General features: G+C 71.2%; 48 protein-coding genes and 2 pseudogenes (2 of these 50 cut by a window edge). 27 read left to right on the top strand and 23 right to left on the bottom strand.

Features of this window, described 5'->3' with window-relative positions:
* Window positions 1-1700: the 3' portion of a methylmalonyl-CoA mutase gene (scpA, locus tag ABC766_RS31675; protein ID WP_342145582.1), read on the top strand. Its footprint begins 466 nt before the window's first position; only the last 1700 of its 2166 coding nucleotides appear in the window; its start codon lies off the left edge, out of view; its stop codon occupies window positions 1698-1700.
* A gap of 204 nt (window positions 1701-1904) precedes the next feature.
* Here the strand turns inward: scpA and ABC766_RS31670 are convergent, their stop codons facing one another.
* Window positions 1905-3047 carry an alpha/beta hydrolase gene (locus ABC766_RS31670; protein ID WP_345820387.1) on the bottom strand — a complete coding sequence of 381 codons (1143 nt, stop codon included), beginning with the start codon at window positions 3045-3047 and terminating at the stop codon, window positions 1905-1907.
* Between the two features lie 219 nt (window positions 3048-3266).
* Between ABC766_RS31670 and ABC766_RS31665 the strand changes: the two genes are divergently transcribed.
* Window positions 3267-4901, top strand: a complete 1635-nt coding sequence (locus tag ABC766_RS31665) for an alpha-D-glucose phosphate-specific phosphoglucomutase (protein WP_075380093.1) — start codon at window positions 3267-3269, stop codon at window positions 4899-4901.
* 129 nt (window positions 4902-5030) lie between these two features.
* Here the strand turns inward: ABC766_RS31665 and ABC766_RS31660 are convergent, their stop codons facing one another.
* Entirely contained in the window at window positions 5031-5510 is a 480-nt protein-coding gene (locus ABC766_RS31660; RefSeq protein WP_043354689.1) for a GNAT family N-acetyltransferase, read from the bottom strand.
* A gap of 192 nt (window positions 5511-5702) precedes the next feature.
* Here ABC766_RS31660 and rpsD point away from each other — a divergent pair, with 192 nt between their 5' ends.
* Entirely contained in the window at window positions 5703-6320 is a 618-nt protein-coding gene (gene rpsD / locus ABC766_RS31655) for a 30S ribosomal protein S4 (RefSeq protein WP_010686187.1), read from the top strand.
* Between the two features lie 111 nt (window positions 6321-6431).
* Here rpsD and ABC766_RS31650 read toward each other — a convergent pair whose 3' ends face one another.
* A complete protein-coding gene (locus ABC766_RS31650; protein ID WP_043379541.1) occupies window positions 6432-6755 on the bottom strand; it encodes a hypothetical protein in 324 nt (107 codons plus the stop codon).
* Window positions 6756-6857: 102 nt separating this feature from the next.
* Between ABC766_RS31650 and ABC766_RS31645 the strand changes: the two genes are divergently transcribed.
* The 5 genes from ABC766_RS31645 (at window position 6858) to ABC766_RS31625 (ending at window position 10562) form a co-directional block, all read left to right on the top strand.
* Window positions 6858-7199, top strand: coding sequence for a DUF2293 domain-containing protein (locus ABC766_RS31645; protein WP_345820381.1), 342 nt, complete (start codon window positions 6858-6860; stop codon window positions 7197-7199).
* Window positions 7200-7296: 97 nt separating this feature from the next.
* Window positions 7297-7506 (top strand): TOBE domain-containing protein, encoded by a 210-nt coding sequence (locus ABC766_RS31640; RefSeq protein ID WP_043350594.1) that lies wholly within the window; start codon window positions 7297-7299, stop codon window positions 7504-7506.
* A 151-nt stretch (window positions 7507-7657) separates the two neighbouring features.
* Complete coding sequence (gene tsaD / locus ABC766_RS31635; RefSeq protein WP_043350596.1) at window positions 7658-8713, top strand: tRNA (adenosine(37)-N6)-threonylcarbamoyltransferase complex transferase subunit TsaD; 1056 nt, start codon at window positions 7658-7660, stop codon at window positions 8711-8713.
* Window positions 8710-9567, top strand: a complete 858-nt coding sequence (locus ABC766_RS31630; protein WP_345820380.1) for a GNAT family N-acetyltransferase — start codon at window positions 8710-8712, stop codon at window positions 9565-9567. The genes tsaD and ABC766_RS31630 overlap by 4 nt, the downstream gene beginning before the upstream one ends.
* Window positions 9564-10562, top strand: a complete 999-nt coding sequence (locus ABC766_RS31625) for an NAD(P)H-dependent glycerol-3-phosphate dehydrogenase (protein WP_043350600.1) — start codon at window positions 9564-9566, stop codon at window positions 10560-10562. Before ABC766_RS31630 ends, ABC766_RS31625 begins: the two co-directional genes overlap by 4 nt.
* A 342-nt stretch (window positions 10563-10904) precedes the next feature.
* Here ABC766_RS31625 and ABC766_RS31620 read toward each other — a convergent pair whose 3' ends face one another.
* The gene (locus ABC766_RS31620; RefSeq protein WP_345820378.1) at window positions 10905-13271 is read right to left on the bottom strand and encodes a bifunctional diguanylate cyclase/phosphodiesterase; all 2367 of its coding nucleotides are present in this window, start codon (window positions 13269-13271) and stop codon (window positions 10905-10907) included.
* Between the two features lie 255 nt (window positions 13272-13526).
* Here ABC766_RS31620 and ABC766_RS31615 point away from each other — a divergent pair, with 255 nt between their 5' ends.
* Window positions 13527-13943 (top strand): EVE domain-containing protein, encoded by a 417-nt coding sequence (locus tag ABC766_RS31615; RefSeq protein ID WP_182592203.1) that lies wholly within the window; start codon window positions 13527-13529, stop codon window positions 13941-13943.
* 24 nt (window positions 13944-13967) lie between these two features.
* Here ABC766_RS31615 and ABC766_RS31610 read toward each other — a convergent pair whose 3' ends face one another.
* The gene (locus ABC766_RS31610) at window positions 13968-15503 is read right to left on the bottom strand and encodes a sensor histidine kinase (protein ID WP_043346075.1); all 1536 of its coding nucleotides are present in this window, start codon (window positions 15501-15503) and stop codon (window positions 13968-13970) included.
* Between the two features lie 284 nt (window positions 15504-15787).
* Between ABC766_RS31610 and ABC766_RS31605 the strand changes: the two genes are divergently transcribed.
* The 5 genes from ABC766_RS31605 to ABC766_RS31585 all read left to right on the top strand — a co-directional run bounded on the left by ABC766_RS31605 (window position 15788) and on the right by ABC766_RS31585 (window position 20416).
* On the top strand, window positions 15788-16243 hold the full coding sequence (locus ABC766_RS31605; protein ID WP_345822861.1) for a (2Fe-2S)-binding protein: 456 nt from the start codon (window positions 15788-15790) through the stop codon (window positions 16241-16243).
* 50 nt (window positions 16244-16293) lie between these two features.
* Window positions 16294-18489 carry a xanthine dehydrogenase family protein molybdopterin-binding subunit gene (locus tag ABC766_RS31600; RefSeq protein WP_342144503.1) on the top strand — a complete coding sequence of 732 codons (2196 nt, stop codon included), beginning with the start codon at window positions 16294-16296 and terminating at the stop codon, window positions 18487-18489.
* A gap of 137 nt (window positions 18490-18626) precedes the next feature.
* The gene (locus ABC766_RS31595; protein ID WP_043379530.1) at window positions 18627-19244 is read left to right on the top strand and encodes a uracil-DNA glycosylase family protein; all 618 of its coding nucleotides are present in this window, start codon (window positions 18627-18629) and stop codon (window positions 19242-19244) included.
* Between the two features lie 70 nt (window positions 19245-19314).
* Complete coding sequence (gene pyrF / locus ABC766_RS31590) at window positions 19315-20007, top strand: orotidine-5'-phosphate decarboxylase (protein WP_345820377.1); 693 nt, start codon at window positions 19315-19317, stop codon at window positions 20005-20007.
* Window positions 20008-20071: 64 nt separating this feature from the next.
* A complete protein-coding gene (locus tag ABC766_RS31585; protein WP_043346068.1) occupies window positions 20072-20416 on the top strand; it encodes a DUF1330 domain-containing protein in 345 nt (114 codons plus the stop codon).
* Between the two features lie 297 nt (window positions 20417-20713).
* Here the strand turns inward: ABC766_RS31585 and ABC766_RS31580 are convergent, their stop codons facing one another.
* Window positions 20714-21343, bottom strand: coding sequence for a TetR/AcrR family transcriptional regulator (locus ABC766_RS31580; RefSeq protein ID WP_043379529.1), 630 nt, complete (start codon window positions 21341-21343; stop codon window positions 20714-20716).
* Window positions 21344-21495: 152 nt separating this feature from the next.
* Between ABC766_RS31580 and ABC766_RS31575 the strand changes: the two genes are divergently transcribed.
* Window positions 21496-22266 (top strand): SDR family NAD(P)-dependent oxidoreductase, encoded by a 771-nt coding sequence (locus ABC766_RS31575; protein WP_043756918.1) that lies wholly within the window; start codon window positions 21496-21498, stop codon window positions 22264-22266.
* A gap of 102 nt (window positions 22267-22368) precedes the next feature.
* Here the strand turns inward: ABC766_RS31575 and ABC766_RS31570 are convergent, their stop codons facing one another.
* The 8 genes from ABC766_RS31570 to ABC766_RS31535 form a co-directional block, all read right to left on the bottom strand.
* Window positions 22369-22566 carry a hypothetical protein gene (locus ABC766_RS31570; protein WP_012318739.1) on the bottom strand — a complete coding sequence of 66 codons (198 nt, stop codon included), beginning with the start codon at window positions 22564-22566 and terminating at the stop codon, window positions 22369-22371.
* Between the two features lie 203 nt (window positions 22567-22769).
* Window positions 22770-23315, bottom strand: coding sequence for a cysteine hydrolase family protein (locus tag ABC766_RS31565; protein ID WP_426315346.1), 546 nt, complete (start codon window positions 23313-23315; stop codon window positions 22770-22772).
* Window positions 23316-23500: 185 nt separating this feature from the next.
* Window positions 23501-24010, bottom strand: a complete 510-nt coding sequence (locus ABC766_RS31560) for a ferritin-like domain-containing protein (protein WP_345820373.1) — start codon at window positions 24008-24010, stop codon at window positions 23501-23503.
* Between the two features lie 310 nt (window positions 24011-24320).
* Window positions 24321-24920: a PAS domain-containing protein gene (locus ABC766_RS31555; protein ID WP_179698684.1), complete on the bottom strand. Its 600-nt coding sequence runs from the start codon at window positions 24918-24920 to the stop codon at window positions 24321-24323.
* A 199-nt stretch (window positions 24921-25119) separates the two neighbouring features.
* The gene (locus ABC766_RS31550) at window positions 25120-25971 is read right to left on the bottom strand and encodes an ABC transporter permease subunit (protein ID WP_345820372.1); all 852 of its coding nucleotides are present in this window, start codon (window positions 25969-25971) and stop codon (window positions 25120-25122) included.
* Window positions 25968-26759 (bottom strand): ABC transporter ATP-binding protein, encoded by a 792-nt coding sequence (locus ABC766_RS31545; RefSeq protein ID WP_345820371.1) that lies wholly within the window; start codon window positions 26757-26759, stop codon window positions 25968-25970. The genes ABC766_RS31550 and ABC766_RS31545 overlap by 4 nt, the downstream gene beginning before the upstream one ends.
* Window positions 26756-27793 carry a taurine ABC transporter substrate-binding protein gene (gene tauA / locus ABC766_RS31540; RefSeq protein WP_342145442.1) on the bottom strand — a complete coding sequence of 346 codons (1038 nt, stop codon included), beginning with the start codon at window positions 27791-27793 and terminating at the stop codon, window positions 26756-26758. Before tauA ends, ABC766_RS31545 begins: the two co-directional genes overlap by 4 nt.
* Window positions 27794-27999: 206 nt before the next feature.
* Entirely contained in the window at window positions 28000-28620 is a 621-nt protein-coding gene (locus ABC766_RS31535) for a TetR/AcrR family transcriptional regulator (protein WP_342145443.1), read from the bottom strand.
* Between the two features lie 87 nt (window positions 28621-28707).
* Between ABC766_RS31535 and ABC766_RS31530 the strand changes: the two genes are divergently transcribed.
* Window positions 28708-29271, top strand: coding sequence for a sugar O-acetyltransferase (locus ABC766_RS31530; RefSeq protein ID WP_210281281.1), 564 nt, complete (start codon window positions 28708-28710; stop codon window positions 29269-29271).
* 214 nt (window positions 29272-29485) lie between these two features.
* On the opposite strand, the gene ABC766_RS31525 is transcribed toward ABC766_RS31530, so the two are convergent.
* Entirely contained in the window at window positions 29486-31204 is a 1719-nt protein-coding gene (locus ABC766_RS31525; RefSeq protein ID WP_345820369.1) for a hypothetical protein, read from the bottom strand.
* 686 nt (window positions 31205-31890) lie between these two features.
* Between ABC766_RS31525 and ABC766_RS31520 the strand changes: the two genes are divergently transcribed.
* The gene (locus ABC766_RS31520; protein ID WP_043356118.1) at window positions 31891-32157 is read left to right on the top strand and encodes a hypothetical protein; all 267 of its coding nucleotides are present in this window, start codon (window positions 31891-31893) and stop codon (window positions 32155-32157) included.
* 356 nt (window positions 32158-32513) lie between these two features.
* On the top strand, window positions 32514-32837 hold the full coding sequence (locus ABC766_RS31515) for a hypothetical protein (protein ID WP_043356119.1): 324 nt from the start codon (window positions 32514-32516) through the stop codon (window positions 32835-32837).
* A 33-nt stretch (window positions 32838-32870) separates the two neighbouring features.
* Here the strand turns inward: ABC766_RS31515 and ABC766_RS31510 are convergent.
* Window positions 32871-35572: pseudogene (locus ABC766_RS31510) on the bottom strand (MGH1-like glycoside hydrolase domain-containing protein).
* A gap of 341 nt (window positions 35573-35913) precedes the next feature.
* Here ABC766_RS31510 and ABC766_RS31505 point away from each other — a divergent pair.
* The 6 genes from ABC766_RS31505 to ABC766_RS31480 all read left to right on the top strand — a co-directional run bounded on the left by ABC766_RS31505 (window position 35914) and on the right by ABC766_RS31480 (window position 42764).
* On the top strand, window positions 35914-37047 hold the full coding sequence (locus tag ABC766_RS31505; protein ID WP_111474004.1) for a branched-chain amino acid ABC transporter substrate-binding protein: 1134 nt from the start codon (window positions 35914-35916) through the stop codon (window positions 37045-37047).
* Window positions 37048-37169: 122 nt separating this feature from the next.
* Window positions 37170-38060 (top strand): LysR family transcriptional regulator, encoded by an 891-nt coding sequence (locus ABC766_RS31500; protein WP_345820367.1) that lies wholly within the window; start codon window positions 37170-37172, stop codon window positions 38058-38060.
* A 134-nt stretch (window positions 38061-38194) separates the two neighbouring features.
* Window positions 38195-38959, top strand: a complete 765-nt coding sequence (locus ABC766_RS31495) for an HpcH/HpaI aldolase family protein (RefSeq protein ID WP_043357688.1) — start codon at window positions 38195-38197, stop codon at window positions 38957-38959.
* Between the two features lie 24 nt (window positions 38960-38983).
* Entirely contained in the window at window positions 38984-39871 is an 888-nt protein-coding gene (locus tag ABC766_RS31490) for a 2-hydroxy-3-oxopropionate reductase (protein WP_345820365.1), read from the top strand.
* Between the two features lie 44 nt (window positions 39872-39915).
* Window positions 39916-41484, top strand: a complete 1569-nt coding sequence (garD, locus tag ABC766_RS31485) for a galactarate dehydratase (protein WP_053608278.1) — start codon at window positions 39916-39918, stop codon at window positions 41482-41484.
* Window positions 41485-41555: 71 nt separating this feature from the next.
* Entirely contained in the window at window positions 41556-42764 is a 1209-nt protein-coding gene (locus ABC766_RS31480; RefSeq protein WP_345820364.1) for a PepSY-associated TM helix domain-containing protein, read from the top strand.
* A gap of 181 nt (window positions 42765-42945) precedes the next feature.
* On the opposite strand, the gene ABC766_RS31475 is transcribed toward ABC766_RS31480, so the two are convergent.
* From ABC766_RS31475 to ABC766_RS31450, 6 genes and pseudogenes are all read right to left on the bottom strand, one after another.
* The gene (locus ABC766_RS31475; RefSeq protein WP_345820363.1) at window positions 42946-45123 is read right to left on the bottom strand and encodes a TonB-dependent siderophore receptor; all 2178 of its coding nucleotides are present in this window, start codon (window positions 45121-45123) and stop codon (window positions 42946-42948) included.
* A 418-nt stretch (window positions 45124-45541) separates the two neighbouring features.
* A complete protein-coding gene (locus tag ABC766_RS31470; RefSeq protein WP_345820362.1) occupies window positions 45542-46180 on the bottom strand; it encodes a TetR/AcrR family transcriptional regulator in 639 nt (212 codons plus the stop codon).
* Entirely contained in the window at window positions 46177-46476 is a 300-nt protein-coding gene (locus tag ABC766_RS31465) for a hypothetical protein (RefSeq protein ID WP_345820360.1), read from the bottom strand. The genes ABC766_RS31470 and ABC766_RS31465 overlap by 4 nt, the downstream gene beginning before the upstream one ends.
* Before the next feature lie 405 nt (window positions 46477-46881).
* Entirely contained in the window at window positions 46882-48714 is a 1833-nt protein-coding gene (locus ABC766_RS31460) for an NADPH-dependent assimilatory sulfite reductase hemoprotein subunit (protein WP_043379496.1), read from the bottom strand.
* 262 nt (window positions 48715-48976) lie between these two features.
* Window positions 48977-50747, bottom strand: a pseudogene (locus ABC766_RS31455) (diflavin oxidoreductase).
* A gap of 111 nt (window positions 50748-50858) precedes the next feature.
* The gene (locus ABC766_RS31450) at window positions 50859-51374 is read right to left on the bottom strand and encodes an Lrp/AsnC family transcriptional regulator (RefSeq protein WP_043351854.1); all 516 of its coding nucleotides are present in this window, start codon (window positions 51372-51374) and stop codon (window positions 50859-50861) included.
* Window positions 51375-51643: 269 nt separating this feature from the next.
* On the opposite strand from ABC766_RS31450, the gene ABC766_RS31445 reads away from it, so the two are divergent.
* From ABC766_RS31445 to cysN, 3 genes are read left to right on the top strand one after another with little or no spacing between them, the layout of a single operon-like run.
* Window positions 51644-52468 carry a phosphoadenylyl-sulfate reductase gene (locus ABC766_RS31445; RefSeq protein WP_345820358.1) on the top strand — a complete coding sequence of 275 codons (825 nt, stop codon included), beginning with the start codon at window positions 51644-51646 and terminating at the stop codon, window positions 52466-52468.
* Window positions 52465-53427 carry a sulfate adenylyltransferase subunit CysD gene (cysD, locus tag ABC766_RS31440; protein WP_342140916.1) on the top strand — a complete coding sequence of 321 codons (963 nt, stop codon included), beginning with the start codon at window positions 52465-52467 and terminating at the stop codon, window positions 53425-53427. Before ABC766_RS31445 ends, cysD begins: the two co-directional genes overlap by 4 nt.
* Complete coding sequence (cysN, locus tag ABC766_RS31435) at window positions 53427-54833, top strand: sulfate adenylyltransferase subunit CysN (RefSeq protein ID WP_345820356.1); 1407 nt, start codon at window positions 53427-53429, stop codon at window positions 54831-54833. The genes cysD and cysN overlap by 1 nt, the downstream gene beginning before the upstream one ends.
* Window positions 54834-55072: 239 nt before the next feature.
* Here the strand turns inward: cysN and ABC766_RS31430 are convergent, their stop codons facing one another.
* Window positions 55073-55444, bottom strand: the final stretch of a protein-coding gene (locus ABC766_RS31430; protein ID WP_345820355.1) for a fumarylacetoacetate hydrolase family protein. 669 nt of this gene lie beyond the right edge of the window; the window shows 372 of its 1041 coding nt (coding positions 670-1041); its start codon lies beyond the right edge, outside the window; its stop codon occupies window positions 55073-55075.

Genomic DNA, 55444 nt, shown 5'->3' with positions numbered 1-55444 from the left:
TGACGATGAACGGCGCGGTGCTGCCGATCCTCGCGCTCTACATCGTCGCCGCGGAGGAGCAGGGCGTGCCGCCGCAGAAGCTCGCCGGCACGATCCAGAACGACATCCTCAAGGAGTTCATGGTCCGCAACACCTACATCTATCCCCCCAAGGGATCGATGCGGATCATCTCGGACATCTTCGCCTACACGTCGAAGAACATGCCGAAGTTCAACTCGATCTCGATCTCCGGCTATCACATGCAGGAGGCCGGGGCGACGAACGACCTGGAGCTCGCCTACACGCTCGCCGACGGCGTCGAGTACATCAAGGCGGGCCTCGCCGCCGGGTTGACCATCGACCAGTTCGCCCCGCGCCTGTCGTTCTTCTGGGCGATCTCGACCAACTTCTTCATGGAGGTCGCCAAGATGCGGGCCGCGCGCCTGATCTGGGCGAAGCTCGTGAAGGGGTTCGATCCGAAGTCGGAGAAGTCCCTGGCCCTGCGCACCCATTCGCAGACGAGCGGCTGGTCGCTCACCGCCCAGGACGTGTTCAACAACGTCACCCGCACCAACATCGAGGCGATGGCGGCGACGCAGGGCGGCACGCAGTCGCTCCACACCAACGCGCTGGACGAGGCGCTGGCGCTGCCCACGGACTTCTCGGCCCGGATCGCCCGCAACACGCAGCTGTTCCTGCAGCAGGAGAGCGGCACCACCCGGATCGTCGATCCCTGGGGCGGCTCCTACTATGTGGAGAAGCTCACGGCCGACATGGTGGCCCGGGCCTGGGAGCACATCCGCGAGGTCGACGGCCTCGGCGGCATGGCCAAGGCGATCGAGGCCGGCATCCCGAAGCTCCGCATTGAGGAGGCCGCCGCCCGCGCCCAGGCGCGGATCGATTCCGGCCGCCAGACCATCGTCGGCGTGAACAAGTTCCGGGCCGACGACGACATGGCCATCGACCTGCTGCGGGTCGACAACGGCAATGTCCGCCGGCTCCAGATCGACAAGCTCAAGCGCCTGCGCGCCGAGCGCGACGAGGCGGCGGTGACGGCCCGGCTGGAGGCCCTCACGAAGGCCGCCGAGGGCACCGAGAATCTGCTGGAGCTCGCCGTCGAGGCCGCCCGCGCCAAGGCGACGGTGGGGGAGATTTCCGAGGCCCTGGAGAAGGCCTGGGGCCGGCACCGCGCCGAGATCCGCTCGATCTCCGGCGTCTACAAGCGCGAGGTGGGGGGCATGTCGCCTGTGGTCGAGGAAGTCCGGGCGCTGGTCGAGGCGTTCGAGGAGAATGACGGCCGCCGGCCGCGCATCCTGGTCGCCAAGATGGGCCAGGACGGGCACGACCGGGGCCAGAAGGTGATCGCCTCGGCCTTCGCCGATCTCGGCTTCGACGTGGATATCGGGCCGCTTTTCGCCACCCCGGCCGAGGCCGCCCGGCAGGCGGTGGAGAACGACGTCCACATCGTCGGCGTCTCGTCCCTGGCCGCCGGCCACCTGACCCTGGTGCCGGAACTGAAGGCGGCGCTCACCGAGCAGGGCCGGGACGACGTGATGATCGCCATCGGCGGCGTCATCCCGCCGGGCGACTACGAGGCGCTGACGGCCGCCGGCGCGGCGGCGATCTTCCCGCCCGGCACGGTCATCGCCGAGGCGGCCGTCAAGCTGATCCGCGCGCTGAACGAGCGGCTGGGCTACGCGGCGCGGCAGGCGGCGGAGTAGAAGGCTTCCCGAGGCGGCCGGACCGGCCGCCTCGCCCCATGCCTAGGCGCCCCATCGTCCTGAGGTGCCGGAGCGAAGCGGAGGCCTCGAAGCAGGCCTCCATTCCGGCCGCGCGATCCCTGGAGCCCCCTGCGGCGCCCGCTGACGCGCGCACCTCAGGATGGGGCGGTGGTATGGGATCGGCCGGCCCCCGGGGCTCGCCGCTCAGTTCAGCGCCTGCGGGTCCGCCTCCGTGAGGAAGGCCCCGACCGCGTGGAGGAACTGCATGCGGTTCTTCTCCATCATCACCGTATGGGTGCCCTCCCCCAGCTCGACGAAGCGCTTGTAGGGGGCGTGAGTGAGCTTGGTGAAGTATTCCTGCGCCTGATAGCTCGGCAGGTCGGCGTCCCACTCGGCGTGGATGATCAGCACGGGCACGCGGATCTCGCCCGGATCGTAGAGCGGCTTCCCCGCCGCCCAGTAGGCGTCCTTGTCGGCGACCGTGCCGTTCGGCGCGCGCAGGACCGGCGGCGATCGCTTCGCCCCGACCGGGTCGGTGGCGAAGGTCGCGTCGGCCCATTGGTCGAACCAGCCCGCCGGGATCAGGTCGGCCTTCTTGTCCTCGGGGACGCCGGTCAGCCAGCGCGCCCGGGCGCTGTCCCGGCTGACGGTGCGATAGGCCCCCACCGGGCCGCCGCCGCCGATCAGGCCGGGCGTGCGCGCCAGCCATTGCGGCGCGTAGAGGACGAGGCGGTTGACCGCGTCGTTGTGGGTGCTGGTGTAGAGCCCCATGGTGGAGGTCCCCCAGGACCAGCCCATCAGGTCGATCTTCTCGACGTTGCGCCGCTTCCGGATGAAGTCGACGACCTGCCCCACCACCTTGGCGGCGTCCGGCGTCCGCATGAGCGGCGGATTGTCGGCGGGCGGCGCGTCCATGGCGGCCGGGCGTCCGGACAGGCCGTAGCCCGGCAGGTCCACGCAGTAGACGTCGAAGCCGAGGCCCGCGAGGTAGTCCATGGCCGACATCCCGCCGAGCGGCAGGTCGAAGGCAGTGGAGGACGGGTAGGTGGAGCCGTGCACGTAGAGCAGGATCCGGTCGCCCGGAAACCGCTCGGTTCCCGCGGGCCGCTTGTTGCGCACGTAGATCTCGACCCCCGGCTCGCTCCAGGGCAGGCGGAACTCGTCCGTCGTCAGCTGGGCCACCGGAGCCGCGACGGCAGGCGCCGCGACGGCAGGCGCCGCAACGGCTTGGGCCGCCGAGGCCGCGACCGCCGCCCCGGCGGCGAGCGCCCCGACCAGCTCGCGCCGGGCCAAGCCCCGGCCGGGCCGGGCCGCGTCCGGGTCCGTCCGCATTGGTCTGTCCGCCATGATGTCTCCTCCGGTCCGCCTTGTCTGGCGGCTCGGGCGATTCAACCGGCGGGCGTCGGCGGGCGCAACGCTCCGGACCGGCCGGCGGCGGACAGGCGGCGGGTTCCGTCGCCCGATCCGGCGAAACCGCGTGAAAAAAGCCCGCCCCTGTCGCCGGGGCTGGTGACGCCAAGCTCCCGGACGGGCATTGAGGCGGGAGATTCCGGGAGACGCCCGCTTATGACGACTCCGACCACCGTCGCGACCACGCCCTTCCCCGACCAGAAGCCGGGCACCTCCGGCCTGCGCAAGAAGGTGCCGGTGTTCCGGCAGCCGAACTACGTCGAGAACTTCGTCCAGGCGATCTTCGACACCCTGCCCGACAAGGCGGGCGCGACCCTCGTGCTGGGCGGCGACGGCCGGTTCCTCAACCGCGAGGTGGTGCAGAAGACGCTGCGCCTCGCCGCCGGCAACGGCTTCGGCCGGGTCCTGGTCGGGCAAGGCGGCCTGCTCTCGACGCCGGCCGCCTCCTGCGTCATCCGGAAGGCCAAGGCGCTCGGCGGCATCGTCCTGTCGGCGAGCCACAACCCGGGCGGGCCGGACGGCGATTTCGGCATCAAGTTCAACGCCGCCAATGGCGGCCCGGCGCCCGAGACGCTGACGAACGCGATCTTCGAGCGGGCGAAGGCGATCACGGAATACCGCCTCGTGGAGGCCCCGGACCTCGACCTCGACACTCTGGGCGACACCCGCCTCGGCGCCATGACGGTGACGGTCATCGACCCGGTGGCCGACTACGCCGCGCTGATGCGCACGCTCATCGACTTCGACGCGGTGGCGCGTCTGTTCGCCTCCGGCTTCCGCATGCGCTTCGACGCCATGAGCGCGGTGACCGGCCCCTACGCGACGGCGATCCTGGAAGGGATGCTCGGCGCCCCCGCGGGCACGGTGGTCAACGCGGTCCCGAAAGAGGATTTCGGCGGTCACCACCCGGATCCGAACCCGGTCCATTGCCACGACCTGTTCGACCTGATGCAGGGGCCGGACGCGCCGGATTTCGGCGCCGCCTCGGACGGCGACGGCGACCGCAACATGATCGTGGCCCCGGGCCTGTTCGTGACGCCGAGCGACAGCCTCGCCCTGCTCGCCGCCCACGCCCACCGGGCGCCGGGCTACGCGGGCGGGCTGGCCGGTGTCGCGCGCTCCATGCCCACGAGCCGCGCCGCCGACCGGGTCGCGGCCGCGCTGGGCATCAAGGCCTACGAGACGCCCACCGGCTGGAAGTTTTTTGGCAATCTCCTCGACGCGGGCCTCATCACCCTGTGCGGCGAGGAGAGCGCCGGCACCGGCTCGAACCACGTGCGCGAGAAGGATGGGCTCTGGGCGGTGCTGCTCTGGCTCAACATCCTCGCCGCCACGGGCGAGCGGGCCGACGCGCTGGTGCGGGCGCACTGGCGCACCTACGGGCGCGACTACTACGCCCGCCACGACTACGAGGAGGTGGATTCGGACGCCGCCAACGGTCTGATGGACGCGCTCCGCGAGAAACTCGCCGGTCTGCCGGGCACGCGGATCGGCGATCTCACGGTCTCGACGGCCGACGAGTTCGCCTACCGCGATCCGGTGGACGGCTCGCTCACCGAGCGCCAGGGCATCCGGATCGGCTTCGCCGAGGACGCGCGGGCGGTGTTCCGGCTCTCCGGCACCGGCACCGCCGGGGCGACGCTGCGGGTCTACCTGGAGCGCTACGAGAACGCACCGGACCGGCTCGACTTGGCCGTTGCCGAGGTGCTGGCCCCGGTCGCGGCCGCGGCCCGCGCGATCGCCGAGATCGAGCCGCGCACCGGACGGCCTGAGCCGAGCGTGGTGACCTGAAGGGAGCCGGGAGACGCCTCGTCTTTGCGAGCGCCGCGAAGCAATCCAGAGGCGCCACGCTCTACGGCGGCGCGCCACCCTGGGTCGCTTCGCTGCACTCGCGATCACGGTATGGCCGGCGCCGATGCCTCAAACCAAGTCCTTCACCATGTGCACGGTGACGTCGTCGTCGCGGGTCCGGCCCGGTCCGTCGTAGAGCTCTTCCCGCTCCACCCGGTAGCCGAGCGCCCCGTAGAGGCGCAGGTTCGCCGTGTACTTCTTGTTGGTGTAGAGGCGCAGCCGCGCGAGCCCGGCCTCGGCCGCGACGGCGTCGGCCCGTCCCATCAGCCGGCTGCCGAAGCCCCGGCCCTGGAAGGCCGGGTGAACCGCGACGTTGACGACCAAGAGGTGATCGGCCTCGGCCCGCGTCTCGATCAGGCCGGCGAGATCCGGACCGGTCCGCAGCAGGTCGAAGCGGTGGTCCCGCAAAGCCTGCGCGTAGTCCGCCTGCATGGGAATCGGCAGGCGCCCGATCACCGGGATCCATTTGGTGTAGGCCGCCTCCACCAGCGCCCGGATCGCCTCCGCGTCCGCGGCCGCGCCGCGCCGGACCACGACTGACTCGTCCATCTGACCTCTCACGGTTGACCGCGGCGCGTCCGTCCCCTAAAGACCCGCCGTCGATGGGGCTCCGCACGGGGCCCCGTCGCGTTTTCACGCGCACCCGTGGGCGGGATCCTCCCGCCCTGTCGTCCCGGACCGCGAAGGGCCGGGAAAAGGAGGGCGCGTTCCTCATTCTCGTCACGAGAGGACGCGGAAGATATGTCGAAGCGGATTCAGGCCAAGCACAAGCTCGACCGCCGCATGGGCCAGAACATCTGGGGCCGCCCGAAGAGCCCCGTCAACCGCCGCGAATACGGCCCCGGCCAGCACGGCCAGCGCCGCAAGGGCAAGATGAGCGACTTCGGCACGCAGCTGCGCGCCAAGCAGAAGCTCAAGGGCTATTACGGCAACATCACCGAGAAGCAGTTCCGCCGCTACTACGCCGAGGCGATCCGCCTGCGCGGCGATTCCGGCGAGAACCTCGTCGGCCTGCTCGAGCGCCGCCTCGACGCCGTGGTCTACCGGGCGAAGTTCGTCGCGACCCCGTTCGCCGCGCGCCAGTTCGTCAACCACGGGCACGTCAAGGTGAACGGCGTCCGCGTCAACATCCCGAGCTACCAAGTGAAGGCCGGCGACCTCATCGAGGTCAAGGAGTCCTCCCGCCAGCTCGAGATCGTCATCGTGGCGACCCAGCTCTCCGAGCGTGACGTGCCGGACTACATCGAGGCCGACCACGCCAAGATGACCGCCCGCGTCACCCGCATCCCCAGCCTGTCCGAGGTGCCCTACCCGGTGCAGATGGAGCCGAACCTCGTCATCGAGTTCTACTCCCGCTGATCCCGTCGCCCCGGCGACCGAGGAGGGGCTGCCCGTTCGGGCGGCCCCTTCGCGTTTCCGGACCCTCGTCCCGGACGCGGGCCTCCGGCGTCCGAGACGACCGCCCGGGCCTCAGCAGCCCTGGCAGATCGAGCCCATCGTGTGGCGCATCTTGCTGTCCCAGGCCTTCGAGCGGGCCTCGGCGGCCTTCTGAGCCTTGATCATCTCGGCCTGGTTCACGGGCTGCGGCAATCCGGTGGCTGCGGTGCCGCCCGGGGGTTTGGTCTGGCCGGTGGCCGTGGTCCGGCGGCCGCTGACCTGGGAACCCGCCGTGGCCGGGGACGCGGCAGAGCCCGGATTGGTGCCCGGATTCATGCCCGGAGCCGGGCCCTGGGCCAGCGCCGGCGCCGCCCCGAGGAAGAGGCCGAGAAGCAGCGCGGGACGAAGAATTGCCATGGACCTGATCTCCCCGGCGGAGGATCCCGTGCAGGCCCCGCCTCATCTGAGGCCGATCCTACCCGATCGCTCCGTTAAAATCATGCCGTCGGCAGGCCTGCGATGAGCGTTGGATCGCCGCCGCTGAATCGCCGGGACGCCGTCGCCGCGGCGCTGGCCCGGCTTGCCCCGCGCCTCCCGGATTTCGAGGCGGAGGCCGCCCTCGACCGGGCGCTGGCCAGCCCGGGCCTGCGCCGGGCCGCCCCGGAGACCGCGGCACGCCTCGCCCTCATCACGTACGCGCGCCACGTCTTCACCGATTACGACGACCTCCTGGCCGACGGATACGACCGGGACAGCGCCCGGCACTTCGTCCTCGACGAACTCAACGCCGCGCTGGCCGCCTGGGGGGCCGCGCCGATCCCCGAGGACGAGGCCGGCGAGCCTGAGGCCGATCCGCGCTGAGGCGGTCGCGCGGGACCCCGCCATGCTGTAGGAGACCTGCCCGAGGCCGCCCGACGCGACCTGTTCCGGTGCGGCTTATGGAGCGAGGCAGCAGACCATGAAGATCAGCGCGCGCAACGTTCTCAAGGGCACGGTCCTCTCCGTGGACAAGGGGGCGACCACCTCCCACGTGAAGATCGAGATCAGCCCCGGCCAAGTGGTCACCGCTTCGATCACCAACGAGGCCGTCGAATCCCTCAAGCTCGTCGCCGGCGGTCCCGCCTACGCGGTGATCAAGGCCTCCGACGTCATGGTCGCCGTCGACTGAGGGCGTCCTCGCGCCGTCCCCTCATCCCGAGGCCTGCCCTGCGCTCCGGCACCGCAGGAGGCGGATGGGACGGACGGCTGAGACCATGCTCCGCTTTCGCGCCGTGACCGCCGGCGGATAGGATGCGGTCCGGATCGGAGGAGTTCAACCCGTGCAGAAGACCGTGCTCGGCATCGAGACCACCTGCGATGAGACCGCCGCCGCCGTGGTGTCGGTCGACGAGGATGGTGTCGGCCAGATCCGCGCCAACGAGGTACTGAGCCAGATCGCCGAGCACGCGGCCTATGGCGGCGTCGTGCCGGAGATCGCCGCCCGCGCCCACGTGGAGGTGCTCGACCGGCTGATCGCCCGTGCCCTCGACCGGGCCGGGACCGGCTTCCGGGACCTCGACGGCATCGCGGTGGCCGCCGGCCCCGGGCTGATCGGCGGCGTGCTGGTCGGCCTCGTCACCGCCAAGACCCTGGCGCTCGTGACCCGCAAGCCCCTGCTCGCCGTCAACCATCTGGAAGCCCACGCGCTCACGGCGCGGCTCACCGACGGCGTCGCCTTCCCGTACCTGCTGCTCCTGGTCTCGGGCGGCCACACCCAGCTCGTCGCCGTGCGCGGCGTCGGCGACTACGTGCGGCTCGGCTCGACCGTCGACGACGCCATCGGCGAGGCTTTCGACAAGGTCGCCAAGCTCCTCGGCCTCGGCTATCCCGGTGGTCCCGCGGTCGAGCGCATGGCCGAGGCCGGCGATCCCGAGCGCTTCGCCCTGCCCCGGCCGATGCTCGGCCGCCGCGAGGCCGACTTCTCCCTCTCGGGCCTCAAGACCGCCGTGCGGATCGAGGCCGAGCGGATCGCCCCGCTGGCCGAGCGCGACGTCGCCGATCTCTGCGCGAGCTTCCAGGCCGCCGTGGTCGACGTGGTGGTGGACCGCGCCCGGGTCGCCCTGCGCGCCTTCTCGGACGTGGCCGGACGGCCCACCGCCCTGGTGGCGGCGGGGGGCGTGGCGGCCAACGGCGCCATCCGGCGGGCGCTGGCCGCCCTGGCCGGCGAGGCGGGCCTGAGCTTCGTGGCGCCGCCCCTGCCGCTCTGCGGCGACAACGGCGCGATGATCGCCTGGGCCGGGCTGGAGCGCCTGCGCCTCGGGCTGGTGGACGACCTCACGGCCCCGGCGCGGCCCCGCTGGCCGCTGGCGGCCCGGGCGGCGGTGCCGGCCGGATGAACCAGGCGGACCGGCGCACGCATTGGCGGGATTTGGTGGAGCGCCGCCTGCCCGAAGCCGTCCGTCCGGACTGGCCGGTGCGGCTCGACCATTGCTTCGCCCGTATCCTCCTGGACAATGCCTGCGGCGGCCCCTGGCGCGACCATACCCGCCCGCCCGCCTATGCCACCATGCCGCTCGATCAGCTCGAGATCGCGATCGCGCTGGGCGAGGCGGTGCTCGCCGGCCGTGCGGACCTCGCGCTCCTGAACCGCCGCTCCCTGGCCTGGCGCGGCAAGATCGCCGCCGCCCCGGTGCCGGAGGCCCTCCGGGACGGCGACCTGACCCTCCGTCGCTGGCGGCCGGAGGATACGGCGCTCTTCGCGGCGCTCAACGCCGATCCGGCGGTGATGGCTCATTTCCCGCGGCCCCGGACTGAGGCGGAGAGCGCCGCCGAGGCCGGCCTCTGCGACCGCCGCTTCGTGGCGGACGGGTTCGGCCCCTGGGCCCTGGAGCATGCGGGCCGGTTCATCGGCTTCGCCGGCCCGATGCGGATCCTGCGACCCCTGCCCTTCCCGGGGGGCGACCGGCCCGGAACGACGGTCGAACTGGCCTGGCGCCTCGCACGCGAGGCCTGGGGCCACGGCTTCGCCACCCGGGCCGCGCGGCTCGCCCTCGCCGATCTCGCCGGGCGCTGCAGGATCCGGAGCGTCGTGGCCTTCACGGCGGTCGGCAACGACCGCTCCCGGGCCGTGATGGAGCGCCTCGGCCTGAGGCCGGCCGGGACATTCCCGCATCCGGCGGTGCCGGAGGGGCCGCTGCGCGTGCACGTGCTCTACCGGCTGGACTGCGCGGACAGGGAGGAAGCGGCATGAGCGCGGAGACCCCGATCAACGTCGTCGGCGGCGGGGCCTGGGGCACGGCGCTGGCCAACGCCGCCGCCGGGGCCGGCCATCCCGTCACCCTCTGGCTGCGCGATGCGCAGGCCGCGGCCGCCCTCCAGGCCCAGCGGGAGAATCCGCGCTACCTGCCGGGCGTGCCGCTGCATCCCGCGATCCGCGCGACGGCCGATGCCGACGCCCTCGCGGGCGCCCGGGCGACGCTCGTGGTCGTGCCCGCCCAGACCATGCGCGGCGTGCTGGAAACCCTGCGCGGTCCCCTGGCCAGCGCCGGGCCGGTGATCCTCTGCGCCAAGGGAATCGAGCGCGGCAGCGACAGTTTCATGAGCGCGGTGGCCGAGCAGGTCCTGCCCCCCGGTGTGCCCGTGGCGGTCCTGTCCGGCCCGAGCTTCGCAGCCGACGTCGCCCGCGGCCTGCCCACCGCCGTGACCCTGGCGGCGGCCGATGCCGGCCTCGCCGCCGGCTTGAGCGCCCTGCTGTCCGGGCCGAGCTTCCGCCTCTACCACACCGACGACGTGCGGGGCGTCGAGATCGGCGGCGCCGGCAAGAACGTGCTGGCCATCGCCTGCGGGATCGTGGTGGGGCGCGGCCTCGGGGAGAGCGCCCGGGCGGCGCTGATCGCCCGGGCCTTCGCCGAACTGATGCGTTTCGCCCGCGCCTTCGGCGGGCGGCCCGAGACGCTGATGGGGCTCTCGGGGCTCGGTGACCTCGTGCTCACCGCCTCATCGCCGCAATCGCGCAACTTCGCCTTCGGCCAGCGGCTCGGCGCCGGCGCCAGCCCGGCCGAGGCCGCGGGCGGCAAGCTCGCCGAGGGGGCCTTCACCGCCGCGGCCCTCGCGGGCCTCGCCGCCGCGAAGGGTCTCGAGATGCCGGTGGCGGAAGCCGTCGCCGCCATCGTGGCCGGCTCGGCCAGCGTCGACGACGTGATCGCCGGCCTGCTGGCCCGGCCGCTGCGCGGGGAGACCGACTGAGGGCGCCCTCCCCGGGGCGTCCTCCCCGGGGCGGAGGCCGCCGACGCGCCCGGCGCCCGGACCCGGGACCGCGCATCCGGGTCTCTGGCGGGCGCTGGGGGCAGGCCCTGCGTGATCCGTCACGGCTCCGCCCCGATCCGCCGCCCAGGGGCTCGGCCCTCTGGTCGCGTTCTTCTCGACGACGGGGCCGGGGGCGCTGCGCGGAGCGCCTCCCCGGATCGCGGATCGGACCCGCGACAGCGTCGGCAGCCCGACCGCGGGGCCGCCATCGACCACCTCCGCCGGGATGAGCCGGCGCCGGGGCCGCCCCTCTTCGAGATGAGGCGACCGGCCCGATGCGCCTCAGGCCACGGCGGCCGCCCGGTCCGGCGCCGCGCCGTGGGTGTGGGTGGAAAAGCGCGCGATCGGCTCGGGTCGGCCCAGCAGATAACCCTGGGCGAGGGTGCAGTTCTCCTGCGCCAGGAAGGACAGCTCCTCGGCGGTCTCCACGCCCTCCGCCACCACGGCGAGCCCCAGACCCCGACCCAGCCCCAGCACGGAGCGCACGATCGCGGCCCCCTGCGGGTTGCTGTGGACCGCCTTGATGAACGAGCCGTCGATCTTGATCCGGTCGAACGGGAAGGCGCGCAGGTTCGACAGCGAGGAATAGCCGGTGCCGAAATCGTCCATGGCGATCTGCACGCCGAGCGCCTTGAGCTGGCGCAGGGTGAGGAGCGCCCGGGCCGGATCCCGGATCAGCGCGGTCTCGGTGATCTCGATCTCGAGGCGTTCCGCCTTCAGGCCGGCTTCGAACAGGGTCCCGTGGACGAACTGGACGAAATGCGGGTTGTGGAGCTGCACCGCCGAGACGTTGACGGCGATCGCCAGAGGGTTCGGCCAGCCGGCCGCCGCCCGGCAGGCCTCCCGCAGCACCCAGGCCCCGATCTCCAGGATCGCCCCGGTCTCCTCGGCGATCGGCACGAACACGGCCGGGGGGATGCTGCCCCGGGTGGGGTGGCGCCAGCGCAGCAGCGCCTCGAAGCCCGTCACCGCGCCGGTGCCGATCTCGCTCTGCGGCTGATAAACGAGCTCCAGCTCCCCCCGGGTCACCGCGTGGCGCAGGTCGTGCTCCAGCTGCCGCCGGTCGCGGATCTGCGCACCCATGCTGGCGTCGTAGCGCCGAAAGGTGCCGCGCCCCTCGTTCTTGGCCCGGTACAGGGCTGCGTCGGCGTGGCTCAGGAGCGCACGCTGGTCCGCGGCGTCGTCGGGATAGACCGCGATGCCGATGCTGGTGGCGATCACCGGGCCGGAGGCGGCCGGCACCGCGGCCAGGGTGGACAGGATCCGCTCGGCCAGCCGCTCGGCGGACCCCTCCGCCTGCGGCGTCAGGATGGCGAACTCGTCGCCGCCCAGCCGGGCCATCAGCTGTTTCGCGTCGAGGAGGCCGCCGGCCCGGAGGGCGAGATCGCGCAGCATCGCGTCGCCGGCCGCGTGTCCGAACAGGTCGTTGACCTCCTTGAAGCGGTCGAGGTCCAGGCACAACACGGCGAGGCGGCCGCCCTGGGCGTCCGCGGCGCGGATCTCCCGCTCCAGCCGCGCGTGGAAGCTCGTGCGGTTGGCCAGCCCCGTGAGCGCGTCGTGGTGGGCGAGGTAATGGATCTCGCTCTCGGCCCGGCGCCGGGCGCGCAGGTCGCGCACCGCCACGGCGTGGTGCGGCAGGCGCCCGTACTCGGCGACGGGACGCATGATCACCTCCACGGGGATCGTGCCGCCGCTCGCCGGGACGAGGTCGGCCTCGAGGGGCTGGTCGACCGTTCCGGCCCCGGCGGCGACGCCCGGCAGGTACAGGGCCAGGTTCGTGCCCACGAGGTTGGAGGCCCCGGTGCCGGCGAGGCGGGCGAAGGCCTCGTTGGCGCTGACGATCTCGCCGCCGCGGCAGACGACGAGACCCTCCACCGCCGCGTTGGCGAGGCTGCGCAGCCGCTCGCGCTCGAACTCGGCACGCTTGCGGTCCCGCAGGTCGAGCACCAGGGCAGCCCCGGCGAGCAGCAGGATCAGGAAGCTCGCCGCCGCCACCGCGGCGGCGAGCCAGGCGGTGCGGATGGCGCTCGCGTGGATCTCCACGGTGGGGTCCGGCAGGATGGTCACGGCCGCCATGCCGGTGAAATGATGGCCGCAGATCGCCAGGATCAGCAGCGCGCCGCCGCCGAACCGGCCCCGGACCGTGGTGGCCGACAGCCCGACCACCAGGGCGGCGGCGCCGAACGCCGCTGCGAGCCCGACCGAGATCACGACCGGGACGGGATTCCACACGAGGTGTCCCGGCACCTGAAAGGCGGCCATGCCGGTATAGTGCATCACCGCGATGCCGCACCCCACCACGGCGCCGCCGAGCGCCGCCTGGATCCTCCGGCCGGTCGTGGCCAGGGCGAAGCCGAGCCCGGTGATCGCCACGGCATCGACGTAGGAGAGGAGGGTCAGCCCGACGCCGTACCCCGACGGCAGCCCGGGCTCGAAGGCGAGCATCGCCAGGAAATGCGTCGCCCAGATCCCCGACCCGCCGGCGGCGGCGGCCACGGTGAGCCAGATGTAGCGGTTGCGGCCTCCGGCCCGGCCGGCATGGATGAGGAGTTCCAGCGCCGTCGCACTCGCCAGCGTGCAGACGAGTGCCGCCAGGGCCACCAGCCAGAAGTTGTGCTCTCCGGCGAAGCAGCCGACCAGTGACAGCATGTATGCAACCGGAGATTATTAAGAGATGCTCTTATGCCACGTTTGGCATCCAGAATTTAATATTCAGCCAACAGCATCCCTCGATAAGCGAGATTTTACTGATCTTTAACGACGTCTCATGCGCCGGCCCTCGGTGCGCCGAGAGCGCCGAGAGCGCCGAGCGCGCCGGACGCGGCGCTGGCCTGTTCCCGGAGGCCGAAGCTGGGCTATGGCGGGGCATGCCGCCCGGCCGGGCGGTCCGCGGGACCTTCAGCGATGGCGTACTGGCTGTTCAAATCCGAGCCCGCGACCTGGTCGTGGGACCAGCAGGTCGCGGCCGGTGAGGCCGGCACGTACTGGAACGGCGTGCGCAACCACCTCGCCAAGAAGCAGCTGATGGCCATGCAGGTCGGCGAGCAGGGCTTCTTCTACCACTCGAACGAGGGCAAGGCGGTGGTCGGCATCGTGGCGGTGATCCGCCCCTACTATCCCGATCACACGGACGAGACCGGCCGCTTCGGCATGGTCGACGTCAAGGCCGTGCGGGCGCTGCCCCGCCCTGTGACGCTCGAGGCGATCAAGGCCGATCCGGCCCTGGCCGACATGGTGCTGGTCAACAATTCCCGCCTGTCGGTGCAGCCGGTGTCCGAAGCCGAATGGGCCCGGATCCGTGTGCTCGGCGGCCTCGACTGAGCGGGGCGGCCCGACCGGCGCGGGTCACGCCGCGCGGTTGAGGGGACTGCGCGCGGGGGCCACCACCTCCGGCTCGACCTCGACGGCCGGCAGCGTGTCCATGACCCGGGAGGCCGGCAGCGTCACCACCACCTCGGTGCCCTCGCGCGGCTTGGAGGACAGCTGGAACTGCCCGCCATGCAGTTCCACCAGGCCCTTCACGATCGGCAGGCCCAGCCCGGAGCCCTGCTCGGCGGTCTTGATCGCCAGGGAGCCGCGCCCGAACGAGGACAGGACCGTGCCGAGTTCGTCTTCCGGGATGCCCGGGCCGCTGTCCTTCACCGAGACGTATTGGCCGCCCGACGCGGTCCAGCCGACCTTCAGCCAGATCTCGCCGCCCGGCGGCGTGAACTTCACGGCGTTCGACAGGAGGTTCAGCACGATCTGGCGGAGCGCCCGCTCGTCCGCCCAGAGCCGCGGCAGCGAGCCGTCCACGAGATCGTGGAACGTTTGGTTCTTGGCCTTGGCCCGCAGGCCCATCATGTGGCGGCACTCCTCTACCACGTGGGCGAGCTGCACCGGCTCCTCGTTGAGTTCGTAGCGCCCCGCCTCGATCCGCGACAGGTCGAGGATCTCGTTGATCAGGTTCAGGAGATGCATCCCGCTGTCGTGGATGTCGTGCGAGTATTCCCGATAGGACGGCGCCGTGTGGGTGCCGAACACTTCGTTCTTCATCACTTCCGAGAAGCCCAGGATGGCGTTGAGCGGCGTCCGCAGCTCGTGGCTCATGGTGGCGAGGAAGCGCGACTTGGCGAGGTTGGCCTCTTCGGCCCGGCGGCGGGCCTCGTCGGAATTGGCCTTGGCCTGTTCCAGCTCGCCGAACACCGCGTCCTTCTCGGCCCGGGAGCGCAGGGCGCCCACCGTCGAGGTGTAGAGGCGGCGGGAGAGGCCGAGGAAGAAGACCTGCGCGCCGCCGGCCATCACCACCAGCATCAGCAGGTCCATCCCGCGGGAGAAGGCGGCGAGGGACACGGTGGCGAGCGCCAGCGGCACCAGGGCGGCGATGGCGGCCAGCGGCACCGTCGCGGCCAGCATGGTGGTGACGGCGGAGGCGATGACGAGGCCGAACAGCGCGAAGGTCCAGCCGCCGGTGGTGCCGAGCCCGATCATCGCGGACCACGACAGGCTCTGCAGCACCTCGCCGATCAGGAAGCGCCGGCGCCAGCGGGCGAGCGGGATCGTCGCCGGGTCGGCGCGGAGGAAGCGCCGGCTCAAGGTGGTGTTGAGCGTGATCATCAGAAACACGCCGAGCGCCCAGGCCGCCGCCACCGGCGGCGCGATCCAGAAGGTCGCCGCCGTGGCGAGCGCCGCCGCGAATCCCACCAGCGGGATGCCCGCGCCGGCCCGGTACTGGGCGTAGTGACGCAGCAGCTCGTAGTCGAAGGCCCGCTCCAGGCCGGTCTGCGAGGTCAGCTTCTCGCGGGCCGAGCGGATTTCCCGGGCGACCCCGAGGCGGCGCGCCGCCTCCTCCGTCGAGGGGCCGCGACCGCGCTGGACCATCTCGACGGTGAGATCGGGCATGCGCGTCTTGAAACTCGGCTCGATTCCGCGGACGGGCGGCGGTGGCTGGGAAGCACGCCGTGAAGATGAGGCGGATGTGTTAAGAAGCGGCTGCCGGCATCCCTTCAATCTTAAGCATCGCGGGCTGTATCGAGGCTGGCCCGCCGCCGGATTGAAGTGCGGTGCCGCACATCGTGTCCGGGCATGCGCTCGCTATTGGGAGGTGCGTGACCGCTTACCCGTGCGAGGCCGCACGCCGTGATCCGGGCTGCCCGGATGCCCGCGTCGAGAAAGGGTCGCCGACCATGCCGAATCTCACCGTCAACGGTGTCACGCACGCGGTCGACGCCGACCCCGACATGCCCCTGCTCTGGGTGCTGCGCGACCGGCTCGACACCACCGGCACCAAGTACGGCTGCGGCATCGCGCAGTGTGGCGCCTGCACGGTCCATCTCGACGGGCAGCCGGTCCGGTCCTGCCAGACGCGGCTTGGCGATGTCGGCACCGCGCAGGTGACGACCATCGAGGGCGTGTCGGGCCGGGTGGCCGAGGCCGTCCAGGCGGCGTGGCGCAAGCTCGACGTGGTCCAGTGCGGCTACTGCCAGTCCGGCCAGATCATGTCGGCGATCGGCCTGCTCTCGGGCAACGCCAAGCCCAGCGACGCCGACATCGACGGCGCCATGGACGGCAACATCTGCCGCTGCGGCACCTACCAGCGCATCCGCGCGGCGATTCACGAAGCCGCGCGCAGCCTCGCCTGATCGGCCTGACGCCTCACCTTCCCCGCGGTCCCGACCGGAGCCTCGCCGCCATGCTGAACGCCCGTCGACCGAATCCCCTGCCCGCCCGTCCCAGCCGCCGCGGCCTGCTCGCCGGCGCCGGCGCCCTCGTGGTCGCGTTCCGGCTCGACCCGAAATCCGCCCGCGCGGCATCCGGCCCGAACCTCGCCGACGTCAAGGCGCAGCCCAACGCCTTCGTGCGGATCGGCGCCGACGACACCGTCACGGTGGTGATCAAGCACCTCGACATGGGCCAGGGAAACACGACCGGCCTCGCCACCATCCTGGCCGACGAGCTCGGCGCCGACTGGTCCAAGGTCCGCACCGAATTCGCCCCCGCGGATGCGACGCTCTACAACAACAGCCTGATGGGCCCGATCCAGGGCACCGGCGGCTCCACCGCGGTGGCCAATTCCTGGTTCCAGCTGCGCAAGGCGGGTGCGGCCGCCCGCGAGATGTTGATGGCGGAAGCCGCCTTCCGCTGGAAGGTTCCGGTCTCGGAGATCACGGTCGCCGACAACATCGTGCGCCACGCGCCCTCCGGCCGGCAGGCCCGGTTCGGGGAGCTCGCCGCCTCGGCCGCCTCCCTGCCGGTCCCCTCCGAGCCGCGGCTCAAGGATCCGAGCGAGTGGCGGCTGATCGGCCAGACGATCCCGCGCCTCGATTCCGTGGCCAAGACCAACGGCACGGCGATCTACTCGCTGGACATCCGCCGCCCCAACCAGGTCACCGCGGTCGTGGCCCGGGCACCGCGTTTCGGCGCCACCGTGAAGAGCTTCGATGCCGCCGCCGCCCGCAAGGTCGCCGGCGTCCTCGACGTGGTGCAGGTGCCCACCGGCGTGGCGGTGATCGCCCGCGACACGTGGTCGGCCATGAAGGGCCGCGAGGCGCTTACCGTCGCCTGGGACGACAGCACCGCCGAGACGCGCTCGTCCGACGCGATCCTCGCGGAGTACCGTGAGCGGGCCAAGGGCCCGGGCCTCACGGCCTCCGAGCGCGGCGACCCGCAGGCGGCGCTGAGAGGGGCCGCCCAGGTGGTCGAGGCCGAGTTCACCTTCCCCTACCTCGCCCATGCGGCGATGGAGCCGCTCAATGCCACGATCGAGCGGGCGGCCGACGGCGGCTACGACGTCTACGCGGGCTTCCAGTTCCAGACCGTCGAGCAGGCGACGATGGCGGCGATCCTCGGGGTGACGCCCGACAGGGTGCGCCTCCACAGCAACTGGGCCGGCGGCTCCTTCGGCCGCCGGGCGACCCCCACCGCCGACTACCTCGCCGAAGCCGCGACGGTTCTGAAGGCGTCGGGCGAGAAGGCCCCCGTGCACCTCGTCTGGACCCGCGAGGACGACATGGCCGGCGGCTATTACCGCCCGACCGTGCTGCACAAGGTCCGGGCCGGCATCGACGCCAAGGGCGCGGTGGTCGGCTGGGACCACGTCATGGTCGGCAAGTCGATCATGATCGGCTCGCCCTTCGAGGCGATGATCGTCAAGAACGGGATCGATTCCACCACCGTGGAGGGCGCCTCCGACACGCCCTACGCGCTGCCGGCCTACCGGTTCGGCGTCCATAACGGCCGCGAGGGCGTGCCGGTCCTGTGGTGGCGCTCGGTCGGCCACACCCACACCGCCCACGTGATGGAGGTGATGATCGACGAGCTGGCCCATGCCGCCAACGTCGATCCGGTGGCCTACCGGCTGTCGCTCCTCGCCCAGGCGCCGCGGCTCTCCGGCGTGCTGAAGCTCGCCGCCGAGAAGGCCGGCTGGAGCGCCAAGCCGCAGGATCCGGGCCGCGGCCTCGGGGTTGCGGTCCACGAATCCTTCGGCTCGTACGTCGCCATGGTCGCCGACGTCACCGCTCAGGAGAACGCGGTCCGGGTGAACCGGATCGTGGCGGCGGTGGATGTCGGCGTTCCGGTCAACCCGGACGTGATCCGCGCGCAGGTCGAGGGTGCGGTGGGCTTCGCCCTGTCGTCGGTGCTGCGCAACCGCATCACCCTCAAGGACGGGCAGGTGCAGGAGCACAATTTCGACGCCTACGCGCCAACCCGGATGAGCGAGATGCCGACGGTCGAGGTTCACATCGTGCCGAGCCAGGTGGCGCCGACCGGGATCGGCGAGCCGGGCGTGCCTGTGCTCGGGCCGTCGATCGCGAACGCGGTCTTCGCCGCCACCGGCCGGCGCCTGCGCTCCCTGCCTCTCGACGTCTCGGGCGTGAAGGGCGCGTGAGGAATCGCACGTTCCACCGACCTGGATCGGCGTAGGGAGGAGAGGCCTTCCCCCCAAGGCAAGAGACCCGACTGAAGACGGCGCGGCGCGACACCGCGCCGTTTCTTTTTTCTGCGCCGATGCGCCATCTCCGGGGCATGCCCGCCTTCGACGACACCGCCGCGCGCCTGCGCGCCTGCCGCCTCTGCCGGGACAGCCCGCTCTACGGTCCGCCCCTGCCCCAGGAGCCCCGGCCGATCGTGCAGGGCTCGGCCACGGCCCGCCTGTGCATCGCCAGCCAGGCGCCCGGCACGCGCGCCCACCGCACGGGCCAGCCGTTCACCGACCCGTCGGGCGTGCGGCTGCGGTCCTGGCTCGGCCTCGACGAAGCGCAGTTCTACGACGCGGCCCGGGTCGCCATCGTGCCGATGGGATCGTGCTTCCCCGGCCTCGACGCCAAGGGCGGCGACCGGCCGCCGCGCCGGGAATGCGCCGAGCGCTGGCGGGCGGAGCTGTTCTCCGGCCTGCCCGACCTCGAACTGATCCTGGTGATCGGCCAGTACGCGCAAGGCTGGCATCTCGGACGGATGGAGGGCGGGCTCACCGGCACGGTGCGCCGCTGGCGGGAGATCCTCGCCGAGCCCCGGCGCCCCCGGGTGCTCCCCTTGCCCCACCCGTCCTGGCGCAACAACGGCTGGCTGAAGCGCGAGCCCTGGTTCGAGGCGGAGCTGCTGCCGGTGCTGCGCGCCGAGGTGGCGCGGGTGTTGGCGGGGTGAGGCGGCGATGCCGGCATTGACCTCGCGGGCGTTCCGCGGAATCGCTGCCACGACCCCGAAGGACGCCCCGATGACCGAGATTGCCGATCCCCGCGACCGCCTGATCGTGGCCCTCGACCTGCCGAGCGTGCAGGCGGCCGAGGGGCTGATCGACCGGATCGGCGACGCCGCGACCTTCTACAAGATCGGCTACCAGCTGGGTTACGCGGGCGGCCTCGCCCTGGCCGAGCGGCTGGCGGCCCGCGGCCTCAAGGTCTTCCTCGACCTGAAGCTCCACGACATCGGCAACACCGTCGAGGAGGGCGTGCGCTCGGCCTCGGGCTCCGGCGCCACCTTCCTCACCGTCCACGCCTACCCGCAGACCATGCGGGCGGCGGTCCGCGGCCGGGGCGCGGGGCTCAAGATCCTCGCCGTGACGGTGCTCACCTCCTACGACGATGACGATGCCGCGGAGGCCGGCTACGGCCTGCCGGTGGCGGAGCTCGTCGCCAAGCGCGCCGCCCAGGCCGCCGAGATCGGCATCGACGGCCTCGTCTGCTCTGCTGCCGAGGCGGGCTCGGTCCGGCGCATCGTCGGCCCGGACCGGCTGATCGTCACTCCGGGCATCCGCCCTGCGGGCACCGAGGCCGGCGACCAGAAGCGGGTGATGACCCCCGGCGATGCCCGAAAGGTCGGGATCGACCATGTGGTGGTCGGGCGCCCGATCACCGGCGCCGCCGACCCCCGCGCGGTGGCGCAGGCGATCGTGGCGGAACTCGCCTGAACCGGACCGGGATTGCCTTCGCGCCGATCGGATCCACTTCGCTCCGCAAGGCAGGAGACGCAGCATGACGAAGGGCTACTGGATCGCGCGGGTCGATGTCCGCGACGCGGAGGCCTACAAGGCGTACGTGGCGGCCAACGGTGCCGCCTTCGCCAAGTTCGGCGGTCGCTTCCTCGTGCGCGGCGGCGCCCACGAGGCGGTGATGGGGCCGGCCCGATCCCGCAACGTGGTGATCGAGTTCCCGAGCTATGCCGATGCCCTCGCCTGCTGGAACTCCGACCTCTACCAGGCGGCCAAGGCCAAGCAGCGCGGCGGCGTCGAGGCCGAGATCCTGGTGATCGAGGGCTATGACGGCCCGCAGCCGAGCGCCTCCGAGCCGGCGCCGGAGGCCGGTCCGGCTTCCGAGTAGATCGCAGCGAAGGGGCCACGCGGAGTCTCGCGCGGCAGAGCCGGGCACCGGACGGGGCTCTGGATTTCGGGGCCTGCGCGCAGTCGGGGAATGACGGAGGTGTCGTCCCCGGCCGCCATCGCATCCGGCGGCGCGGTGTCCGCGCTGGCGATCGCCACTGTCCCGGCGCGCCGCTTCGCCCCTCTGGGAGGGCGGAATGCCGACGTTGGACCGACCGTCAGAGCGGGACCATGGAGGCGGGTCCTCCGGGGCGGCCGCGATGCCTCCGGCGACGATCCCGGATCTCGTCCGGTCGCGCTACGACAGCGGCCTCCGCGGCGCGAGGCTCCGCAGCAGGAAGGCCGTCATCGCGGCCACGGGCGGCACCGGCTGAAGACTGGAGCTGCCCACCAGCAGCGGATGGGTGTAGCGGGCGATGGCGGCGTGGATGCAGGCGGCCGCCTCGACGGGATCGGCGGCCTCGAATTCGCCCCGGGCCACCCCCTCGCGGATGATCCGCTCGAACCCGGCGGTGATCCGGGCCACGTGATGACGGCAGACGTCCCAGCTCTCCACCATCGCCGCCTCGATCATCTCGTGCAGGCGGGGAAACGTCTCGCAGCGGCGGGTGCAGTCGCGATGCAGGGTCTCGATCGCCGCCACGAGGCGCGCGGTGGCGTCGAGGCCCGGCCGGTCGGCGATCTCCGAGATCACCGCCTCGCTCTCGCCGATCAGCCGCTCCAGCACCGCCTCGTTGATCGCCTTCTTCGACTCGAAGAACCGGTAGACGTTGGCCGGACTCATCTTGAGCGTCCGGGCGATGTCGGCCACGGTCGTCTTCTGATAGCCGATCTCGCGGAAATACGTGCCCGCCGTCGCCAGGATGCGGCTCCGCGTGTCGGGCGCGCACTCCTCTGCGATCGCGTGGGGCGTTTCGTCCAGGGACATGCGTCCTCACTAGGCCATGCGGCCGTGGGGCGTCAAAGACGCGAAGCCGGAACGGGTTCCCCTGCGGCCGGTGCGCGCGCCCGGAACCCGCCCCGGCGACACCCATTGCCCCCGCATCCGGCCGCCATGGCGGTGCCAGCGAGAGAGTCCCGATGAGCTTCACCGACACCCGTGCCCTGGTCACCGGGGCCGATTCCGGCATCGGGCAGGCGACGGCGGAACTGCTCGCCCGGGCAGGCGCCGACGTCGCGATCACCTATCACAGCGACGCGGACGGCATCCGCGAGACCGCCGCGCGGGTCGAGGCCGCGGGCCGCCGGGCCCTGGTGCTCCAGCTCGATGTCGGCGATCCGGCGGCCGTCACGGCGGCCTTCGACCGTATCGGCAGCGAGCTCGGCACCCTCGACATCCTCGTGGCCAATGCCGGACAGGCCATGAGCGGGATACCGGTCGCCGAGATGGACGATGCCGTCCTGGAGCGGATCCTGCGGGTGAACCTCATGGGACCGCTCTTCTGTGCCCGCCCCTTCATCAAGATGCGCCGGGCGCAGGGCGGCAACGGCAAGATCGTGTTCGTCTCCTCCGTGGCCCAGCACCTGCCCACCCCAGAGAGCGCGCCCTACGGGATGTCGAAGGCGGGGCTCGGCTCCCTCTGCCGCTCCCTGTCGCGGGAACTCGCCGAGGACCGGATCAACGTCAACAATGTCGCCCCGGGCCTGATCGAGACGCCGATGACCGCGGACCGGTTCGAGCGGTCGGAGGTTCTGGACCAGTCCCTGGAGCGGATCCCGTGGCATCGGGCCGGCCAGCCGGAGGAGATCGCTCAGGCGATCCTGTATTTGGCCTCGGATGCCGCGGCCTACGTCACCGGCCACACTCTGGTGGTCGATGGCGGCTTGACGATGCAGTGGGGTGGCGCCTGAACGACGAAGCGCGGCGCCGGGCTCAAGGTCCGGCGCCGCGTCGAGACATTTTTGACCGGCGCCGGGGCTGCCGGTGATGCCACCAATCCCTCAGGCAGGCCCTCAGGACCCGAATTGCGAGCCCAGCCGCTCGAGGTACTCGGCCAGGTCGACGCCCCCGACACGCTTGCCGTAGTCGAAGCGCATGCCCTGGCGGATGTCGACGCTGGCATCCCGGGTGGTCAGGGTGAAGGGGCGGACGCAGACCCAGGCCCCGTCGCGGCGGTGCTCGAAGTAGCCGAGGATCTCGTGCTTGGCCATAACCTTTCCTCCGGGACCGTGTTCAGGATCATAACGGTCGCGCAGGCCGCTGGTTCGCGCGGCGCGACTGTTTTTCGCGTGCGGCGGCGCACGGATCGAGTGTTCGAGAGCCGGGATGGTCGCGGACGGCTCGCGCAGATCTCGCCTGAGCTTGGCTATTACGGTGCGAATGTTCGGCCCTGTCCGGAGGGCGGCGGGCCGGGTCAGTGCCAGCGATCGAGGATCTCGGCGGTCGTCATGGTCTCGACCTGGTGGCCGTAACGCATCCGGTACATCAGCAGGAGGGCGTCGTGCGCCGCGTCGCAGGAGCTGCACAGGGCGTCGGTGGCCAGCACGATCCGGTAGCCGAGATCGACGCCGCCGAGCACGGCGGCCAGCACGCAGACATCCGTCTCGGCGCCGGTGACGATCAGCGTATCGACAGCGCGCGCCCGCAGGCGCGCGTCGAGGCCGGTCTCGAGCCAAGGCGAATAGACGGTCTTGTCGACGACCTCCGCGGGCGGGACCATCCGGGCGAGATCCGGGACGAGGTCGATCATGCCGGCGTCGAGGCGCTCCCGGGTCATGGCGGCCCAACGCTGCGAGTAGGTCGCCCAGGTGCCGCGGCCCTCGCCCGGCCGGGCGGCCGGGATGAAGCGGGTGAAGATGGTCCGCTCCGGATGCGCCGCCGCGAGGCGGCACACCTGCGGCAGGACGCGGTTCATCCACGGGGTCTGCCAGTCGGTGGGCTCGGCGAACATGCGCTGCATGTCGATGCAGAGATGGACGCAGCCCCTCCCCAGGGCCCCTCCGGAGGCTTTCCCCTCCGGCCGGGGAGCATTCGTCGATCGTCCGCTTCCAGTGTCCATGTGCGCGCAATCAGGCCGGGTCGGCGTGGTGTGAGAGTCGGACGCGGCCGTCCCCCCCCCCCGCTTCGGGCGGGGACGGCGCGACGTCAGCGATCGGCCTTGGCGCCGGACACCGTCAGGGAGAGGTAGCGCTCCGTGATCGGACGGATCAGCCTGCGCACCGTATCCGCCATGGCCTGCTCCTCCTTGAGCGACTGCTCGAAGGCGCTCCGGTGGCCCTGCTGTCCGGCGGCGTCGCTGATCGTGAGCAGCGACTCGTAGGCGGCGATCTCGAAATTCTCGAAGGCGTGGTTGGCGTAGGTGTTCTTCAGGATCTCGTCCTGGGCCGGGGTGTGACCGAGCGCCATCATGTTCCCGACGAAGCCCAGGAAGCCCTCCTTGAGGGCCGAGGGGCTGTCGCCCAGGCTCTGGAGCGCCTCCTCCAGGCGCTGGCGCTGCCCGTGCGTCTCCTCGATGTGGCGGCGCAGGGCCTGTTCCATCTCGGGGTAGCGCTCCAGGCGCTCGACCTGCCGCTCCATGATCTGCAGCGCCTGCATCTCCACCGCATGGGTATTCTTCAGGGCCGTGACGTAGATCTCGCGGACGTCCATGGTCATGGCGTTTGCCTCGTAGCAGTTGCGAGCCTGATGGCTCGTTCAACCAGCAAACACAGGCGCCGCGCGGCCAAGTTCCGGTCGGAAGGTCGCAGGAGGAGGCGCCGATCGAGCCTGTCTTGCGCCGTTTCGGGATCCGGACCGGCGCGGTTCCGGATCGACCGCCTCCGGTGCGCCCCTCCGGGTCCGGGCTTGCCCTCGACGCCCCGGACTGACGGCGCGGGTCAACCGGCCGGCGACGTCGATGGGGAGACGCGGCTCCGGCGCCACGGTCGTCGCCCTGGCCGCCGCCTCGACGGGAACGGGGCCCCAATCAGTGCAGGGCGTCGCCGCGCTCTGTGCGCTGGCGGTCCGCGAGGCGCCGGCCGATCTCGATCAGCAGCGTCTCGGTCAGCGCCACCAGGGCGGTGTCGCCGAGCTGCGAGACCGTGTCGTGCAGCGAGAGACACAGGTCGGCGGTCCGGCTGAGGGCGTCGTCGATCGTGGCCCCGTCGCGCTTCGCGAAGGCTGTGCCGGCGGACTTGCTGTCCGAGATCTCGACGATCACCCCCCGGCCGGTGGACGGTCGGCCGTCCTGATCGAGGTAGAAATGCCCGCGGGTGAACAGCCACCGCAGCCGGCCTTCCGGGGAGCAGACGCGGTACTCGGCCGTGTAGGAGCCGCCCGTGCGGACGCAGTCCAGGATGACCTGCGAGATATGCGGCTGGTCGTCCGGATGGACGGCCTCCAGGAGCTCGGCGAGGCTGACGCCGGCCCGCGACCGGGCCGGGCTGATGTTGAACAGCAGGGCGCTCACCGGATCGGCCCGCGCCTCGTCCCGGAGAATGTCCCACATCCAGAAGCCGACGCCGCCGGAGGCTTCGAGAGCCGCGACCAGCGCCGCCTCGGACACATCCTCGTCCGTTTGGGCCATCCGTGGCATCCCCGAGCGCATCGCCAAAACGGCCGCTGCCGCGCGCGCCCTCCGATCGTACACACTCCGTATCCCGTTGGGATCTGCAAGCGACACAATTAAGTGCGCATGTTGAGGGCGCAATATTGACCTGCGGCGTTCCCTCCCCGCCGCCGCATCGGCGTCTCGTCCGGGAGCATGGGCGCGGGTCGGTCGCCCCTCAAGCCCTGCCCTTCCAGGGGACCAGCACGCGCTCCAGGCACCGCATCCCGAACTCGAACAGGCCCGCGAACAGGCCGATCACCAGGATGCCCATCAGCACCACGTCGGTGCGCAGGAAGTTGGACGCGTTGAGGACGAGCTGGCCGAGGCCGGCCTGGGCCGCCACCATCTCGGCGGCCACCAGGGTGGTCCAGCCGACGCCCATGCCGATCCGCAGGCCGATCAGGATCTCCGGCAGGGCTGCCGGGAAGACCACGTGGCGCAGGACCTGCCAGGGGCTCGCCCCCAGGGCGCGCGCCGCGTTGATCTGGTCGACCGAGGCGGAGCGCACCCCCGCGCGCGCGGCGAGCGCCACCGGGGCGAGGCAGGCGAGGAAGATCAGCAGCACCTTCGACAGCTCGCCGATCCCGAACCAGATGATCATCAGCGGCAGGTAGGCGAGCGGCGGCAGCGGCCGGTAGAACTCGATCGGCGGGTCGAGGATGCCCCGGGCGATCCGGCTCGTGCCCATGGCGAGCCCGACGGGGATCCCGACCAGGGTGGCGAGCCCGAAGGCGCCGAGGACGCGCAGGAGGCTGTCGCGGATGTGGATCCCGAGCGGGGCGCCGTCGATCGCCCCGCGCCAGGCCTGCCCGAAGGCCGACAGGACCGCCTCCGGCGGCGGCAGGAACAGCGGCTTCACCCAGCCGGCGCCCGTGGCGACCACCCAGAGGCCGAGGGCCGCGAGCACGGTTGCGACGCTGACCGCCGGCACCGGGATCCCGCCGCGGCGACGGGGTCCGGGGCGCGCCGGCGGATCCGCCGCGGAGCCCGAGGCCGCGTCCCGCGCCGTGCGGGACGGCCCGCTCATCGGACGGCCTCGGGCCGGGCGCCGGCACCGTGGCGGATGCGCTCGAGGACGCGCTCCCGCACGGCGATGAAGGCGGGATCCGACTTCACGGCCCGCGTATCGCGGCCGCCGACCGCCGCCCGGGAGAAGGGCAGGTCCAGCGTCTCGACGATGCGGCCGGGCCTCGGGCTCATGATCACCAGCCGGGTCGCGAGGAACACCGCCTCCTCGACGTCGTGGGTGATGAAGAAGACCATCTTGCCGGTCCGGTGCCAGATCCGGAGGATCAGCTCCTGGATCTGCTCGCGGGTGAGGGCGTCCAGCGCGCCCAGCGGCTCGTCCATCAGCAGGACACGCGGGTCTCCGGCCAGCGCCCGGGCGAGGCCGACCCGCTGCTGCATGCCGCCCGAGAGCTCGTAGACCTTCCGGTCGGCGCAGTCGGGCAGGCCCACGAGGTCGAGCATCGCGCGGGCGATCCGCCGCCGCTCCGCCCGGGGCACGCCCCGCATCTTGGGGCCGAAGGCCACGTTCTCGGCCACGTCCAGCCAGGGCATCAGCGCGTGGCGCTGGAACACCACGCCCCGCTCGGCCCCCGGGCCCCGGATCGGGGCCCCGTCGAGGAGGATCTGACCCTCGGTGGGCGGGAGGAAGCCCGCGATCGCCGAGAGCAGGGTGGTCTTGCCGCAGCCCGAGGCGCCGAGCGCCACCACGAACTCCCCGGGGCCGATGGTCAGGTCGATCCGCGACAGGGCGGCGACCGCGCCGGCACCCTGTCCGTAGCGGACGCTCAGGTTGCGGATCTCGATCATCGTCCCTCCGGTCCGGGGACTGGCCCTTTCCGGGCCGCGTCCACGACATCCGTCGTGACGAACCGGCCGTAATCCGGCGCCAGCGCCTGGACGCGCCCCTGCGCCTTCAGGAACGCGGCGGTCTCGGTCAGGGCCTTGGCGGCGGCACCGCCGAGCCAGGCCGGGGAGGCCTGCGCCTCCAGGGTCGGGAACCGGTAGGCCGCGAGACTCGCCGGCACCTGCGCCGGCGCCGAGCCGGTGATCCGGGCCACCGCCGCCACCTCGGGCGCGTCGGCATTCCAGGGCTTGGCGGCATAAGCCGCGTCCTGGGCGGCGATCAGCTTGACGAGCGTCACCAGGAAATCCCGATTCGCGGCCGCCCAGGCGCGGTCGACCACGAGGCCGTCGAAGGTCGCCTTGCCCCGGCGGGCGAGGTCGCCGGCAGAGACCACCACCGTGCCGGACGGCTTCACCCGGGCGAGCACCGGATCCCAGATGAAGGTCGCGTCGATGTCGCCCCGCTCCCAGGCGGCGGCGATCTCGGGCGGGCGCATGTTGAGGATCCTGACATCCGCTTGGCCGAGCCCGGCCTCCGCCAGGGCGGCGATCAGCTGGTAATGCGCCGTCGACACGAACGGCACGGCGATCGTCTTGCCGCGCAGGTCGGCCACGCGCGTCACGCCGCTGCCGGCGCGGGCCACGAGCTGCTCGGCGTCGGCGATCTCGTCGAGGATCCAGAACAGCTGGATATCGAGACCCTGCGACGCGGCGGCCGCGATCGGGCTCGATCCCGCCTCGCCGATCTGGACGCTGCCCGAGGCCATGGCGCGGATCACGTCGCCGCCGCCGCCGAACTTGCGCCAGTGGACGGTGTAGCCGGTCGCCTTTTCGAGGGCGCCCGAGGCCATCAGCGCCCGGAACGGCACCACCATGTCCTGGTGGGCGAAGGTGACCTCCTTGTCGGCGGCCCGGGCGAGGCCGGGTGCCAGAAGGCCCAGAACCAGCGCCGCCAGGGTCGCCAGCGCGACGGGGCGGTGCGTACCGACGGATGTCATGACGTGAAGTCCCCCTCCAGCCGGCCGACTCACAAGCGCGTCGGCCGGACGATGGCAGGGTCGGCCACGCTTGGCTTCGGAGGCAAGGGGGTTCGGGCCGGAACGGCCGGAACCGCGGTGTCTCGTGCGGCCACGGTCGAAGGCGGTCTGATCGCGCGGGCCGGCTGCCCTGCGGGGTCACGCCGACCGGCCCCCGGCCGGAGCACCTAGCGAACCAGCCGCTCGACGATCGCCCGCACCTGCGCCCGGTCGGCGGGGTGCGGGTCGACCGAGCGATGGATCGTCAGGCCTTCGATCATCGCGTCGAGGGCCCTGGCGGTCTCCGGCGCGAAGTGCCGCTCCAGGGCGGCGCGGCTCTTGGCCATCCAGTCCTGCATGACCCGGCGCAGCGGCGGGTTCCGGGCTGCGAAGGCATAGAGTTCGTAGCTCAGCAGCATCGTGCGCGGGCTCGCCCAGACGTCGCGCACGATCAGGTCGACCACGGCCTCGCAGGCCTCGTCGAAGGTCGTGGCCGCTGCGAGCCGGTCGGCGAACCGCGCCGAGACCGTGTCGGCGAGCCGGGTGAACGCTTCCGTCAGCAGCGCGTCCAGGCTGTCGAAATGGTAGGTCATGGAGCCGAGCGGCACGTCGGCCGCCGCCGCGACCCGGCGGTGGGTCGTGCCGGCGACGCCGTGTTCGGCGACGACGTCGAGGGTCGCCTGGACGATGCGTGCCCGGCGATCCGGGTCGAAACGGCGCTGGGCGGTGGGCAGGGCAATCTCCGCGGATCCGGGATCACGGCCGCCCCACTGTAGCGCGGCGGCCTGGATAGGTACATATGTACGCATGGCGAGATCGCGCGGTGCCGGTGCTGACGGCCTGCGCGGCATCGCCGTGCCGGAACAGGCCGACGCGGCCGGAGGGGAGCCCTCGCCATGGACACCGAGATCATGAAGACCCAGAAGCAGCGGATGCTGGCCGGCGCGCTGTACTGCGCCGACGATCCGGAGCTGGCCGCCGACAACCGGCGCATCTCGGACTGGATGGACCGCTACAACGCCACGCAGACGCGCAGCCAGCCCGAACGGCAGGCGCTCCTGGAGGAGGCCTTCGCCCGCGTCGGCCCGGGCTGCAACATTCGTCCGCCCTTCCACTGCGACTACGGCTACAACATCAGCCTGGGCCGCGGCGTGTTCCTGAATTTCGGCTGTTGCATCCTAGACGTGGTGTCGGTCACCATCGGCGACATGACCCAGATCGGCACGGCCGTGCAGATCCTGACGCCCGATCACCCGCGCGACCCGGCGCAGCGTCGGCAGATGCTGGAATTCGGCCGTCCCGTGGTGATCGGCGCCAACGTCTGGATCGGCAGCGGCGCCATCATCCTCCCCGGGGTGACGATCGGCGACGATGCGATCATCGGGGCGGGCAGCGTGGTGACGCGCGACGTGCCGCCCGGCGCTACCGCCTTGGGCAACCCGGCCCGGCTGCGACCGTGAGGGGGCCGGGCGCGCCGAACCGGACTCCAGGGCGATCGCCGAGTCGCCGTCCCGGCGCCGGGACGGCCGGTTCTCCAGTCTCGGCCCGGCCCGCGACGGGCCTCGTCGCGGGCCGGGCGCCGGCATCATGGCTCCGGTCGATGGTCCGGCGCTGTCCGGTTCTTCGCGTCCCGGTTCGGTCGGTTTCGGCCGGATGGCGTCCGCGGATGCGGGCTCAGTCCTTGCGGATCACGGCCACCGGAGCGGCCGCGTCGCCGAACCCAAAATCGGCCAGCTTGTAGGAGAGCTGCACGAACCCGCCGTAGCGCTCGGTCTGGAACTTCATCGGGCTGGGCAGGGAGAACGCGAAGGCCGTCGTGCTGGCCTTGTCGGTCTGCATCCGCCAGTAGCGACCGCCGACGCCGACGCTGACGGCCGGTGTCAGGTCGTAGGAGGCGATGCCCTCCAGGAAATAACCGCCGCCCCGGCCGGATTCCGCCCCCGGGTTGATGTTCGGCCGGTTCCAGTGCCGGTCGACGCCGCTCAGCGACACGACCGGCAGGTAGGCGCCCTCCAGGCTCAGCCGGACCCGGTCGAACCGCGCCTCGCCGATGATGCCGACGCGCAGGGCGTTCCACTGCATGATCTCGCCGAGGGTCTTGATGCTGGCCGGCTGCGGATGGCTCGCGCAGATGTTGCCGCGCGCCACCTGCCGGCAGCCGTAACCGTTATACAGCTCGGAGAAGTACTGGTAGCCGAGGAATCCCCCGAGCTTGAACCCGTCCCGGCGCAACACGTCGTAGCCGAAGTCGATCACGCCGTAGCCGATATCGCCGTCCTTGATCGGCGAATGCGTCTTCGAATAGGGGACTTCGACGGGCGGGAAATCCTTGTCGGCGAGGCGCCCGCCCGTGACGCCGCCCGCGCCGAGGAAACCCTTGGCGAACAGGCCCGTGGGGTTGTGATCGAGCCGGACGAAGGTCTCGCCGGCATGGGCATCGGTCTTCGCGTAGGTCAGGCGCGAATTGAGCTGGCCGGGCGCGTAGGGGTCGCCGAGCCTCTCGCGCGGGCTGCCGGAGCTGAAGAAGTAGCGCAGGCCGGCCTCGAGGCCCCAGGTGGCCGGGCCGGTCGATGACGGCGGCGGCCAGTCGGACAGGCCGGCGGCTCCGAACCGGTAGTTCAGACCGACCCGGGTCAGAAGGCCGTCCGTCGCGCTGCGGGTGCCGGCATGGTAGCCGGTCAGCACGGGATAGCTCGGGGCCGGGAGGACTGCACGGCTGCCGAGGTTATAATACAGACCCTCGACCTTGGCCGAGAGATGCGCGCTGAAGGCGTGCTCGATGCCGCCGCCGGCCACGTAGCCCAGGCGCGTCTCGCCGTGCCGGCCATCGAAGAGGGGAAAGCCTGCCAGCGTCAGGTTGTTGTCTGTCCGGACGTTCCCGAAGGCGAGGCCGCCGGTGGCGTAGACGAGGGTCCGGTCGAAGGCGAAGCCGACCTTGCCGCGGATCGTGGTCAGGTCGTCCAGCCGCTGCCCGGAATGGGCGACGCTGCGGCGGAAATAGCCGCCGGCTTCGGTTGGGAAGGTGCCCCTCCAGCGATCGTAACCCCAGAGCCGGGTGAACTGGTGATCGACGGCGCCGCCGGCGACGAGCCCGGAACCCAGTTGCCAATCGTAGCCGATCTCACCGCCCCCGATGAACCCGCTGTCGGAGCCCTGCTTCGCCGGGAGGACGGGACAATAGCGTGCGCCGGGCTGCCCGCCCGGACCCGTGCAGAGGAACTGCGTGGCGCGATCCAGCGCGCCGTACCCGCCGAACAGCCCGGCATAGGCTCCGGTCCAGCTGAAGACAGGCAGGATGGGCGGCTCCGGGCGGGAAGCCCGTGGGAGATCCGCCGCCGGCGCGGTCTGCGACAGGAGAACGAGAAGAAGTCCTGATCCAAATGTTCGTTGCATGTATAGCCCCCAGCCACGCATGATCGAAGGCCGAAGCGCCGACTTTATCCAATCCGTAAGATCCGATTTTTATTATAGAGCTGACGCAGGCCGGCCTTGTGCTTCCAAGCATGCTGTGGAGATATGCTTATGTCAAAATAAACCGATTCATAAGGCAAGAGATCAAAAAATATGGATCTGTTTGCTGTGAAAATTCTTTTAAGAATGTACAAATTAATACACTTATTAAGGCAATATATAACATAATCATAATGTAATACTTGTACATTATTCGAATGCGTGTGATCTTGTTTGCCTCTGCGCGAGTCCAGGGGGGCGGTACTTTCGATTCCGGTGATGCCTCGTTGCATCACCGGCGGCCTGTCCGGGCGCCGGTGCCCTTGTTCCGTGTCGCCGCGCCGATCGCCGCTGACGCCCGGCGGGGATCGCGCCGTTCCGACACGAAGCCCGTCAAGCGCGTTGCGCGCAGTCCGCCATTCCGGAGAGCGCGACAGGTTCGCCCGTTCCCGCATCCGCTGGACGAGGCCGAGCCCCGTCTCGGGCTGGACGCACGCGGCGGATTCGATTCCGGGAACCATCCCGGCGGTCGGTGCCTTCCTGGGCGGGATTTCGGGCGGACCTGTGCCGGCCGCGACCCTTTGGGACATGCCCGCCCCCTCCCCCGGCGGCGAGAGAGGATATTTTCTTTGCGTTCAGCGATCATCACCGCCGCCCTGCTGGCGGCCCTCGGCGGCGTCGTCGCGATCCCGGCCTCCGCCGCGCCGATCGGCCCCGGCACCGGCGTTTCGGCGCCCGCCGATATCGTTTCGACCGTCCAGATGGATCGGATGGAGCGGCGCATGATGCGGCGTGACATGGAGCGCCGGATGATGCGGCACCGGATGGAGCGGCACATGATGCGCCGCGAGATGCGTCACCGCATGATGCGTCGCGAGATGATGCACCGCATGTAACGGCGATCCGCGTCGGGTCCGGCGGAAGGCCGGGCTCGACGCGCAGGCTTCGGGAGCTTGCCGCGGCAGGCTCCCGACAGAGGGGGGCGTGGACCGGCGCCCGACCCCGGACGTCCCCCGTGCGGGACGCCGAGCATGTCCGCGGCGGACCGGTCCGCGGAGCCCCTGCCCCCGCCGACGTCGATAGTCCGGGATCCGGAGCCGGCCCGCGATGCCGCGCCCGGCAGGATCCGGATTCTCGCCCGATCCGCAGGCCCGGCGGTCCTCCCGGACAGCGCCGCGCGCCGCTACGTCCGGGACGATCGAACCATCCGTGGCGCTGTGCGTTTCAAGGCACCGAAAGGGAGATTGGTACAATGAAGGCGTTTCTGGCAGCGGCCGCGGTGAGCCTCGGAATCTTGGGCGTCGTCGGCCCGGTCTCGGCACAGCCGCGCCCCGATTACGACGATTACGGCGGTCGCGGTTACCGTGATCGCGGCGACTACGATTACCGCGACCGCGACCGCGGCTACCGCGATCGGGACGATTATCGGGGACGCGCCAATTACGGCTTCGACGAGCGGGAATACCTGCGCTGCAATCCGGATGTCCGCCGCGCCGTGGCCAACGGCCAGATGGAATCGGGCGCCGCCCATTACCGGGTGTTCGGGCGTCGCGAGGGCCGCCGTCTGAGCTGCTGACCGGATCGCCGGACCCCGCTCGACCGGGCGCGCCTATCGGGCGCGGGCCCGGTCGTGCAGCAGGTTGATGATCAGCGCCGTCCAGCCGGTCTGATGCGCGGCGCCGAGCCCCCTGCCGGTGTCGCCATCGAAGAATTCGTGAAACAGCAGCGGCTCCTCGGCGCCGGGCGCCGCGGCGATCGGCTCGCGGGGCCCGAGGGCGGGCCGCCGGCCGGTCTCGTCCCTGGCGAACAGGGCGATCAGCCGGTCCTCGAGGGCGTCCGCGATGGCGCTGAGCGTCAGCATCGCGCCCGAGCCCGTCGGATACTCCACCCGGAAGTCGTCGCCGTAATAGGTATGGAAGCGCCGTAGCGCCTCGACGATCAGGAAGTTCATCGGCATCCAGACAGGCCCGCGCCAGTTCGAATTGCCGCCGAACATGTTCGAGGTGGAATCGGCCGGGTCGTACCGGACCGTGAAGGAGGCGCCCAGCTCGTTGAGCACGTAGGGCGCGTCGCGGTGGACCTTCGACAGCGAGCGTATGCCGTAGGGCGAGAGGAACTCGGCCTCGTCGAGCATGCGGCGCAGCAGGGCCTTCATCCGGTGCCCGCGCAGCAGCGACAGCAGCTTGCGGTCCTTCACGCCGCCCTCGGTCCAGCGGGAGACCAGCCGGGCGAGATGGGGCCGGTTCTCCAGAACCCAGTTCAGGCGCCGGGCGAAGTCCGGCAGCCGGTGGAGCACGGAGGGCTCGATCACCTCCACGGCGAAGAGCGGGACCAGCCCGACCATGGAGCGGACCCGCAGCGGCAGCATCCCGCCGCCGAAGATGTCGACCTCGTCGTAGTAGAATTCGTCGGCCTCGTCCCACAGGCCGAAGCCGTCGCCGCCGCCTTCGCCGCCCATGTCGGTCATGGCCTCGGCGATGAGCAGGAAGTGCTCGAAAAACTTGGAGGCGGTGCTCTCGTAGACGTCGTTGTGGAGGGCAAGCTCCAGGGCGATGCGCATCATGTTGAGCGCGTACATCGCCATCCAGGCGGTGCCGTCGGCCTGGTGCACCACCCCGAAGCCCGGGGGCGGGCGCGAGCGGTCGAACACGCCGACATTGTCGAGCCCCAGGAAGCCCCCCTGGAACACGTTGCGGCCCTGCGCGTCCTTGCGGTTCACCCACCAGGAGAAGTTGATCAGGAGCTTGTGGAACACGCCTTCCAGGAAGGCGAGGTCGCCGCGCCCGCCCCGCCGGTCCCGGTCGATCTCGAACACCCGGTAGGTGGCCCAGGCATGGACCGGCGGGTTGGCGTCGCCGAACTCCCACTCGTAGGCCGGGAGCTGGCCGTTCGGGTGCATGTACCATTCGCGGGTGAGCAGCAGGAGCTGCTTCTTGGCGAAGTCCGGGTCCAGCAGGGCGAGCGGCAGGCAGTGGAAGGCGAGGTCCCAGGCGGCGAACCAGGGATATTCCCAGGTGTCGGGCATCGACAGCACGTCGGCCGCCGCGAAGTGGCGCCACTGGCCGTTGCGGCCGCTCGCGCGCCCCCGCGGCGGCGGCGGCTGGAGCGGGTCGCCCTCCAGCCAGCGCCGCACGTCGTAGCTGTAGAGCTGCTTCGACCAGATCAGGCCGGCGGCGGCCTGGCGGAAGATGGCGCGGGAATCCGGGCTCGCGATGCCGTCCTGCAATTCCTCATAGAACGCGTCCGCCTCGGCCACCCGGCGGCGGACCAGCGACCCGTCATCGACCACCCGGGGGCGCGTGCCCGCCGACAGCCGCAGGCGGATCCGGGCGGTTTCCCCGGGCGCCAGCCGCAGCGCGTAGTGCAGGCCGAGCTTGGTGCCCGCGTCCCGGCGCACCGAAGCGGGATCGCCGCCGACGATCGCCGCGTGGAGCCCGTCCTTGAACGGCCCGGCGGCGTCCGGCTGCCCGCCGTGCCGCCGCAGGTTGGTGTCGTTCTCGCAGAACAGGAGGTCCGGCATCCCGTCGAAGGCGAGCCGGTACGGCCCGAGCCGGTCATGCGTGCAGATCACGCCCCCGTCGGGGGCGCAGGCGATCCGCGGGCGCGCCTGCCCGGCCTGCCAGGACCACGTGTTGCGGAACCAGAGCTGCGGGACGAGGTGGAGGTCGGCGGCCTCGGGCCCCCGGTTCAGCGCGGTGATCACCGCGTGAATGTCGTCGGCGTCGGCCTTGGCGTATTCCACCGTGACGTCGAAGAACCGGTTCCCGTCGAAGAGGCCCGTCTCCTCGATCTCGTATTCGGGCTGCTCCCGCCCGCGCCGCATGTTCTCGCCGACGAGGTCCTCGTACGGGAAGGCCGCCTGCGGATAGCGGTAGAGCATCTTCAGGTAGGCGTGGCTCGGGACCGCGTCGAGGTAGTGGTAGACCTCCTTCACGTCCTCGCCGTGGTTGCCCTCCTGGTTGGTCAGGCCGAACAGCCGCTCCTTGAGGATGCGGTCGCGCCCGTTCCAGAGGGCCAGGGCCAGGCAGAGGCTGCCGCGCTCGTCGCAGATCCCCGCCAGCCCGTCCTCGCCCCAGCGATAGGCGCGCGAGCGGGCGTCTTCGTGCGTCAGGGCGGCCCAGGCGTTGCCGCAGGGGCTGTAATCCTCCCGCACGGTCCCCATTGCCGCTCGCTGAGATAAGGCCCCCAGAGCGACCACGCCCGGTCGCCCCGGCCCTGCTCGGCGATCCGGCGGCGCTCGGCCCAGCCCACCGACGCGTCCCGGGAGTCGTCACGATCCTCGGCACGATCCTCGTCCACGCGCGGCCCCATCAGCCGCGTCCCGGACGCGGTCTCGGACGGCGGGGGACGGGGGCGCGGCGGGGACGGGAGGCGGCCATCGGTCACGACGGTTTGCTGCGGATGCGCCGGCCCGATGCATCATTGACGCCATCCCGACCCGGCCGCCCGCACGGCTCCGTGAGGACCCGTCCGCCGGCCCCGCGGCGCGCCCGGCCCGGGACCATCCGGGCCCGCCCCGGAAAACTTGACCCTGCGCAAGGTGAGCGACAGGATCGGTCTGGATGATCTGCGACTCGACGCGCGGCGATGCACGTTGATCTGTCCGAACTCAGCGTTCGTCGGCGATCTGATCGGCCGCATCCGGGGGAACGATGACGCAATTACTGAGGGCCGGCCTGGCCGGGCTGCTGTTCATGACCGCGGCGCAGGGGCAGGAAGGCGGCGCGCCGGTGAAGATCGGCGTCGCCGCGCCCATGACCGGGCCGAACGCGGCCTTCGGCGCCCAGATCCGGAACGGCGTGAGCCAGGCGGTCGAAGACCTCAACAAGGCGGGCACGCTGAAGGGGAGGACGCTGACGGTCACGGTCGGCGACGACGCCTCCGACCCGAAGCAGGGCGTCTCGGTGGCCAACAAGTTCGCCAGCGACGGCGTGAAGATGGTCGTCGGCGACTACAATTCCGGCGTCACGATCCCGGCCTCCGACGTCTACCTCGACGCCGGCATCATCCAGATCACCCCGGCCTCCACGAGCGTGAAGTTCACCGAGCGCGGGATGTGGAACACGTTCCGCACCTGCAGCCGCGACGACCAGCAGGGCGCGGTGGCGGGCAGCTATCTGGCCGCGCACTTCCCGGGCCAGAAGATCGCCTTCGTCCACGACAAGACGCCCTACGGCAAGGGGCTGGCCGACGAGACGCTGAAGGCGTTCCGGGCCAAGGGCGGCAAGGAGGTGCTGTACGAGGGCATCAACCCGGGTGAGAAGGACTACTCTGCGCTCGTCTCCAAGATGAAGTCGGCCAATGTCGACGTCGTCTATTTCGGCGGCGTGCACACCGAGGCCGGGCTGATCATCCGGCAGATGCGCGATCAGGGCCTCGCCGCCCGCATGATGAGCGGCGACGCCATCCCCGACAAGGAATTCGTCCAGATCGCCGGCCCGGGCGCGGCCGGGACCCTGATGACCTTCGCGCCGGACGCCCGCAAGAACCCGAACGCCAAGGGCGTGGTGGCGGCCTTCAACGCCCGGGGCATCGATCCCGAGGCCTACACGCTCTACGCCTACGCGGCCGTGCAGGTCCTGGCCAAGGCCATGGCCGAGACGGGCTCCAGCGACGGGAAGGCGCTCGCCGACTGGCTGCACCAGGGCAAGCCGGTGGACACGGTGGTCGGGCCGATCGCCTACGACAGGAAGGGCGACCTCACCCGGCCCGACTATGTCATCTACGCGTGGACCAAGGGGCCGGACGGCCGGATCGACTATGCCGGACACGAGGTGACCCCGTAGGCCGGTCGGGGCCGGAGGCCGCCGCCTCAGCTAATTGGATGAGGGCGGCCCTCTCAACGCAGCCGCCGCGACGGCCTTATGCTCCCGCCCGACTGCGCCGCGGTCCGGAAGAGGGAGCCTTCATGTTCGATTTCAGCCAGCTCCGGTGCTTCGCCGCCGTGGCGGAGGAGCTGCATTTCGGGCGCGCGGCCGCCCGGCTGAACATGACGCAGCCGCCGCTGTCGCGGCAGATCCAGGTTCTGGAGCGCGTCCTCGACGTGCAGCTCCTGGAGCGCACCAGCCGCACCGTCCGGCTGACCGCCGCCGGCCGCAGCTTCCTGCCCGAGGCGCAGCGCATCCTGCGGCTGGCCGAGACCGCGACCCACGTCACCCGGCAGGTGGCGGCGGGGCGCGCGGGCGTCCTCAAGTTCGGCTTCACGGCGGCCTCGGCCTACGACTTCCTGCCGCGCCTCGTCACCGCGTTGCGGCGGGCGCTGCCGGACGTGACGCTCGCGTTGCGCGAGATGGTCAGCAAGGATCAGATCGAGGAACTCCTCGCCGGCCGGATCGACGCCGCGCTGGTGCGGCCGCCGGTGACGCATCCGGACCTGATCGCCGTCCGGGCGCTGGCCGAGCCCCTCGTGGTGGCCCTGCCGGCCGGGAACCCCCTGGCCCTGCGCGACGGGCTCACCCCCGCCGATCTCGGGCGCGAGCCGCTCATCGGCTACGCGCCCAACGAGGCGCGCTACTTCCACGACCTCGTCCTCGGCCTGCTCGCCGAGGCCGAGATCCAGCCCCCGATGGTCCAGCAGCTGACGCAGATCCACTCGATCCTGGCCCTCGTCCGGGCGGCGCTCGGCATCGCCCTGGTGCCGGCCGCCGCCGAGCGCCTGCGCTTCGAGGGCGTGGTGTTCCGGCCGCTCGTCCTGCCCGCCCCGCGCCCGGTGGAACTCCTCCTCGCGTGGCGGCGCGATGCGGACGCTCCGCTCATCGCCCGGCTGGTCTCGATCCTGGCCGAGATGCCCCCACCCTGACGGGGCCTCCGATTGATGCATGTTCGGCATCGATCGATCCAGTGTTTGGCTTTGACCTCGCACCGGAAGGCTGCGCGTGATGGGGCGGACGGCGCGCAGACGCCGCAACGCGTGCGCGCCCAGGGAGGATCGTGATGGACAGCCTCACCAACCGCTTCAAGGCGGCCCTCGCCGAGGGGCGCCAGCAGATCGGCCTGTGGTGCAGCCTCGCGAGCCCGATCTCCACCGAGGTGGTCGCCGGGGCCGGGTTCGACTGGCTGCTCCTCGACATGGAGCACTCGGCCAACGACCTCCGGGACATCTACGCCCAGCTCCAGGCCATGATGGAGGGCGACACGCACCCGATGGTGCGGGTGCCGAGCGACGACCCGATCACGATCAAGCGCATCCTCGATGCCGGCGCGCAGTCGCTGATGATCCCCAACATCGACGATGCCGAGCAGGCCGCCCGGGTGGTCGCGGCGACGCGCTACGCGCCCCGCGGTATCCGCGGCTTCTCGCAGGCGCCCCGCGCCGCCCGGTTCGGCCGGATCAAGGACTACCACACCCGCTGCGAGGCCGAGATCTTCGTGGCGGTGCAGGTCGAGTCCCGCCGCGCCCTCGACAATCTGGACGCGATCGCCGCCGTCGAGGGTGTGGACGGCGTGTTCATCGGGCCCGGCGACCTCTCCACCAGCCTCGGCCATGTCGGCCAGCAGGGCCACCCGGAGGTGGTCGCCACCATCGAGGCGGCGGTCGCGCGGATCGTCCGGGCCGGCAAGCATGCCGGCATCCTCACGCCGAGCGAGGAGCTGGCCCGCCGCTACATCGCCGCCGGCACCCGCTTCACCGCGGTGGGCTCCGACATGGGGCTGCTCGCCCGCGGCTCCGAGGCGCTGGCCGCCCGCTTCCGCGCCTGAACACCGCAACCGGGATCGACACGCATGAACATCGGATTCATCGGCCTCGGCATCATGGGCGCGCCCATGGCCGGACACCTGATCGCGGCGGGCCACAGCCTGTTCCTCAAGACCCGGCGCAGCGTGCCCGAAGCGCTGCTTGCCGCGGGCGGCACCGCCTGCGCCACGGCGGCCGCGGTGGCCGAGCGCGCCGACACGATCATCCTGATGCTGCCCGACACACCGGACGTGGAGCAGGTCCTGTTCGGCGCCGACGGCGTCGCCGAAGGCCTGTCCCCCGGCAAGACCGTGATCGACATGAGCTCGATCGCGCCGCTGGCCACCAAGGACTTCGCCGCCCGGATCGCCGAGCGGGGCGGCGCCTATCTCGACGCGCCGGTCTCCGGCGGCGAGGTCGGAGCGAAGAACGCCGCGCTCTCGATCATGGTCGGCGGCGAGCCGGAGGCTTTTGAGCGCGCCCGGCCGCTCTTCGAGGCGATGGGCAAGACGGTCACCCATGTCGGCCCGGTCGGCGCAGGCCAGGTCGCCAAGGTGGCCAACCAGATCATCGTCGCCCTGACCATCGAGGCGGTGGCCGAGGGGCTGCTCTTCGCCTCGAAGGCCGGCGCCGACCCCGCCAAGGTGCGGCAGGCGATCACCGGCGGGCTGGCCACCTCGCGCATCCTGGAGCTGCACGGCGCGCGGATGATCGAGCGGACCTTCGATCCCGGCTTCCGCATCGGCCTGCACCAGAAGGACCTCAACCTCGCCCTTGATGGAGCCCGGACGCTGGGCCTCAGCCTGCCCGCCACGGCTTTGGCCCAGCAGCTGTTCTCGGCCTGCGTGGCACAGGGCGGCGCGGCCTGGGACCATTCTGCGATGGTGAAGGCGCTCGAGGCCCTCGCGAACCACGCCGTCGGCGACGCCGCCTGATCACGCCAGAAGCCCGGACGGGCGCGTCACGGAAGGAGCCTCCGATGCAGGCCGAGATCGAAGCCCCGACCCGCCCGCCCGCCGCCGGCGACGTGCCGCGCACGATCCGCCTGAGCCCCGACGACAACGTCGCCATCGTGGTCAACGCCTTCGGGCTGCCGGCCGGCACGGTCTTCCCGGACGGGCTGGAGCTCGTCGAGTTCGTGCCGCAGGGCCACAAGGTCGCCCTCACCGACATCCCGGAGGGCGGGGCGGTCCGCCGCTACGGCGAGGTGGTGGGTCTCGCCACGCAGGCGATCCCGCGAGGCGCCTGGGTCGAGGAATCCCGCGTCGCGACGCCGGTCGCCCCCGCCCTCGACGCCCTGGAGATGGCCACCCGCGTGCCGGCCCCCCTGCCCCCGCTCGAGGGCTACACCTTCGAGGGCTACCGCAACCCGGACGGGTCGGTGGGCACCAAGAACATCCTGGCGATCTCGATCAGCGTGCAATGCGTCGCCGGCACCCTCGACGTGGCGATCCGGCGGATCAAGCAGGAGCTGCTGCCGCGCTACCCCAACGTCGACGACGTGGTCGGCCTGACCCACGCCTATGGCTGCGGCGTCGCCATCAACGCCCCCGAGGCGGTGGTGCCGATCCGGACGCTCCAGAGCCTCGCGCAGAACCCGAATTTCGGCGGCGCGGTCATGGTCGTCGGCCTCGGCTGCGAGAAGCTCGTCTCGGAGCGCCTCCTGCCCGACAACGGCGCCGCCGGCGACGGGGTGGTTCGGCTGCAGGACGAGCGCCATCACGGCTTCTCGGCCATGATCGACAGCATCCTGGCGATGGCCGAGGCGCGCCTCGCGGAGCTGAACCGCCGGACCCGCGAGACCTGCCCGGCCTCGGACCTCGTGGTCGGCCTGCAATGCGGCGGCAGCGACGCCTTCTCGGGGGTGACCGCCAACCCGGCGCTCGGCTTCGCCGCCGACCTGCTGGTGCGCTGCGGCGCCACCGTGATGTTCTCGGAGGTGACCGAGGTGCGCGACGCGATCCACCTCCTGACCCCGCGCGCCAAGACGCCGGAGGTCGCCGAGGCGCTGATCCGCGAGATGGCGTGGTACGACGCCTATCTCGCCAAGGGCGAGGCCGACCGGCGGGCCAACCCGTCGCCGGGCAACAAGAAGGGCGGCCTCAACAACATCGTCGAGAAGGCTTTGGGCTCGGTCGCCAAATCGGGCACGAGCGCGATCTCCGGAGTCCTGGCGCCGGGGGAGCGCGTCCGCGAGAAGGGCCTGATCTTCGCCGCGACCCCGGCGAGCGACTTCGTCTGCGGCACGCTGCAGCTCGCCTCGGGGATGACCGTCCAGGTCTTCTCCACCGGGCGCGGCACGCCCTACGGGCTCAGCCAGGCCCCGGTGATCAAGGTCGCGACCCGGACGGAACTCGCCGAGCGCTGGTCCGATCTGATCGACCTGGATGCCGGCCGCATCGCCACCGGCGCGGCCACGATCGAGGAGGTCGGCTGGGAGCTGTTCCACCTGATCCTCGACGTGGCGAGCGGGCGCAAGCGCCCCTGGTCCGACCGGTGGGGGCTGTTCAACGATCTGACCCTGTTCAACCCGGCGCCGATCACCTGAGGGCGGCCGGGGGGCATGCGCCCTGCGGCGTCGTCAGCGTGGCCGCGTTCTGCTAGGCAGCCGGCATTGCCATGACGCTGCCGATTCCCTCCCTCCGGACCCTGCTCTTCCGCCTGCACTGGGCGCTTGGCCTCACCGCCGGCCTCGTCCTCGCCCTGATGGGCCTGACCGGGGCGCTGATGAGCTACGAGGAGGCGCTGACCGCCTTCGCCAACCGCGACCGGCTGGAGGTCACGCCCGGCGCGCGGACGGCGCTGTCTCCCGCGACCCTCGCGGCGCGGATCGACGCGCAGGCGGGAGGGCGCATCGCCAACGTGCTGACCCTGTCGGACGATCCGCGCGCCAACGTCCATGTCCGCTTCGCCCGCGATCCCGAGACCCGCGCGCGGCCGCCCGCCGCCTATGCCGATCCCTACGACGGCACCCTGCTCGGCCCGGTGCGGCTGGAGGGGGCCTTCACCACGGTGCGGGACCTGCACCGCTGGCTGCTGCTCCCCGGCGGGTCCAAGGGCTGGGGCCGCACGATCACGGGCGCCTGCACCCTGGCGCTGCTGGCTTTCCTGGCGACGGGTCTCTACCTGCGCTGGCCCAGGATCCATCGCTGGCGGATCTGGCTGAAGCCGGCCCTGTCGCGCCCCGGCCGGCCGCGCTGGTGGTCGCTGCACGCCGTGGTCGGGACGTGGCTGCTGCCCGTCTACCTGGTCATCGCGCTCAGTGGCCTGACATGGTCCTACCCGTCGTTCAAGGACGGCGCCACGCGGCTGCTCGCGGGCGCTCCGGACGCGGGGAAGCCTGCGCGCCCGGCCGGGAGCAAGGCTGCCGGACGCCCGGTCGATGCCGGGGCCGATGGCGGCGCGGCCGTCGACCGCGCCTGGGCGGATTTCCGCGCGCGGACCGGTGACGCCGCCGGGACAGCGGTCCTGACCCTGCCGGGGGCCGACACGAAGGCGATCCGGATCCGCTGGCTGCCCAAGGGCGTCGATGCGCCGAGCGCCCGCAACGAGGAGCGCTACGATCCCCTCACGGGCGCCCTGCTGGCCTCCGAGCGCGCCACCGATGCGCCGCTGGGCCGGCGTCTCCTGGACAACATCCTGGAGGTGCATCGCGGCCGCTTCTTCGGCGATCTCGTCGCTCTGCTGTTCTGCCTCGCGGCCCTGGCCATGCCGGGTTTCGCGGCCACCGGCCTGACCCTCTACGTCCTGCGCCGCCGCGCCGGTGCCCGGCGCAGGGCCATCGAGCCCGAGGCGCCCGCGGTGGCCGTCCGTGCGGTGAGCCCCTGAAACGGTGCCGGCATGGCCTTCAGCCGCCCGGCGTTCTGCGTGCGGCGAGGAGGGATCAGGGCAGCGCGCGGCCGATCGGCGGGGCGCTGTCCCGGATTGCCGCGCTCCGCGCGTGCATGACGGGGACCCGAGCCACCGCTGACGCGACGAGGCCGCCGCCTTCGCGAGGCGGCGGCCCGGCTCAGAGCCGGGCGGTGATCGTCGCCAGCACGGAGAGCGGCGCGCCGGGGAGGTTGTTGAACTGGTTGAACGGCTGCTCGATGTAGCGGCGGTCGGTCAGGTTCCGGGCATTGATCGAGAACCGGGCGTGCTCGCTGAAGTCGTAGAACACGGCCGCGTCGAGCCGGGCGTAGCCGCCCACCGAGTAGCTGTTGTTCAGGTCGCCGGCGCGGCGCCCGACATAGGTGATCCCGGCCCCGACGTTCCAGCCGAGCAGGAAGCCTTCCTGGAACTGGTAGGTGGACCAGATGCTGCCGCTGAAGGCCGGCGCCCCGACCAGCCGGTTGCCCACCGCGAAGGTGGTGTCCTTCGTGATCCGCGCGTCGAGGACGCTGATGCCGCCGATGACCTTCCAGCCGGGCAAGACCTGTCCGGCGAGGTCGGCCTCCACGCCTTGGGAGCGCTGCTGCCCGGTGATCACCGAGAAGCCCGTGTTGACCGGGTCGGCGGCCGAGACGTTGTTGCGGATGATGCGGAAAGCTGCCGTCGACAGGGTCAGGTCCGGGTTGAGATCGAGCCGGCTTCCGACCTCGTAGAGCTCGCCGGTCTCGGGACGCGGATTGACGGCGTTGTAGACGTTGTCCGTCTGCGGCTTGAACGAGGTCGCGTAGCTCGCATAGAGCGTCAGCGGCTCCACCGGCCGGTAGATCAGGCCGACCCGCGGCGAGGTGCCGGACAATTGCTGCTCGGGCGGGATGGTGCGCGAGGTCGGGACGCGGCTGAAATAGTACTGGGTGCCCGTATCGTAGCGGACACCGACCAGCATCTGCAGGCCGAGACCGAGATCGATCTGGTCCTGCACGTAGAGGCCGGTCAGCGCGTTCTTCTGCTTCAGATCGGACTGGAACTGGAGACCGACGATCGGGGATCCCGGGACCGGGTTGAGGAAGCTCACCGACGGGAAGTTCGTGCTCTGGGTCGTGTAGGCGCGCCGGTAGCCGTTCGTGTACTCGACCCCGGTGAGCACCGTGTGCCGGAAGCCGAACAGGTCGAACTTCGCCACCATCTCGGTCTGGCTGTCGACGGCCGCATAGGTCGAGTAGCCCGCGGTCTCCCGCCGGGTCACCTGGGTGCTGCGGTTGGTGAGGCCTGTGGCCCGGGTCGCCAGGAAGTCGAACCCGCCCCACTGCGCGTTGAGCACCTCGCGCAGGGTGATGTTGGCGTTGAGGTCGTGCTCGACCTTGAGCAGGCCGAAATTGGCGTTGCCGTTGTAGCGGGAGAACGGTTCGCCGTAGTAGCGCGCGACATTGTCCAGGGGCACGCGGCCGTTCCGGGCGACGAGGCCCTCGTCGTACTGGTTGTCGACCCGGGTGAACTCGCCGAGGAACGTGACGCGCGTGTCCGGGGTCGGAGTCCACGCGAAGGCCGGGGCCACGAAGGTGCGGGCATTGTCGCGGCCGTAGAAGTTGCGGAAGGTCGGGTCCGACTGGGCGGCGAAGCTGAGCCGCCCGGACAAGCCCTCCACGCCCTCGATCGCGCTCGAGACCGAGCCCTGCACCCGCCGGAAGCCGAAGCTGCCGGCCTGCAGGTTGATGTCGCCGGACGGCGTCAGCGTCGGCTGCCGGGTGACGATGTTGATCAGGCCGCCCGGATCGCCGCGCCCGTACAGGACCGAGGCAGGGCCCTTGAGCACCTCGATCCGCTCCACGTCGGCGAGATCCCGGGTCACAGAGGAGAAGTTGCCGGCCTGATTCAGGAGGACGCCATCGATGGCGTAGGTCTGGGTCCTGAAGCCGCGGATGATGAAGGTGTCGCTCCGGCCCTGGATCGTGCCCCCGGGCTGCACGCTGCTGACGTTCTGCAGCGCGTCGCTCAACCGGATGTCCTGCTGGTCGACCAGCACGTCGCGCGGCACCACCTGCACCGATTGCGGCGTGTCGCGCAGGGGCGTGTCGGTCCGGGTGGCGGTGGCCGAGCGCGTGGCCCGGTAGCCGACGACCGGTCCACCGGCCCGCTCCGCCGCTGGCCCGGTGCCGGTCACGCTGAGTTCGGAGAGGGCGACCTCGTCGGTCTCCGCCTGCGCGTGAACAGCCGTCGAAGACAGGACCAGAATGGCCGTCGCAAGTCCCGTATGGGCGAAACTCAAGTACTCGCGGAGACGGCGCGTGCCATCGACCTCGTCGATCCGCCCAGAAAGCATAGTTTACAATCGTTCTCAGGAGTGAAGCGTCAGCGCGATGCAGCACTCCTAGAATGGATCGGCCCGATCATCTCAACAGCGATGCGCATCTGGGGCGCCGGGACACGCATCCGTTGTGGGAATGTGGCTGAAATGGCACGAATCGCGGGGCGATATATTAAAACTCCTCCAGTGTGCCTACTTGTGCGTGTATACAGTTGCGGTGTTGAACCCGAATCGCGTGCGGGTTGAGGGCGCCGGCAGCAGCGGACACGACCGGCCGGCCCGCAAGAGGGGGGGATTGCGAGCCGGCCGGCGTACCGCGCGCCGGTTTCGGCGCGCGATCGGAAGAGACTGTCCTCGGCCCCGTGGGCAGCGACGGCCTCCCGTGCGCCGTCACGTCGCCCGGCGCGGACGCAGCGATCGCGCCGGGCGCGGATCAGCGGCCCGCAGGCGAACGCGCATCCGCCGGGCACGGCAGGCGGCCGTCGAGCCCGGCATGGAGGAGCGCGTGGATCTGGGTGACCGCCCCGGCGACGTCGTAATCGGGCAGCGCGGCGCGGCTCACGACGATCCCCTTCATCAGAGGCGCGAGGAGCGCATAAAGCGCCGCCGGATCGCAAGCCGGCGTGGTGGCGAGCGCCGACAAGGTCGCCACGAACCAGTCCCGGCTCTCGACTTCGGTCTGCGCCGTCATGGCGGCGATGGCCGGATTGCGCGTCGATTCCGACCAGATTTCCACCCGCAGGGCTGCGGCTTCGCGGGTGATCGACATGAAGTAGCGGGCGATGAGGCCCAGCAACGTCCCGCGCGGGTCACTGCTGCCCTCCATCTCGGCGACTAGGAGCGTGCCGCGCTCGCGCTCACGCTCGACCAGCCCGAGGACCAGGGCCTCCTTGGATTCGAAGTAGCGGTAGAAGTTGCCCGGACTCATCGCAGCCTCGCGGGCGAGGTCCTGCATGGTGGTGCGATGGAAGCCGTTGCGCGTGAAGCAGGCTTCGGCGGCGTCGAGAATGTGCTCGCGCCGGGCGGAGGGCCCGACGCGGGCCTCCGCAAGTCCGTCCGCCGCGGCGGTCACTGCCCCGGCTGCGCGGCGACGGCCACCGGCGTGATGCGGCTCTGATCCTTGCCCAGGCTAGCGACGGCGCAGGATTGCGGTCCCTGATGCAGGTCCGCGCAGATCCGGGCCTGCCAGCCGTCCGGGCCGGCCCCGGTCCAGCCGATCAGCGCCAGCCAAGCGAGGGCCAGGACAGCGCCGAAGGTCAGGTTGGCGGGGGTGCAGACGGCGCGGAGCTGGGCGAGAGCGCCCGGGCCGCGGGCGCCGAAACGCTCGGCATCGAGATCGGACCAGCGGCCTTCGAGGGTGAGAGCCATCGTGCGCTCCTGTTGGCCTCACCCGTATAATGAACGTTCATTCTCATGTCAATGAACGTTCATTCTCGTCGAGGTCGCGCAGCGGACAAAGGACGGCCTGCCGCCGATGCCTGCGGTTCGTCGGGAGGGAGGGCGCGATCGCCGCCGGGTCTTCGACGCCGGTGCAGGGTATGCCGGAGCGGCGGTTCGGACCGGTGCGCGGGCGGGACGCCGCTCCGGGTCCCCGATCCCTCCCGCCGCGCTCCGGCGGCTCGGGATCGGGACGCGCAGATCCGGTCATGGTGGATCCGGTCATGGTGGATCCGGTCATGGCGGAGCCGGGCCGGAACCCGCGATCCGCGGCCGCCGCCGTGTCGCGGTCTCGGCGCGTCCGGGAGCCCCGTCCCGGACGCGCGAGGCCTGCCGTCAGCCGAGCACGGCCGGCTTGAGGGCGCCGGTCCGCTCGTGGAAGTCCGGGCCGTTGGTGGTCCGGGCCACGTGGCCGGCGCGGATCAGGTAGTCGCCGAAATGCTCGCCCGGTTGCCGGCCCTTCGCGTAGTCGGCAAACAGCGGATCGAGGGTGCTGCGGATCTCGGAGGCCGCGACGTCCTCCTTGTAGAGCTTGCTCAGGCGCGAGCCGTCATGGGCGGCGCCGAGATAGAGGTGGTAGCGCTCGGGGCCGCGGCCCACGAGGCCGATCTCGGAGATGAACGGCCGGGCACAGCCGTTCGGGCAGCCGGTGGAGCGGATCGTGATCTCCTCCTCGGCCAGCCCATGGGACGCGAGGCTCTCCTCCAGCTCGGTCATCAGGTCCGGCAGGTAGCGCTCGCTCTCGGCCAGCGCGAGGCCGCAGGTCGGCAGGGCCACGCAGGCGAGCGAGTTGCGCCGCAGCGCGCCCGCGCCCCGGGTCAGGCCGTATTCGTCGACGAGCGCGTCGATCTCGGCTCGCTTCTCCGCCGGCACGTTGGCGATGATCACGTTCTGGTTGCCGGTGAGGCGGAAATCGCCCTCGTGCACCTCGGCGATGCGCCGCAGGCCCGAGAGGAATTGCGGCCCGCCCTCGATGTCCTTGATCCGGCCCGAGGGCACGTAGAGGGTGAGGTGATAGCGGCCGTCGTCGCCCTCGACCCAGCCGTAGCGGTCGCCGTTGTTGGTGAAGGTGAAGGGTTTGGGCGCGCCGAGCTTCTGGCCGATCCGCTTCTCCACCTCGGCCCGGAAGGCGTCGAGCCCGTAGCGCTCGATCGTGTACTTGAGGCGGGCGTTCTTGCGGTTCTTGCGGTTGCCCCAGTCGCGCTGGACCGTCATCACGGCCTCGGCGACCTTGAGGGCGTCCTCCGGCTTCACGAAGCCCATCACGTCGGCGGTGCGCGGGAAGGTGTCGGGCTCGCCGTGGGTCATGCCCATGCCGCCGCCCACCGTCACGTTCCAGCCCGTCACCTGGTTCTTCTTGTCCAGGATCGCGATGAAGCCGAGGTCGTGGGCGAAGATGTCGACCTCGTTGGAGGGCGGCACCGCCACGACCGTCTTGAACTTCCGCGGCAGGTAGGTCCGGCCGTAGACCGGCTCGACCTCGGCCGCGTCCTCGCCGCCGACCACGCGCTCGCCGTCGAGCCAGATCTCCCGCCACGCGCTGGTCTTGGGCAGCAGCGAGTCGGAGATGTCCTTGGCGAGCTGGTAGGCGGCCTTGTGGGCGCCGGTCTGGGCCGGGTTCGTTGCCGCCATGACGTTGCGGTTGACGTCGCCGCAGGCCGCGATCGTGTCGAGGAGCGCGCCGTCGATGGCCGCCATCGTGCGCTTCAGGTTCGACTTGATCACGCCGTGGTACTGGAAGGTCTGGCGCGTGGTCGCCCGCAGCGCCCCGCCCGCGTAGGTCCGGGCGATGTCGTCGAGGATCAGCCACTGCTTCGGGGTGATGACGCCGCCCGCGATGCGCAGGCGGATCATGAAGCTGTAGGCCTTGTCGAGCTTCTTCTTGGTCCGCTCGGGGCGCAGGTCGCGGTCGTCCTGCAGGTACATCCCGTGGAACTTCACGAGCTGCCCGTCATCCTCCGAGATCGCCCCCGTGGCGTGCTTCAGGAGGCCGTCCGCCAGCGTGCCGCGGAGATAGCCGCTGGCGATCTTGATGTGCTCGTTCGCCGCGAGCTGGGCCGCGCGGGCGGCCTCGGCATCGGTGATCGGCCGGTCGGTCGGCGGGGTCTCGTAGACGCGCTTGGCCGGGGTCGGGGTCTCGGCGGCGTCGCGGGGGCTGTGGTCGTCCATGGGGTGAATCCGTCTGTCTGAACGCGTCTCCCACCCCACGCGTCAGGGGTGGGTGCCGAGCGGAACGCGTGCCGGTTCATGGGAAGGGCGGGAGCCGCGACGGTCCCCCTCTCCCGTGCGGGAGAGGGTCGGGGAGAGGGATGCGCCCTCTCCGGAAAGACCTGGATCCCTCACCCTGTCCCTCTCCCGCACGGGAGAGGGGACCCGCGCCCCGTCCTGCTCCGCTCCAATCTCGATCCTGCGGCCTCGGAAGGCCGGTCCGTTAGTACACGTCCTGCTGGTAGCGGTGACCGCGCTCCAAAGCCGCGACCTGGGTCTCCGCGTCGGCGGCGCTCAGGTTCTTCACGGTCTGGTACGCGCCCACCACCGCGGCCCGCACGTCCTTGGCCATGTTCTTGGCATCGCCGCAGACGTAGAGATGGGCGCCCCCATCCAGCCAGGAGACCAACTCCTGCGCGTGCTGGGTAATCCGGTCCTGCACGTAGACCTTTTCCGGCTGGTCCCGCGAGAAGGCCACGTCGATCTTCGTGAGCGACCCGTCCTCCAGGGCGTCCTGCCACTCGAGCTGGTACAGGAAGTCGTGGGTGAAGTGCCGGTCGCCGAAGAACAGCCACGACCGCCCGGGGGCCTCGATCGCCCGGCGCTCCTGCACGAAGGCGCGGAACGGCGCGACGCCGGTGCCGGGGCCGACCATGATGATGTCGGTGGCCGGGTCCTGCGGCAGGCGGAAGTGGCGGTTCGGCTTCAGCCGCACCCGCAGCTTGGCGCCGTCGCGGATCCGGTCGGCCACGTGGACCGAGGCGACGCCCGAGCGGGCGCGGCCGTGGGTCTCGTAGCGCACCGCCGCGATGGCGAGGTGGACCTCGTCGCCCACCTCCTTGCGCGAGGAGGCGATCGAGTAGGCCCGCGGCGGCAGCGGCCGGGTGATGGTGCCGAGATGCTCGGCCGTGAGCTTGGCCGGATAGGTCTCCAGCAGGTCGATCAGGTGCCGCCCCTCGATCCAGGCCTTGGCCTCGCCGCTGTCGATGAGCGTCTGCGCCTGCGTGTGGCCGGTGGCCTTGACGAAACGCTCGACCGTGGCGGCCGACAGCGTGGTGATGTCCCGCTCGGCCAGCAGCGCCTTGCGCAGGGCCTCGTCGCCCGAGAGCCCGGCGGCGTTGAGGATCTCGTCCACGAGCTGCGGGTCGTTCTCGGGGAAGATTTCCAGCGAGTCGCCCGGCTCGTAGGCCGGGGCGCCCTCCTCGAAGGCGAGGGCGAGGTGGATCGTCTCCTTGTCGGAGCGCGAGGAATTGAGGTTCACGTGCTCGACGACCCTCGACCACCACGGGCTCGCGGCTCGGCTCGGCGTCGTCCTCCTCGCCGGTGCCGGCGCGGGCGAAGTCCACCGCCACGACGTTGTCGGGCTGCTCCGCCGGGGCGAGCGCCTTGAGCGCGCCCTTGATCCAGTCGGCGGCCGGCTTCTCGAAGTCGAGGTCGAGGTCGGCCCGCTCCGCGGCGCGCCGGCCCCCCAGCGCCTCGAAGCGTTCGTCGAGGGCCTTCCCGATGGCGCAGAACTCCGCGTAGGAGGTGTCGCCGAGCGCCAGCACCGCGAACTCGACGCCGTCGAGGCGCGGGGCGCCCTCCCCCATCAGCTCGCCATAGGCCCGCACGGCCCGGGCCGGCGGCTCGCCCTCGCCCCAGGTGGCCGCGATGGCGACGAGCTTGCCGGCCTTGGGCAGGGTCGCGATGTCGAGATCGGCGAAATCCACCACCTTCGGCTTGAAGCCCTGCTTGCGCGCGAGCTTCGCGACGGTGCCGGCCAGCGTCTCGGAATTCCCCGATTCGCTGGCGTAGATCACCGTCAGCGGCGCGGCGGCCTTGGGCGGGGCGGCCGGCAAAGCGGCGGGCTGGCCACCGGCGGCGTCGAGGCCCGCCAGGAAGCCGGCCAGCCATGCGCGCTGCGTGGGGCTCGCGGCGCCGAGCACCGCATCGAGGCTGGCGCGCTCGCCGTCCCCGAACGGGGCGGTGCGCGGGAGGAGGTTCTGGCGGGACATTACGAGACCATGTCGGGGCCTGCGCGGCCCGTGTCAATCAAGAAACGTTCTTTTTGCAGAACGGGCGGAGACGAGAACATCACATTCGCTGCACTGCGAAAAAAGAGAATATCATTCTCCCACCACGGAGAGGACCGGAGAGGTGCCGGGCAGATGGCGCCCGTTCTTCGGCGGCGCCGGCAGCGGCAGCGCCGTCGTGGATTTCACCTTTTCCATGGCGAAGCGGGAGGTGACGTTCTTGAGCGGCAGCACCGCGATGAGGTGCTTGTAGAAGCTGTCATAGGCCTGCATGTCGGCGACGACGACCCGCAGCATGTAGTCCACGTCGCCCGCCATCCGGTAGAACTCCAGCACCTCCGGCATGGCCGAGACGGTTGCGGCGAAGCGCTGCAGCCAGTCCTGGGAATGGTCGGCGGTCTCGATGGAGACGAACACGGTCAGCCCGAGGCCGAGCTTCACCGGATCGAGCACCGCCACCCGCCGGTCGATGACCCCGTCGGCCTCCAGCTTCTGGATCCGCTTCCAGCACGGGGTCTGCGACAGGCCCACGCGCTCCCCGATCGCCGCGATGGAGAGCGTCGCGTCGGTCTGCAGCAGGGCGAGAATCTTCAGATCGATCGCGTCCAAAGCTGTCTCCGTGGGCTTCCGCCGCGCGCGGGGCGCGGGCGCATATAGGAGGCTACCGGTCTCGGTGAGAAGAATCTTTTACCTCGGGACCAGGTTGCCCGCGCCGATCGCTGTGCGCAACCGCACGCCGAACCGCCGGCCCGACACCGTCAAGCGCGCCGGGGCGCCTTGACTTCGTTCGGTATAGCGAACATTTCCGCCCTTCGACAACAGGCATGGCGCAGGCCGTGGCCTTTCCACCCACCACGCGAACCCCGGGACATGGCGCGATGACCCGTCCGGACCGACAGACGGCCGAAGCCCTCGCGGAGCGGCTGTCCGGGCTCGACCTTCCAGGCCGCCTCCACCTGATCGCCGCCGAGATCCCCGGCCGCCTCGTCTTCACGACGAGCCTGGGCGTCGAGGATCAGGCGCTCACCCACGCCCTGGCCATGGCGGGCCTGGCGAAGGGGCGCGTCGAGATCGTCACCCTCGATACCGGCCGCCTCTTCGCCGAGACCTACGACACCTGGACCGAGACCGAAGCGGCCTACGGCATCCGGATCGCCGCCTATGCGCCCGAGCGCGCGGCCGCGGAGGCGTTCGTTCGGAACGAAGGCATCAACGGCTTCCGGCGCTCGGTGGCCGCCCGGCAGGCCTGCTGCGGCTTCCGCAAGGTCGAGCCGCTGGGCCGGGCGCTCGAAGGCGCGAGCGGCTGGCTCACGGGCCTGCGGGCGGGCCAGTCCGCCAACCGCGCCGAGACGCCGCTGGCCGAGTTCGACCCCGCCCGCGGCCTGATCAAGCTGAACCCCCTGGCCGATTGGTCCCGGGCGCAGGTCGACAGCTTCGTGCGCGAGAACTTCGTTCCCTACAACGTCCTGCACGACCGGGGCTTCCCGTCGATCGGCTGCGCCCCCTGCACCCGGGCCGTGAAGCTCGGCGAGCCCGAGCGCGCCGGCCGCTGGTGGTGGGAGCAGGAGGAGAAGAAGGAATGCGGCCTGCATGTCGGACGCCCCGGGGCGTCGGTGCAGCCCGGCCAGGAGGCCGCCGTTTTCGAGACTCCTTTAAAGACCAACCAAGATCATTCAGCCCGTCAGCCGGAGTTCGCCCGATGAGCGCCGCCCTCGCCGCCACCGTGCCGCCGAGCGCCCCTGCGCCCGCACAGACCTCTGCCGACCGCCTCAGCCACCTCAAGCGGCTGGAGGCCGAGGCCATCCACATCTTCCGGGAGACGGTCGCCGAGACCGAGAACCCGGTGATGCTCTACTCGATCGGCAAGGATTCCTCGGTGCTGCTGCACCTCGCCCTCAAGGCCTTCGCGCCCGGGCGGCTGCCGTTCCCGCTGCTCCACGTCGACACCACGTGGAAGTTCCGCGAGATGATCGCCTTCCGCGACGCCCGCGCCAAGGAACTCGGCCTCGACCTCCTGATCCACACGAACCCGGACGGGCTCGCCCGCGGCATCGGACCGGTGAGCCACGGCTCCGAGGTCCACACCGACGTGATGAAGACGCAGGCCCTGCGGCAGGCCCTCGACAAGCACAAGTTCGATGCGGCCTTCGGCGGCGCCCGCCGCGACGAGGAGGCGAGCCGCGCCAAGGAGCGGATCATCTCCCTGCGCACCGCGCAGCACCGATGGGACCCGAAGCGCCAGCGCGCCGAGCCTTGGCACCTCTACAATCTCAAGAAGAAGCGGGGCGAATCCCTGCGGGTCTTCCCGCTGTCGAACTGGACCGAGCTCGACATCTGGCTCTACATCGAGCAGGAAAACATTCCGATCGTGCCGCTCTACTTCGCCAAGGAGCGGCCCGTGGTGGAGCGCGACGGGCAGCTGATCATGGTCGACGACGACCGGCTGCCGCTGGCGCCCGGCGAGACCCCGCAGCAGCGGCTCGTCCGCTTCCGCACGCTCGGCTGCTACCCGCTCACCGGCGCGGTGGAGAGCGACGCCGCGACGCTCCCCGAGATCATCGGCGAGACGCTCGCCGCCCGCACCTCGGAGCGCCAGGGCCGGGTGATCGACAAGGACGGGGCCGGCGCCATGGAGCGCAAGAAGCAGGAGGGCTATTTCTGATGACGGTGCACCAGGCTCCCACGGCCTTCGCCGATCGCGCCTCCGGCTACGCGGCCTTCCTCACGGCCCACCGCAGCAAGGCGGTGCTGCGCTTCATCGCCTGCGGCTCGGTGGATGACGGCAAGTCGACCCTGATCGGGCGGCTCCTGCACGACACCAAGCAGATCTTCGACGACCAGATCTCGGCCCTCCAGCGCGATTCGCGCAAGCACGGGACGCAGGGGCAGGAGGTGGATCTCGCCCTGCTGGTGGACGGCCTCCAGGCCGAGCGCGAGCAGGGCATCACCATCGACGTCGCCTACCGGTTCTTCTCCACCGACAAGCGCTCGTTCATCGTGGCCGACACGCCCGGCCACGAGCAGTACACCCGCAACATGGCCACCGGCGCCTCGACGGCGGACGTGGCGGTGATCCTGGTCGATGCCCGCCAGGGCCTGACCCGCCAGACCCGGCGCCACGCGCTGCTGGTCTCGAATCTCGGGATCCGCCGGGTCGTGCTGGCGGTGAACAAGATGGATCTCGCCGGCTGGGCGCAGGGCACCTTCGACGGCATCGTCGCGGGCTTCTCCGACTTCGCCCGGGATCTGAACTTCGCCGAGGTCAAGGCGATCCCGCTCTCGGCCAAGAACGGCGACAACGTCGTAGAGCCGGGTATCGCGGCGCCCTGGTACACGGGCGGCCCCCTGCTCGCCTACCTGGAGACCGTGCCGGTCCGCGCCGAGGCGCTGAACGCGCCGTTCCGCATGGCGGTGCAGTGGGTCAACCGGCCCAATTCCGAGTTCCGCGGCTACAGCGGCCGGATCGCCAGCGGCCGGGTGCGCCCGGGCGATTCCGTGACGGTCCAGCCCTCCGGCCGGACCTCGACCGTGGCGCGGATCTACACCGCCGACGGCGACCTGCCCGAGGCCGGCGAGGACGAGTCGGTCACCCTGGTGCTGGCCGACCAGATCGACGCCTCCCGCGGTCAGGTGATCGTGGCCACCGACGCACCGATGCGGGTCACCGAGACCCTCGACGCCCGCCTGTTCTGGGCGGCCGAGACCGATCTCAGCCCGGGTGCCAGCCTGTTCGCCAAGATCGGCACCGCCACGGTCACCGCGACCGTGGAGCGGATCATCTCGCGCATCGATCCCGAGACCGGCAGGCCCGGCCCGGCCGAGCGCCTGTCGGCCAACGACATCGCCGACGTGTCCCTGCGCCTCGACCGGGCGGTGGCGGTCGACGCCTACGCGGAGAACCGCGAGACCGGCAGCCTGATCCTGATCGACCGCGAGACCACCGACACGGCGGCGCTCGGGCTGGTCCTGGCGCCGAAGGTGGCGCCCGCGCAGGCGGCGACGCCCGGCGTGAAGCCGGCGGACGGGGGCGGCTTCCTCGCCCGTCTCGGTCGCCTGTTCGGGCGCTGAGGACGGCCGGGCGCGCGACTGGTTTCAGGATCGGGCGCGGGTCCCCTCTTCCGTGCGGGAGAGGGACAGGGTGAGGGATCAGGTCTGTCCGGAGACGGATCGACCTGACTGCGCGGCAAGGGCGTGCTTGATCCTGCGGCGTCTCGTCCCTCACCCCAACCCTCTCCCGCACGGGAGAGGGGGCCGGTCGCGCGCCGCGCCCGTGAAGGCGCAGCGGACCGCGCCGTCGCGCAACGCGATCAGACCAGCTTGAACCGCAGCGCCCCGAGCCCTTCCAGCTCCGAGACCACCTCGTCGCCGGGCTTCAGCCACGCCCGGTCCTTGCGCGGAGTCTTCTCGCCGAAGATCACCCCCTGCGGCGTGCCCGTGTAGAAGATGTCTCCCGGCTTGATCGTCATCACCTTGGACGCGAAGCTGATCAGCTGGCGGCAGTTGAAGATCATGTCGTTGGTGCTCCAGTCCTGGCGCACCTGGCCGTTGACCAGCGTCTTGAGCTTGAGGTTGTTCGGGTCCTTCACCCGGTCGGCGGTCACCAGGTAGGGGCCGAGCGGCGCGAACCCGTCCGAGGTCTTGCCGATCATGAATTGCGAAGTCAGCGTCTGGAGATCCCG

The sequence above is a fragment of the Methylobacterium fujisawaense genome (genome assembly GCF_039619325.1).
In the GTDB taxonomy this organism is placed as follows: domain Bacteria; phylum Pseudomonadota; class Alphaproteobacteria; order Rhizobiales; family Beijerinckiaceae; genus Methylobacterium; species Methylobacterium fujisawaense.
This window is presented reverse-complemented; position numbering and strand designations above follow the sequence as displayed.

What these genes read in the sequence shown, in the direction of transcription:
- ABC766_RS31670 (WP_345820387.1), bottom strand. Translation starts at nt 3,047, where the DNA reads ATGGCGGACAGACCAATGCGGACGGACCCGGACGCGGCCCGGCCCGGC.
- ABC766_RS31665 (WP_075380093.1), top strand. Translation starts at nt 3,267, where the DNA reads ATGACGACTCCGACCACCGTCGCGACCACGCCCTTCCCCGACCAGAAG.
- ABC766_RS31660 (WP_043354689.1), bottom strand. Translation starts at nt 5,510, where the DNA reads ATGGACGAGTCAGTCGTGGTCCGGCGCGGCGCGGCCGCGGACGCGGAG.
- rpsD (WP_010686187.1), top strand. Translation starts at nt 5,703, where the DNA reads ATGTCGAAGCGGATTCAGGCCAAGCACAAGCTCGACCGCCGCATGGGC.
- ABC766_RS31650 (WP_043379541.1), bottom strand. Translation starts at nt 6,755, where the DNA reads ATGGCAATTCTTCGTCCCGCGCTGCTTCTCGGCCTCTTCCTCGGGGCG.
- ABC766_RS31645 (WP_345820381.1), top strand. Translation starts at nt 6,858, where the DNA reads ATGAGCGTTGGATCGCCGCCGCTGAATCGCCGGGACGCCGTCGCCGCG.
- ABC766_RS31640 (WP_043350594.1), top strand. Translation starts at nt 7,297, where the DNA reads ATGAAGATCAGCGCGCGCAACGTTCTCAAGGGCACGGTCCTCTCCGTG.
- ABC766_RS31630 (WP_345820380.1), top strand. Translation starts at nt 8,710, where the DNA reads ATGAACCAGGCGGACCGGCGCACGCATTGGCGGGATTTGGTGGAGCGC.
- ABC766_RS31625 (WP_043350600.1), top strand. Translation starts at nt 9,564, where the DNA reads ATGAGCGCGGAGACCCCGATCAACGTCGTCGGCGGCGGGGCCTGGGGC.
- ABC766_RS31620 (WP_345820378.1), bottom strand. Translation starts at nt 13,271, where the DNA reads ATGCTGTCACTGGTCGGCTGCTTCGCCGGAGAGCACAACTTCTGGCTG.
- ABC766_RS31615 (WP_182592203.1), top strand. Translation starts at nt 13,527, where the DNA reads ATGGCGTACTGGCTGTTCAAATCCGAGCCCGCGACCTGGTCGTGGGAC.
- ABC766_RS31610 (WP_043346075.1), bottom strand. Translation starts at nt 15,503, where the DNA reads ATGCCCGATCTCACCGTCGAGATGGTCCAGCGCGGTCGCGGCCCCTCG.
- ABC766_RS31605 (WP_345822861.1), top strand. Translation starts at nt 15,788, where the DNA reads ATGCCGAATCTCACCGTCAACGGTGTCACGCACGCGGTCGACGCCGAC.
- ABC766_RS31600 (WP_342144503.1), top strand. Translation starts at nt 16,294, where the DNA reads ATGCTGAACGCCCGTCGACCGAATCCCCTGCCCGCCCGTCCCAGCCGC.
- ABC766_RS31595 (WP_043379530.1), top strand. Translation starts at nt 18,627, where the DNA reads ATGCCCGCCTTCGACGACACCGCCGCGCGCCTGCGCGCCTGCCGCCTC.
- pyrF (WP_345820377.1), top strand. Translation starts at nt 19,315, where the DNA reads ATGACCGAGATTGCCGATCCCCGCGACCGCCTGATCGTGGCCCTCGAC.
- ABC766_RS31585 (WP_043346068.1), top strand. Translation starts at nt 20,072, where the DNA reads ATGACGAAGGGCTACTGGATCGCGCGGGTCGATGTCCGCGACGCGGAG.
- ABC766_RS31580 (WP_043379529.1), bottom strand. Translation starts at nt 21,343, where the DNA reads ATGTCCCTGGACGAAACGCCCCACGCGATCGCAGAGGAGTGCGCGCCC.
- ABC766_RS31575 (WP_043756918.1), top strand. Translation starts at nt 21,496, where the DNA reads ATGAGCTTCACCGACACCCGTGCCCTGGTCACCGGGGCCGATTCCGGC.
- ABC766_RS31570 (WP_012318739.1), bottom strand. Translation starts at nt 22,566, where the DNA reads ATGGCCAAGCACGAGATCCTCGGCTACTTCGAGCACCGCCGCGACGGG.
- ABC766_RS31565 (WP_426315346.1), bottom strand. Translation starts at nt 23,315, where the DNA reads ATGCAGCGCATGTTCGCCGAGCCCACCGACTGGCAGACCCCGTGGATG.
- ABC766_RS31560 (WP_345820373.1), bottom strand. Translation starts at nt 24,010, where the DNA reads ATGACCATGGACGTCCGCGAGATCTACGTCACGGCCCTGAAGAATACC.
- ABC766_RS31555 (WP_179698684.1), bottom strand. Translation starts at nt 24,920, where the DNA reads ATGGCCCAAACGGACGAGGATGTGTCCGAGGCGGCGCTGGTCGCGGCT.
- ABC766_RS31550 (WP_345820372.1), bottom strand. Translation starts at nt 25,971, where the DNA reads ATGAGCGGGCCGTCCCGCACGGCGCGGGACGCGGCCTCGGGCTCCGCG.
- ABC766_RS31545 (WP_345820371.1), bottom strand. Translation starts at nt 26,759, where the DNA reads ATGATCGAGATCCGCAACCTGAGCGTCCGCTACGGACAGGGTGCCGGC.
- tauA (WP_342145442.1), bottom strand. Translation starts at nt 27,793, where the DNA reads ATGACATCCGTCGGTACGCACCGCCCCGTCGCGCTGGCGACCCTGGCG.
- ABC766_RS31535 (WP_342145443.1), bottom strand. Translation starts at nt 28,620, where the DNA reads ATGCGTACATATGTACCTATCCAGGCCGCCGCGCTACAGTGGGGCGGC.
- ABC766_RS31530 (WP_210281281.1), top strand. Translation starts at nt 28,708, where the DNA reads ATGGACACCGAGATCATGAAGACCCAGAAGCAGCGGATGCTGGCCGGC.
- ABC766_RS31525 (WP_345820369.1), bottom strand. Translation starts at nt 31,204, where the DNA reads ATGCAACGAACATTTGGATCAGGACTTCTTCTCGTTCTCCTGTCGCAG.
- ABC766_RS31515 (WP_043356119.1), top strand. Translation starts at nt 32,514, where the DNA reads ATGAAGGCGTTTCTGGCAGCGGCCGCGGTGAGCCTCGGAATCTTGGGC.
- ABC766_RS31505 (WP_111474004.1), top strand. Translation starts at nt 35,914, where the DNA reads ATGACGCAATTACTGAGGGCCGGCCTGGCCGGGCTGCTGTTCATGACC.
- ABC766_RS31500 (WP_345820367.1), top strand. Translation starts at nt 37,170, where the DNA reads ATGTTCGATTTCAGCCAGCTCCGGTGCTTCGCCGCCGTGGCGGAGGAG.
- ABC766_RS31495 (WP_043357688.1), top strand. Translation starts at nt 38,195, where the DNA reads ATGGACAGCCTCACCAACCGCTTCAAGGCGGCCCTCGCCGAGGGGCGC.
- ABC766_RS31490 (WP_345820365.1), top strand. Translation starts at nt 38,984, where the DNA reads ATGAACATCGGATTCATCGGCCTCGGCATCATGGGCGCGCCCATGGCC.
- garD (WP_053608278.1), top strand. Translation starts at nt 39,916, where the DNA reads ATGCAGGCCGAGATCGAAGCCCCGACCCGCCCGCCCGCCGCCGGCGAC.
- ABC766_RS31480 (WP_345820364.1), top strand. Translation starts at nt 41,556, where the DNA reads ATGACGCTGCCGATTCCCTCCCTCCGGACCCTGCTCTTCCGCCTGCAC.
- ABC766_RS31475 (WP_345820363.1), bottom strand. Translation starts at nt 45,123, where the DNA reads ATGCTTTCTGGGCGGATCGACGAGGTCGATGGCACGCGCCGTCTCCGC.
- ABC766_RS31465 (WP_345820360.1), bottom strand. Translation starts at nt 46,476, where the DNA reads ATGGCTCTCACCCTCGAAGGCCGCTGGTCCGATCTCGATGCCGAGCGT.
- ABC766_RS31460 (WP_043379496.1), bottom strand. Translation starts at nt 48,714, where the DNA reads ATGGACGACCACAGCCCCCGCGACGCCGCCGAGACCCCGACCCCGGCC.
- ABC766_RS31445 (WP_345820358.1), top strand. Translation starts at nt 51,644, where the DNA reads ATGACCCGTCCGGACCGACAGACGGCCGAAGCCCTCGCGGAGCGGCTG.
- cysD (WP_342140916.1), top strand. Translation starts at nt 52,465, where the DNA reads ATGAGCGCCGCCCTCGCCGCCACCGTGCCGCCGAGCGCCCCTGCGCCC.
- cysN (WP_345820356.1), top strand. Translation starts at nt 53,427, where the DNA reads ATGACGGTGCACCAGGCTCCCACGGCCTTCGCCGATCGCGCCTCCGGC.